This window comes from Citrobacter sp. MGH106, from assembly GCF_001037495.1.
Lineage (GTDB): Bacteria > Pseudomonadota > Gammaproteobacteria > Enterobacterales > Enterobacteriaceae > Citrobacter > Citrobacter murliniae.
The window spans coordinates 4,140,709-4,198,379 of record NZ_KQ089822.1 but is presented as its reverse complement, the minus strand read 5'-3'; the positions used below and the strand labels follow the sequence as shown (position 1 = coordinate 4,198,379).

Below are 57,671 nucleotides of genomic sequence, written 5' to 3'. Positions count from 1 at the left end.
GGATTGGAGTCTGCAACTCGACTCCATGAAGTCGGAATCGCTAGTAATCGTGGATCAGAATGCCACGGTGAATACGTTCCCGGGCCTTGTACACACCGCCCGTCACACCATGGGAGTGGGTTGCAAAAGAAGTAGGTAGCTTAACCTTCGGGAGGGCGCTTACCACTTTGTGATTCATGACTGGGGTGAAGTCGTAACAAGGTAACCGTAGGGGAACCTGCGGTTGGATCACCTCCTTACCTTAAAGAACCGTTCCTTGTAGTGTCCACACAGATTGTCTGATGAATGATGAACTTCTGAATGTACTTTCGAGTGCATTAAGAAGTTTTGCTCTTTAAAAATCTGGATCAAGCTGAAAATTGAAACGACACACTGTGTCTGTTCTCCGTAATAAGAGCAGATAAATGGTGTGTTCGAGTCTCTCAAATTTTCGCAACACGATGGTGTTTTACGAAACATCTTCGGGTTGTGAGGTTAAGCGACTAAGCGTACACGGTGGATGCCCTGGCAGTCAGAGGCGATGAAGGACGTGCTAATCTGCGATAAGCGTCGGTAAGGTGATATGAACCGTTATAGCCGGCGATTTCCGAATGGGGAAACCCAGTGTGATTCGTCACACTATCATTACGTGAATACATAGCGTAATGAAGCGAACCGGGGGAACTGAAACATCTAAGTACCCCGAGGAAAAGAAATCAACCGAGATTCCCCCAGTAGCGGCGAGCGAACGGGGAGCAGCCCAGAGTCTGAATCAGCATGTGTGGTAGTGGAACGGTCTGGAAAGTCCGACGGTACAGGGTGATAGTCCCGTACACAAAATCACACATGTTGTGAACTCGAAGAGTAGGGCGGGACACGTGGTATCCTGTCTGAATATGGGGGGACCATCCTCCAAGGCTAAATACTCCTGACTGACCGATAGTGAACCAGTACCGTGAGGGAAAGGCGAAAAGAACCCCGGCGAGGGGAGTGAAAAAGAACCTGAAACCGTGTACGTACAAGCAGTGGGAGCCTCTTTATGGGGTGACTGCGTACCTTTTGTATAATGGGTCAGCGACTTATATTCTGTAGCAAGGTTAACCGAATAGGGGAGCCGAAGGGAAACCGAGTCTTAACTGGGCGTTAAGTTGCAGGGTATAGACCCGAAACCCGGTGATCTAGCCATGGGCAGGTTGAAGGTTGGGTAACACTAACTGGAGGACCGAACCGACTAATGTTGAAAAATTAGCGGATGACTTGTGGCTGGGGGTGAAAGGCCAATCAAACCGGGAGATAGCTGGTTCTCCCCGAAAGCTATTTAGGTAGCGCCTCGTGAACTCATCTTCGGGGGTAGAGCACTGTTTCGGCTAGGGGGTCATCCCGACTTACCAACCCGATGCAAACTGCGAATACCGAAGAATGTTATCACGGGAGACACACGGCGGGTGCTAACGTCCGTCGTGAAGAGGGAAACAACCCAGACCGCCAGCTAAGGTCCCAAAGTCATGGTTAAGTGGGAAACGATGTGGGAAGGCACAGACAGCCAGGATGTTGGCTTAGAAGCAGCCATCATTTAAAGAAAGCGTAATAGCTCACTGGTCGAGTCGGCCTGCGCGGAAGATGTAACGGGGCTAAACCATGCACCGAAGCTGCGGCAGCGACACTATGTGTTGTTGGGTAGGGGAGCGTTCTGTAAGCCGTTGAAGGTGTCCTGTGAGGGGTGCTGGAGGTATCAGAAGTGCGAATGCTGACATAAGTAACGATAATGCGGGTGAAAAACCCGCACGCCGGAAGACCAAGGGTTCCTGTCCAACGTTAATCGGGGCAGGGTGAGTCGACCCCTAAGGCGAGGCCGAAAGGCGTAGTCGATGGGAAACAGGTTAATATTCCTGTACTTGGTGTTACTGCGAAGGGGGGACGGAGAAGGCTATGTTAGCCGGGCGACGGTTGTCCCGGTTTAAGCATGTAGGCGGAGGTTCCAGGTAAATCCGGTACCTTATTAACGCTGAGGTGTGATGACGAGGCACTACGGTGCTGAAGTAACAAATGCCCTGCTTCCAGGAAAAGCCTCTAAGCATCAGGTAACACAAAATCGTACCCCAAACCGACACAGGTGGTCAGGTAGAGAATACCAAGGCGCTTGAGAGAACTCGGGTGAAGGAACTAGGCAAAATGGTGCCGTAACTTCGGGAGAAGGCACGCTGATATGTAGGTGAAGTGATTTACTCATGGAGCTGAAATCAGTCGAAGATACCAGCTGGCTGCAACTGTTTATTAAAAACACAGCACTGTGCAAACACGAAAGTGGACGTATACGGTGTGACGCCTGCCCGGTGCCGGAAGGTTAATTGATGGGGTTATCCGTAAGGAGAAGCTCTTGATCGAAGCCCCGGTAAACGGCGGCCGTAACTATAACGGTCCTAAGGTAGCGAAATTCCTTGTCGGGTAAGTTCCGACCTGCACGAATGGCGTAATGATGGCCAGGCTGTCTCCACCCGAGACTCAGTGAAATTGAACTCGCTGTGAAGATGCAGTGTACCCGCGGCAAGACGGAAAGACCCCGTGAACCTTTACTATAGCTTGACACTGAACACTGGTCCTTGATGTGTAGGATAGGTGGGAGGCTTTGAAGTGTGGACGCCAGTCTGCATGGAGCCAACCTTGAAATACCACCCTTTAATGGCTGGTGTTCTAACGTAGACCCGTGATCCGGGTTGCGGACAGTGTCTGGTGGGTAGTTTGACTGGGGCGGTCTCCTCCTAAAGAGTAACGGAGGAGCACGAAGGTTAGCTAATCCTGGTCGGACATCAGGAGGTTAGTGCAAAGGCATAAGCTAGCTTGACTGCGAGAGTGACGGCTCGAGCAGGTGCGAAAGCAGGTCTTAGTGATCCGGTGGTTCTGAATGGAAGGGCCATCGCTCAACGGATAAAAGGTACTCCGGGGATAACAGGCTGATACCGCCCAAGAGTTCATATCGACGGCGGTGTTTGGCACCTCGATGTCGGCTCATCACATCCTGGGGCTGAAGTAGGTCCCAAGGGTATGGCTGTTCGCCATTTAAAGTGGTACGCGAGCTGGGTTTAGAACGTCGTGAGACAGTTCGGTCCCTATCTGCCGTGGGCGCTGGAGAATTGAGGGGGGCTGCTCCTAGTACGAGAGGACCGGAGTGGACGCATCACTGGTGTTCGGGTTGTCATGCCAATGGCATTGCCCGGTAGCTAAATGCGGAAGAGATAAGTGCTGAAAGCATCTAAGCACGAAACTTGCCCCGAGATGAGTTCTCCCTGAGACTATAAGTCTCCTGAAGGAACGTTGAAGACGACGACGTTGATAGGTCGGGTGTGTAAGTGTAGCGATACATTGAGCTAACCGATACTAATGAACCGTGAGGCTTAACCTTACAACGCCGAAGCTGTTTTGGCGAAGAGACGAAATTTCAGCTTGATACAGATTAAATTGACATGCGAAAGCGTGTTGATAAACAGAATTTGCCTGGCGGCTGTAGCGCGGTGGTCCCACCTGACCCCATGCCGAACTCAGAAGTGAAACGCCGTAGCGCCGATGGTAGTGTGGGGTCTCCCCATGCGAGAGTAGGGAACTGCCAGGCATCAAACCAGTGAAGAAGCCCATCCTGCCGGATGGGCTTTTTTACGTCTGCGGACTGCAGGAAACACTGTCGTCCGGCAATACAAACCGTACTGAATCCCTTATTCTCCGGTATACGCGAGATGCAATAACGGATACGGCTTTCCAAGGTCATCAACCTCTGAACGTCCCGTCACCTTAAATCCCATCTTCTTATAGAATCCAACGGCTTGTTCATTTTGCTCATTAACGTTGGTCGTTAACCTGGGGGCCAGCATCAGTGCATGCTCAACCAGCCATTTCCCCACACCACATCCGCGAACATCAGGATCGACGAATAAGGCATCCATATGTTCATCTGTGAGCAGCATAAAGGCGATGGGTTCATCCTGTTCCGTTACCGCAACCCATAGTGGAGCTTCTGGCAAAAACGAACGGACCAGTTCTTCCAGCTCAATACGGTAATCAGATGAGAGAAAATGGTGAGTGGCATCGACTGAACGACACCAGATAGAAACTAACTTATCGCTTTCGTCCGTGCGTGAACGACGAATGGTCAGAGCCATAGCATTCTCCTTTTATCTTTACTGCACTATTCTACAGCAAGGGGATGTGAAACTTTCTCACCTTGGGCATACAGACTCGACATTCGTATGATTCCTGGGTATCTTCAGCTATCTGGATGTCTAAACGTTTAAGCGTATGTAGTGAGGTTATCAGGTTATGCCAATTCGTGTGCTGGACGAGCTACCCGCCGTCAATTTCTTGCGTGAGGAAAATGTCTTTGTCATGACGACATCTCGCGCTTCCGGTCAGGAAATTCGTCCACTAAAGGTACTTATCCTCAACCTGATGCCGAAGAAGATTGAAACGGAAAACCAGTTTCTGCGTTTACTGTCGAACTCACCGCTACAGGTGGATGTTCAACTATTACGCATTGATGCACGTGAGTCACGTAACACTCCTACCGAGCATCTAAATAACTTTTACTGTAATTTCGAGGATATCTGCGACCAGAACTTCGACGGACTGATCGTGACCGGCGCGCCGCTGGGTCTGGTTGAATTTAACGATGTGGCTTACTGGCCGCAGATAAAACAGGTTCTGGAATGGGCAAAAGACCACGTCACGTCGACACTGTTTGTCTGTTGGGCGGTACAGGCTGCACTTAATATTTTGTATGGCATTCCCAAACAAACCCGCACGGACAAACTCTCGGGCGTCTATGAACACCATATTCTGCATCCTCATGCCTTGCTGACGCGTGGTTTTGATGACGCATTTCTGGCACCGCATTCACGCTATGCTGATTTTCCAGCAGCACTTATCAGGGATTACACCGATCTTGAGATCTTTGCGGAGACGGAAGAGGGTGATGCCTATCTGTTTGCCAGCAAAGATAAGCGTATTGCATTCGTGACGGGCCATCCAGAATATGATGCCTATACTCTGGCCAGTGAATATTTTCGTGACGTCGAAGCGGGTTTAACTCCGGATGTTCCATACAACTATTTCCCGAAAGACGACCCGCAAAACAAACCGCGGGCAACCTGGCGCAGCCATGGTAATTTGCTGTTTACCAACTGGCTCAACTATTACGTCTACCAGATAACGCCATACGATCTGCGTCACATGAATCCAACGCTGGATTAATCTTCTGTAGCCAGCGATCCTTAAGCGTTTCAGCATATTGAATCAGGCACCTTCGGGTGCCTTTTTTATTTCCGAAACGCACCTCATCATGTAATTAATTTTTATTTTTAATGTTATTAATAAGTTAATTGATAATTAAATTAAAAATGGAAATTGTTTTTGATTTTGAAATTTAATTGAGTAGTCTTAGTTGTGCTGAACGAAAACCGCACAACGATCCTTCGTTCGCATTGGGGATGGTTTTGGATCAATGACGAGGAACTACGCAATGAATCAACAGGCAACAACAACCAATGAGCTGGTGTTTACCAGACTGCATGGCGAGCAAGAACAGCAAATTCTGACTGAAGAAGCGGTGGAGTTTCTGACTGAACTGGTGACACGATTTACACCAAAACGGAATAAGCTTCTCGCTGCACGTATTCAACAGCAGCAGGATATTGATGACGGTAAGTTGCCTGATTTTATTTCGGAAACAGCTTCCATTCGTGAAGGTAACTGGAAAATTCGTGGTATTCCTGATGACTTGCAGGATCGTCGTGTAGAGATCACCGGGCCTGTTGAACGCAAGATGGTGATCAACGCGCTGAATGCGAACGTCAAAGTCTTCATGGCTGATTTTGAGGATTCACTGGCCCCCGAATGGAGCAAAGTCATCGACGGGCAAATTAACCTGCGTGATGCGGTAAACGGTACCATCAGCTACACCAATGAAGCCGGTAAGATTTACCAGTTGAAACCCAATCCGGCGTTATTGATTTGCCGTGTGCGTGGCCTGCACTTGCCGGAAAAACATGTGACCTGGCGCGAAGAAGCGATTCCCGGCAGCCTGTTCGACTTTGCTCTCTATTTCTTCCACAACTATAAAGCGTTGCTGGCAAAAGGCAGCGGTCCCTATTTCTATCTGCCGAAGACTCAGTCCTGGCAAGAAGCTGCCTGGTGGAGTGAAGTCTTCAGCTATGCCGAAGACAGATTTAACCTGCCGCGCGGAACTATCAAAGCTACGTTGCTGATTGAAACGCTGCCAGCTGTCTTCCAGATGGATGAGATCCTGCACGCACTGCGTGACCATATTGTGGGCCTGAACTGCGGCCGCTGGGATTACATTTTCAGCTATATCAAAACGCTGAAAAATCACCCGGATCGTGTTCTGCCGGATCGTCAGGTCGTGACGATGGATAAACCTTTCCTCAGCGCGTACTCGCGTCTGCTGATTAAAACCTGTCACAAACGCGGCGCATTTGCGATGGGCGGTATGGCGGCATTCATCCCCAGCAAAGACGCCGAACGTAACAACCAGGTACTGAACAAAGTTAAAGCGGATAAAGCGCTGGAAGCCAATAACGGTCATGACGGGACCTGGGTTGCTCACCCGGGGCTTGCAGATACCGCAATGGCGATTTTCAACGATGTGCTGGGGGAAAACAAAAACCAGTTATTCGTGACCCGTGATGAAGATGCGCCGATCACCGCAGAACAGCTTCTGGCTCCATGTGAGGGTGAGCGCACTGAAGAAGGGATGCGCGCCAATATCCGCGTTGCTGTGCAGTACATCGAAGCATGGATCTCCGGCAATGGCTGTGTGCCGATTTATGGTCTGATGGAAGACGCGGCGACCGCCGAAATCTCCCGAACCTCTATCTGGCAGTGGATCCACCATGAAAAAACGCTGAGCAACGGCAAACCTGTCACTAAATCCCTGTTCCGTCAGATGCTGGCAGAAGAAATGCTGGTTATTCAGGACGAACTGGGCGAACACCGCTACAGCAGCGGGCGTTTTGACGATGCCGCGCGCCTGATGGAGCAAATCACCACTTCTGACGAACTGATCGACTTCCTGACCCTGCCGGGTTACCGCCTGCTGGCTTAACTCACCACATCATAATATGGAGCATCTGCACATGAAAACCCGTACTCAACAAATCGAAGAATTACAAAAAGAATGGACACAACCGCGCTGGGAAGGCATTACCCGCCCATATAGCGCGGAGGAAGTGGTGAAATTACGTGGCTCGGTCAACCCGGAATGTACGCTGGCGCAGCTTGGAGCGGCGAAAATGTGGCGTCTGTTGCACGGCGAATCGAAGAAAGGCTACATCAACAGTCTCGGTGCGCTGACCGGTGGTCAGGCGCTGCAGCAAGCGAAAGCCGGTATTGAAGCGGTCTATCTTTCTGGCTGGCAGGTCGCGGCAGATGCTAACCTGGCTTCCAGCATGTACCCGGATCAATCGCTGTACCCGGCGAACTCGGTGCCGGCAGTGGTGGATCGGATCAACAACACCTTCCGCCGCGCGGATCAGATCCAGTGGTCTACCGGTATTGAACCGAACGATCCGCGCTATGTGGACTACTTCCTGCCGATCGTCGCTGATGCTGAAGCCGGTTTTGGCGGCGTACTCAACGCTTTCGAACTGATGAAATCGATGATTGAGGCTGGTGCAGCGGCTGTTCACTTCGAAGATCAGCTCGCCTCCGTGAAAAAATGTGGTCATATGGGCGGCAAAGTGCTGGTACCGACTCAGGAAGCTATCCAGAAACTGGTGGCGGCACGTCTGGCGGCTGACGTGATGGGCGTACCGACGCTGGTTATTGCCCGTACCGATGCTGACGCGGCAGATTTGATCACCTCTGACTGCGATCCATACGACAGCGAGTTCATTACCGGCGAGCGTACCAGTGAAGGGTTCTACCGTACCCATGCGGGCATTGAACAGGCAATCAGTCGCGGTCTGGCCTATGCACCGTATGCTGATCTGGTGTGGTGTGAAACTTCTACCCCGGATCTCGAGCTGGCTCGCCGCTTTGCCGATGCGATCCACGCTAAATATCCAGGTAAACTGTTGGCCTACAACTGTTCACCATCGTTTAACTGGCAGAAGAACCTGGACGACAAAACCATTGCCAGCTTCCAGCAGCAGCTGTCGGACATGGGCTATAAATATCAGTTCATTACTCTGGCGGGTATCCACAGCATGTGGTTCAACATGTTCGATCTTGCACATTCCTATGCGCAGGGCGAAGGCATGCGCCACTACGTCGAGAAAGTCCAGCAGCCAGAATTTGCGGCGGCGAAAGACGGTTACACTTTCGTATCCCATCAGCAGGAAGTGGGTACCGGTTACTTCGACAAAGTGACGACCATTATTCAGGGCGGCGCGTCATCCGTTACTGCGCTGACGGGGTCGACGGAAGAATCACAGTTCTGATTGTCCTGATGCCCGGTGGCACTGTGCTTACCGGGCCTACGGATCTTCGTAGGCCGGATAAGTGAATGCGCTATCCGGCAATCTCCGGTTCTGGATGAGGGCAAAAGATGTCGCGTGGCCTGGAATTACTGATTGCTCAAACCATCCTGCAAGGCTTTGATGCGCAGTATGGCCGATTTCTGGAAGTGACGTCCGGTGCGCAGCAGCGTTTTGAACAAGCCGACTGGCATGCGGTTCAGCAGGCGATGAAAAGCCGTATCCACCTCTACGATCATCATGTGGGCCTGGTGGTGGAACAGTTACGCTGTATTACCGACGGCAAAAGTACCAATGCGGAGTTTTTACTTCGCGTCAAAGAGCATTACACCCGGCTATTGCCGGACTATCCGCGCTTCGAGATTGCGGAGAGCTTTTTTAACTCTGTTTACTGTCGGTTATTTGACCATCGTTCGCTGACTCCCGAGCGTCTGTTTATTTTTAGCTCCCAGCCAGAACGCCGCTTTCGAACCATCCCACGTCCGCTGGCGAAAGACTTTTTCCCTGATTCAGGATGGGAATCGATGCTCGCGCGGGTACTCAGCGATCTGCCTCTGCGTCTGCCGTGGCAGAACAAAATTCGTGATATCCATTACATCATCGGACACCTGACGGAAACTTTTGGTGCGGATGTGTTGCAGCGCTGCCATTTGCAGGTGGCGAATGAACTTTTTTACCGCAATAAAGCCGCCTGGCTGGTTGGGAAACTCATAACGCCTTCCGGTACTTTGCCATTTTTACTGCCGATACACCGCACCGACGAAGGTGAGTTATTTGTTGATACCTGTCTGACAACTGCTGCGGAAGCCAGTATCGTGTTTGGCTTTGCCCGCTCTTATTTTATGGTTTATGCCCCGTTGCCTGCGGCGTTAGTGGAGTGGCTGCGCGAGATCCTGCCCGGTAAAACCACCGCCGAGTTGTATATGGCGATTGGCTGTCAGAAGCATGCGAAAACAGAAAGCTATCGCGAATATCTGCTCTATCTTGCCGGGAGCGACGAGCAGTTTATTGAGGCGCCGGGAATACGCGGCATGGTCATGCTGGTTTTTACGCTGCCGGGATTCGATCGGGTATTCAAAATTATTAAAGATAAATTTGCGCCGCAGAAAGAGATGTCTGCTGCCCATGTCCGTGCCTGTTATCAACTGGTGAAAGAGCACGATCGTGTCGGACGCATGGCGGACACCCAGGAGTTCGAGAACTTTGTATTGGATAAGCGGCAAATCGCCCCGGCGCTGATGGCACTGCTGCTACAGGAAGTCCCTGAAAAGATAACCGATCTTGGTGAGCAGATCGTTATTCGACATCTGTATATCGAACGCCGGATGGTACCGTTGAATATCTGGCTGGAGCAGGTGGAAGGGCAGCAACTGCGGGATGCAATTGAAGAGTATGGCAACGCTATTCGTCAGTTAGCCGCTGCCAATATTTTCCCTGGTGACATGTTATTTAAAAATTTTGGTGTCACCCGCCACGGGCGTGTGGTGTTCTACGACTATGATGAAATTTGTTACATGACGGAAGTGAATTTTCGCCATATCCCACCGCCGCGTTACCCGGAGGATGAGCTGGCAAGTGAGCCATGGTACAGCGTTTCTCCAGGTGACGTTTTCCCGGAGGAGTTCCGTCACTGGCTGTGTGCCGATCCGCGTATTGGACCGTTGTTTGAAGAGATGCACGCTGATCTGTTTCGTGCCGACTACTGGCGGGCGTTGCAGACCCGAATTCGGGAAGGACATGTGGAAGATGTCTACGCTTACCGCCGCAAGCAACGATTTAGTGTGCGTTACAATCAGCAGGACTAGCGTAATTTTGCGTTAATTGCCTGACGTCGCTGTGCCTATCAGGCTCCGGCGATCTCCGGTTTGTAGGCCGGGTAAGGCGTAGCCGTTACCCGACAAAAATGCCTTAACGAATCCCGCCGTATGCCAGCGTTACCTCTTTCGCCGCTTTAATCGCCATCGCGCCAAACTCAGTAACGCGATCGTCGGTGATACGGGAAATCGGTCCGGAGATAGAGATGGCGGCAAATGGCTCACGATGCTCATCGTAAATGCACGATGCCACGCAGCGCAGGCCAAGTGCATGCTCCTCGTCATCAAACGAATAGCCACGTTTACGCGTCTGGGCGAGGTCTTCTTTCAGATGTACTGGCGAGACTAGTGTGGCGTGAGTATAAGCATGTAGGCCTTTACGGTGCAGCAGGCCAGTAACCTGTTCTTCGCTTAATTGTGCCAGGAATGCTTTTCCCGCGCCGGAAGCGTGCATTGGCAGCTTGCCGCCAATGGGGGCAGACATACGCATCAGCTGTGTGCACTGCACCTGGTCGATAATAATGGCCTGATGGTCGCTCTGATCCAGCACCGCCAGGTTCACTGTTTCGCCGGAGTCTTCCATCAGCTTACGCAGAATCGGATGGACAATCGCCAGCAGGTTGCGGCTTTGCAAAAAGCTGCTGCCGACGATAAACGCATGTGCGCCCACGGCCCAGTGTCCCAGCTCGCCAACCTGGCGGACAAAACCCTGTTGCTGCATCGTGGTCAGCAAACGGTGCGTGGTGGAATTGGGCAGACCAGCTTGTTGCGCCAGTTCGGTCAGCGCTACGCTGCCGTTGGACTCAGCAATCCACTCCAGTAATTTCAGGCCTCGGGTCAGAGACTGAACCTGCCCGGTTGCAGGCGTAGTAGTGGCGGCAGGTTTTCTACCGCGTTTCGCGGGGACAGTGGCAACCATGGCAGACTCCTTTTCTGTATCGTGGAAATCATTTTCGTTTTATTCAATTATAATGCAAGAATTCCTGTACTGATCGGATGAGTGAAGCTGAACATGTCTCATGTTGGCTGTTGTTTGCTTTTCCGTCATTAATCTTTGTGCGAGTATGGTTCGTTGAGCTTTTTTCGGTCTGGTTGAGCGTTGTCGGGAGTCAGTGTGAGTAGCAAAGTTGAACAATTACGTCAGCAGTTAAAAGAACGTATTCTGGTGCTGGACGGCGGTATGGGCACCATGATCCAGAGTTATCGTCTGAGTGAAGAGGATTTCCGCGGTGAGCGCTTTGCCGACTGGCCGAGCGATCTGAAAGGCAACAATGACCTGTTGGTGCTCAGCAAGCCGGAGGTGATAACTGCGATCCATAACGCCTACTTTGAAGCGGGCGCAGATATCATCGAAACCAACACCTTCAACTCCACGACCATCGCCATGGCGGATTACCAGATGGAATCCCTGTCGGCGGAAATCAACTTTGAAGCGGCAAAACTGGCACGTGCCTGTGCGGACGAATGGACGGCACGCACGCCGAACAAACCGCGCTATGTCGCGGGTGTCCTCGGCCCGACTAACCGCACCGCGTCTATCTCACCGGATGTTAACGATCCCGCCTACCGTAATATCACCTTTGACGGACTGGTGGCGGCTTACCGTGAATCTACCAAAGCGCTGGTGGAAGGTGGTAGCGATCTGATCCTGATTGAAACCGTTTTTGACACGCTTAACGCGAAAGCGGCCATATTTGCAGTGAAAACAGAGTTTGAAGCACTGGGCGTTGAGTTGCCGATCATGATCTCCGGCACCATCACTGACGCCTCAGGACGTACGCTTTCTGGTCAGACGACTGAAGCATTTTATAATTCACTGCGCCACGCCGACGCGCTCACCTTCGGCCTTAACTGTGCTTTAGGTCCGGATGAGTTGCGCCAGTATGTGCAGGAACTGTCACGTATTGCTGAATGCTACGTAACCGCGCACCCGAATGCTGGTCTGCCGAACGCCTTCGGTGAGTACGATCTTGACGCTGATACCATGGCGAAGCAAATCCGCGAATGGGCACAAGCGGGTTTCCTGAACGTGGTTGGTGGTTGCTGCGGCACCACACCGGAACACATCGCGGCAATGAGCCGCGCGGTTGATGGCCTGGCCCCGCGCCAGTTGCCGGAAATCCCGGTTGCCTGCCGTTTAGCCGGGCTTGAACCTCTGAATATTGGCGACGACAGTCTGTTCGTCAACGTTGGTGAGCGTACCAACGTCACCGGCTCGGCCAAATTTAAGCGCCTGATCAAAGAAGAAAAATACAGCGAAGCGCTGGACGTTGCCCGCCAGCAGGTGGAAAGTGGCGCGCAAATTATCGATATCAACATGGATGAAGGGATGCTCGACGCCGAAGCGGCGATGGTGCGTTTCCTCAACCTGATCGCCGGTGAGCCGGACATCGCCCGCGTGCCGATTATGATTGACTCCTCGAAATGGGATGTCATCGAAAAAGGTCTGAAGTGCATTCAGGGTAAAGGCATCGTTAACTCTATTTCGATGAAAGAGGGTGTAGAAACCTTTATCCATCACGCGAAGTTGCTGCGACGTTACGGTGCGGCGGTGGTGGTTATGGCCTTTGATGAACAGGGTCAGGCCGATACCCGTGCCCGTAAAATTGAGATTTGTCGCCGGGCGTACAAAATTCTTACCGAAGAGGTGGGCTTCCCGCCGGAAGACATTATCTTCGATCCAAACATCTTTGCGGTTGCGACCGGTATTGACGAACATAACAACTACGCGCAGGACTTTATCGGCGCGTGTGAAGATATCAAACGCGAACTGCCGCATGCGCTAATCTCTGGCGGCGTCTCTAACGTCTCGTTCTCGTTCCGTGGCAACGATCCGGTGCGCGAAGCCATTCACGCGGTGTTCCTGTACTATGCCATTCGTAACGGTATGGACATGGGGATCGTCAATGCCGGACAACTGGCGATCTATGACGACCTGCCGGCCGAGTTACGCGATGCGGTGGAAGATGTGATCCTCAACCGCCGCGATGACGGCACCGAGAGTCTGCTGGATCTGGCCGAAAAATACCGTGGCAGCAAAACCGATGATACCGCCAACGCCCAGCAGGCGGAGTGGCGTAGTTGGGATGTGAAAAAACGTCTCGAATATTCGCTGGTGAAAGGCATTACTGAGTTTATCGAACTGGACACCGAAGAGGCTCGCCAGCAGGCAGCACGCCCGATTGAGGTCATCGAAGGGCCGCTGATGGACGGTATGAACGTCGTTGGTGACCTGTTCGGTGAGGGTAAAATGTTCCTGCCGCAGGTGGTGAAATCTGCCCGAGTGATGAAACAGGCGGTGGCATACCTCGAACCCTACATTGAAGCCAGCAAAGAAAAAGGCTCCAGCAACGGCAAGATGGTTATCGCTACCGTGAAGGGCGATGTGCACGATATTGGCAAGAACATTGTCGGAGTGGTGTTGCAATGCAACAACTACGAAATCGTCGACCTTGGCGTGATGGTGCCAGCGGAGAAAATCCTCAGAACCGCGCGTGAAGTGAATGCCGATCTGATTGGCCTCTCCGGGCTGATTACCCCGTCGCTGGACGAAATGGTCAATGTGGCGAAAGAGATGGAACGTCAGGGCTTTACTATCCCGCTGCTGATTGGTGGTGCAACGACGTCAAAAGCGCACACAGCGGTGAAGATCGAGCAAAACTACAGTGGGCCAACGGTCTATGTACAGAACGCCTCTCGCACCGTTGGCGTGGTTGCCGCTTTGCTGTCCGATACACAGCGCGATGATTTTGTCGCCCGTACGCGTAAAGAGTATGAAACGGTGCGTATCCAGCATGCGCGTAAGAAACCGCGTACTCCGCCAGTGACACTGGCTGCCGCGCGTGAGAACGATCTGGCGTTCGACTGGGCAAGCTACACACCGCCGGTGGCTCATCGTCTCGGTGTGCAGAGCGTTGAAGCCAGCATCGAAACGCTGCGTAATTACATCGACTGGACGCCGTTTTTTATGACCTGGTCGCTAGCCGGGAAATATCCACGCATTCTGGAAGATGAAGTGGTGGGTGAAGAGGCGAAACGTCTGTTTAAAGACGCCAACGATATGCTGGATAAACTCAGCGCCGAGAAAACGTTGAATCCGCGCGGTGTGGTTGGCCTGTTCCCGGCTAACCGTGTCGGCGATGACATTGAGATCTATCGTGATGAAACGCGCACACATGTGCTGAATGTGAGTCATCATCTGCGTCAGCAAACGGAAAAAGTCGGCTTTGCCAACTACTGCCTGTCTGACTTTGTGGCACCAAAACTGAGCGGCAAGGCGGATTACATCGGTGCCTTTGCGGTCACTGGTGGTCTGGAAGAGGACGCGCTGGCTGAAGCTTTCGAGGCGCAGCACGATGACTACAACAAGATCATGGTGAAAGCGATTGCCGACCGTCTGGCAGAAGCCTTTGCAGAATATCTGCATGAGCGTGTCCGTAAAGTTTACTGGGGCTACGCGGCGAACGAGAATCTCAGCAATGACGAACTGATCCGTGAGAACTATCAGGGTATTCGTCCGGCACCAGGTTATCCGGCGTGTCCGGAACATACCGAGAAAGCCACTATCTGGGAGCTATTGGATGTGGAAACGCATACCGGTATGAAACTCACGGAGTCTTTCGCCATGTGGCCTGGCGCATCGGTCTCCGGCTGGTATTTCAGTCATCCGGACAGTAAGTACTACGCGGTGGCACAAATTCAGCGCGACCAGGTTGAAGATTACGCCTTCCGTAAAGGGATGAGTGTGGCGGAAGTCGAGCGTTGGTTAGCGCCTAATCTGGGCTATGACGCCGACTGATTCACAAAACTGTCATCTTTCTTTACAACAAACAGGGCACTCAATGAGTGCCCTGTCTCTTTATTACATTTAAACCCTTATACTGAAGGGAACTTGTGCGCATTGTAGGCATGAGTTCAGGAACATATAAATATAAGGAGAACCTGATTCCGTGTTAACTCTGCTACACCTGCTTTCTGCTGTCGCTATGCTGGTTTGGGGCACTCACATTGTGCGTACTGGTGTGATGCGTGTCTTTGGTGCCCGTTTACGCACTGTGCTTAGCCGAAGTGTTGAAAAGAAGCCGCTCGCCTTTTGCGCGGGGATTGGCGTCACTGCACTGGTGCAAAGCAGTAACGCGACCACTATGCTGGTGACGTCGTTTGTCGCCCAGGATCTGGTGGCGCTCACGCCTGCGCTGGTCATTGTGCTTGGTGCCGATGTGGGGACCGCGCTGATGGCGCGTATCCTGACTTTTGATCTCTCCTGGCTGTCGCCACTGCTGATTTTTATTGGTGTGATCTTCTTTCTGGGGCGTAAGCAGTCCCGCGTCGGACAGTTGGGGCGCGTAGGCATCGGGCTGGGGCTGATCTTACTGGCGCTGGAGCTGATTGTGCAGGCGGTGACACCGATCACTCAGGCAAATGGAGTGCAGGTTATTTTCGCCTCGCTAACCGGCGATATCATGCTTGATGCGCTGATTGGCGCAATGTTCGCGATTATCAGCTACTCCAGCCTGGCGGCGGTTCTGCTGACGGCAACGTTGACCGCAGCGGGTATTATCTCGTTCCCGGTCGCCTTGTGTCTGGTGATTGGCGCGAACCTGGGCTCCGGTTTACTGGCGATGCTGAACAATAGCGCAGCCAATGCAGCAGCACGCCGTGTGGCGCTTGGCAGTCTGCTGTTTAAGCTGGTGGGCAGCCTGATTATTCTGCCGTTCGTTCATCCGCTGGCCAATCTGATGGATGAATTGCCACTGCCGAAATCTGAATTAGTGATCTATTTTCACGTCTTCTACAACCTGGTGCGCTGCGTAGCGATGGTGCCGTTTGCCGAGCCGATGGCGCGCTTTTGCAAACGTATTATCCGTGATGAACCCGAATTAGACGCCCATCTGAAACCCAAGCATCTGGATGTCAGCGCGCTGGATACGCCGACGCTGGCGTTGGCCAATGCTGCCCGTGAAGCCCTGCGTATTGGTGATGCAATGGAGCAGATGATGGAGGGTCTGAAAAAGGTAATGCACGGCGAGCCGCGCGAAGAAAAAGAGCTGCGCAAGATGGCCGACGACATCAACGTGTTGTACACGGCGATCAAACTCTATCTGGCGCGGATGCCAAAAGATGAGCTGGCGGAAGAGGAGTCCCGGCGCTGGGCGGAGATTATCGAAATGTCGCTCAACCTGGAACAGGCTTCCGATATTGTTGAACGAATGGGCAGTGAAATTGCCGATAAGTCGCTGGCCGCGCGTCGGGCATTTTCTCTGGAAGGGTTGAAAGAACTGGATGCGCTCTACGATCAGTTACTAAGCAACCTGCAACTGGCTATGTCAGTGTTCTTCTCCGGTGATGTGACCAGTGCCCGTCGTCTGCGTCGCAGCAAGCACCGTTTTCGCATTCTTAACCGTCGTTACTCGCATGCGCACGTCGATCGACTGCATCAGCAGAACGTCCAGAGTATCGAGACCAGTTCACTGCATCTTGCATTACTTGGCGACATGCAGCGTCTGAACTCATTGTTCTGTTCCGTTGCCTACAGCGTGCTGGAACAGCCGGATGAAGACGATGAGCGGGATGATCATTAACTGACGGTGATACCTGATGACGCTGCGCTTCCAGCCTACCGGACTGCGTAGCGCCATCAGGCGCTAATTAAAAGCAGTGACCTGCTTCAAGGGCTACCGCTTCTTCACCCGCTTTGAATACGTAAGTGGTGTTCGGGCCGCCAAGAATGGCTTTATCGTTACTTACTTTGATCCAGTTCCCCTCCGGCAAACCAATCACTGTCAGTTCCGGTGCGATAACCAGCAGCTCGCGAATACGCTGTTCACGCGTTTCGCCTTTGTGGCCTTCCGGCAGCGCGTTGGTGAAGTGCGGGTTGATTTGTAGTGGGAACAGACCCAGGGCGTCAAAACCTTTTGGATCGACAATTGGCATGTCATTCGTGGTACGGATAGTCTGGCAGGCGAGGTTCGCACCCGCACTCCAGCCGATGTACAGCGCGCCGCGTTTGACCACGTCAACAATTGGTGCCAGCAAGCCACGCTCACGGCTCTCTTTCAGCAACTGGAAAGTGTTACCTCCGCCGACAATCACCACTTCAGCGTTCTCAATGGCTGCGACCGGATCGGCAACGGTATGAATGCCTGTGACATCGACGCCCATTGGCGCAAAGATGGCTGCCGTTTTCGCTGTATAGTCGTCCCAGGTTTGCGTGACACCAGCAAACGGAATAAACACCGCAGAGCGGCGACCGTTCAACTGCTCAGCGATCAGTGGCAGCGCGTGTTCCATCCAGCCTTTGCCTGGCAGTGTCGAGTTACTCAATAAAAGCAGTTCCATCATTTCTCCAGATAATCAGTAAATTACAAACCACAGTAATGCTACCACCGTCAGTGTAACACCTTACTGATATGGCTCACGATGTTGGAGATGAGGTTGTGGAAAGCGCCTCGCAATAATGCGTAATTTTTCAGGATGCTGCGATTGATACGAGAAACGATAACGGTGGAGAGGGGAGGCAGCTGTGTGCCAATAGCAGTCGTTGCTAACTTTGGCCCATATTCATCAATGGGCGCAGGTCAATCTGTACGCTAATTGTTTTGCGCTTAAGTTCGGAACTCTAGTGCCGATAGTAAAATTAAGTACTTTTGCCTTAAGGAAGCAAGGTTTGAAAGATTTTTCAAAATACTCAAAAGCGTTAGGGATGGCTAAGTTCTATGTTTATGCATTTTATGACACTGAAGATGCAGCTAAAAAGCCGTTTTATATAGGCAAAGGCAAGTCAGAACGCTGCCTTGATCATATAAAGTATAATGATGACTCTCCGAAATCAGAACGAATTAATCATCTGTTAAAAACAGGAAATCTGGGTATCGACATACTACGCCATGGCATGGATGAGGCAACCGCGAAGCTTGTTGAAGCAACATGTATTGATCTCTTAGGTGTTGGAGAACTGACCAACAAAGTACGAGGAAGCAGCTCCCTTATGGGGCGAATCACGCTGGATGAGCTCAACCATCTCCTTCTTAAGCAAGAGACGGAAATCGCACCTGAACATGCCGGGCTCGCTTTTTTGCTAAACAGCACCTACAAGTCTGGCATGAGTGCACTTGCATTATATGAAGCTACACGTGGCGTCTGGGCAAAAGTACCAAAAGATGAAAACCTACAATTTGCATACGCCACCTACGGCGGTTTAGTGATGGAAGTTTACGAGATACAGTGCTGGTTAAAGGCAGGCTCTCAGCAGTACTTTACCCGGGAACTGGTCATCCCTCCCGAAACCAACCGTTCAGAGTTTGTTGGACGAATCGCATCACCAAAAATCAGAGAATTATACGTAGGCAAGCTAATCAAAAAATCGCGTAGTCATGGTAGCCCTTTCGTAAAAGTCGGGCTGGCGCAATAAACTGACCTGCTTCCCGTTGATTAATACACCTCAATACTAGTCATGTTGTTGAGGCTACCAATGTCCGCTCCTCGCTCTCAGCGGACTTTCAGCCAACCGACATAAATCCCCTTAAACCTCAATCCCTTTTTGCTTCAGCTCTTTCCTGATAATACGTTTAATCCAGGCAGCAAGCGATTCATCGCCGTCCTGTTTTTGTGCTTCTTCCATTGCTTTTCGCAGTTCTGGATCCAGACGGAATTGAAACGGGGGATTGCCTCTTCTTTCATTCATGTGTGTTGACACCTTAATTACACAAGAGTGGTGTGAGCATGTGTGATGACACATTACTCTCACACATTAAAAATGACAACGCCCCGAAAGTGCAGCAACACGATCAGGGCGTTTAACCACAACATTATACGAGGTAATGCTATGGCTGATGCTAATCGTACCACTAACGCCCGTTCGGCGTCTTTTTCTCTCCTGCCTGAAGCTGATCTATTCCACTTTCCACTCGCTGAGGCCTTTCGCCATCTCGACTGTAGTCAACTCTCCACTGAAGAAAACCTGGCACTGTCATTTGGCTGCGAAGAGACGCTGGCCGGTCTGTATCACACGCTGAATGTTATGGGTGAAAGCCTGCTGACAATGGCGGGTGAAAAACAGGAACGTATGTCCAATGAGAGCGTTTGCCAGTTGGGGCACGGCCTGATGAACATCAGCCAATTGATTCCTGCACTGGCTGAGTTAGAAGCGAAAGCGGATCAGCAACTGTTCGCTATGCCTCGAATTGCGTAGTGGCAAAGACAAATAAGAGCGCCCATCCCCGGCGCTCTACTCCTGCTCTCTTACCCCGCTCGCGCAAATTCAGCAGCTTCGGCAATCAGTGCGTCGTCCGGGCGCATGCCGGTGTACATGGCGAACTGCTCCACGGCCTGTAAGGCAATCACTTCTGCACCGCTGATAGTCTTTTTACCCAACTGCTGCGCCAGTTTTATCACCGGCGTTTCTGGTGGCAGGGCGACGACATCAAACACCACGTGGGCGTTAGCGACCATCACTTTGCTGTACGCCAGTTCATCGCTTTCTTTACCTCCGGCCATACCGACGGGGGTGACGTTGACCAGAATGTCACAGGCAATCCCTTCCGGCTGTGGCTGCCATTGAAAACCGTACTGTCTTGCAAGCACCGGGCCGCTTTCCCGGTTGCGGGCAGCAACGATCACATCGTGAAAACCGGCATCGCGAAACGCGGCGATGACCGCCTTGCCCATCCCACCGCTGCCGCGAATCATGACGCGAGCGCCGTTATCAAGCTGGTGGCTGGCAATCAGGCTTTTTACTGCAATATAGTCGGTGTTAAACCCCGTTAGCGTACCGTTGTCGTTGACGATAGTGTTCACGGAATCAATAGCTTGCGCAGAGGGATCGATGGCATCCAGAAACGGCATGCAGCTCTCTTTAAACGGCATCGATATCGCGCAGCCGCGAATACCTAACGCTCGCACGCCTTTCACCGCAGCCTCGATATCCTGAGTGCTTAAGGCTTTGTAGATAAAGTTTAACCCCAACTTTTCATACAGATAGTTGTGAAATCGCGTGCCGAAGTTGCCGGGCCGACCGGCAAGCGACATACACAGCTGGGTGTTGCGATTAATCATGTTAAATCTCCCTGGCGTGCGCCAATACGTATTGCTCGGCTTCCTGTGACCAGATCCCATGATGGCGTTCCAGGATATCGCGCAAAGCCGGATCGTCTATCTGCGTCAGCGCGGTTAATGGCAACGCTTTGCCGGTGTACACCAGTTTTTTTCCGCCGCCTACAGCCGGAAGCTCCAGCGTTGTTTCACCTGCCGCATTCAGCCCGAGAATGTGCGTCACCACTTTTGCCGCCTGTACTTTTTTCTCTTCAATCAGTTTTACTGCCGCGCGCATATCGTCAGTATTACCGCCAGACGTCCCGACGTAATGGGTGAAAGCGTAGTGGACATCGTAGAAGTTAATCGGCGCGGTGAACTGCTTATCCTGCGGACCGGCAAAGAAGTTCATACAGCCATCGGCTGCCAGCAGGGAAGAGGCCAGCGTGACCAGTTGCTCGTTCGGCACAAACACAAAGATGTCGTCAAATCCGTGACCGCCGCTCAGCGCCATCAGCGTGTCATAAGACGCTTCCTGGGCGTGAAGATAGTGGATCTGTGTTTGTGGCTCCGACGGATAGTGTTTGCGGGCGTAGCTTAGTTTGTCTTTGTTGGTATCGGTTACCACCAGCAGCGCCGGATTAACCGGGCCGTGCAACGCATAATCAATCGCCAGCAGCCCCATTGGACCGGTGCCGCCGAGGATTAGCGTGCGCCCCTGCGGACGAATGCCCATCTTGTGGTTATAGGTGCCTTCCTGCAGGTGATAGTTGGCGTTGAATGCGCCAATCACGCAGGACAGTGGTTCAACCAGGGAGCCTTCAAAATAGGTCTCTCCTTCGTAGGCGAGCAGGCAGTCCTGCTCCATTACTTCATTGGGAATGACAACGCGCGTCGCCTCACCGCCAACCCAGGGAAAGGAGTAGCCGGGGCAGTCCGGGCGATCCGGGAGTTGCAGGTTAGCCTGAATCACATAGCGCTGGCCGGGTTGAAACTTATGCTGCCATTTTTTCCCCACGGCGAGAATATCGCCGCAAAACTCGTGGCCGATGATGATCGGGTTGATGGCCACATCGTCCGGTACTTTTTTGTGGTTCTCGCCCTGATTCGCTTCTTTCCAGGAAGAGAGGCACAGGCTGTCGGTGACGACCGAAGCCAGAATTTCATCGTCCTGCATTTCCGGAAGATCGAAAGTTTCCAGGCGCAGATCGCGTTTGCCATAAAGGCGTAAAGCTGTCGTTAACATATATACCACCTCTTTCCCTGTATCTTCTGGGAATAGTTATTTGAAGGTGCCCCGGTAGAGACCGGGGCGAATAATCAGGACAGGAAGCCCAGCGCATGACCGATAATCCCCAAACCAAACAGGGCAAAGATCAGCCATACCGGATTAATTTTCTTGTTAAGCAGCCGTACCATCAGCAGTGTCAGCCCCAGCGCCAGCAGGCCAGGGCAAAGCTGATCGAGAATGTTTTGTACGGTCATGGTGACAGTGGTGCCGTCTGCGCCAGGCGTTTGCGATACCACCAGCGGTACGTTGATGCTGGTCCATTTGGTGACCAGAACCCCCATCACAAACAGGCCGAGAATCGATGCGCCTTCGGTCAGTTTTTGCAGCAGATTGCCGCCCATATCGCTGACGATGTTGACTCCTTTACGAAAGCCAAGCTGTAAGCCGTACCACTTCATCGCCAGACGCACCGCGTTGAAAATAAAGAAGAACAATAACGGACCGAGAATGTTGCCGGAGAGCGCTAAAGATGCACCGAGCGCGGCGGTAATCGGCCGTAACGTGCCCCAGACCAGCGGGTCGCCGACGCCGGCAAGCGGACCCATCAGGCCGACTTTGATGCCATTGATCGCACCGTCGTCAATTTCTGCACCGTTGGCGCGTGCTTCTTCCATTGCGGCGGTGACGCCGATCACCGGTCCGCACACCGCCGGAGTGGTGTTGAAGAACACCAGATGACGCTTAAGCGCCGCGACCTGATCCTCCTTCAGTGGATACAGGCGTTTAATGGCGGGGATCATGTCGTAGCAAAAACCCAGCCCATGAATACGTTCAAAGTTGAATGATGCCTGTTGCAGGTTGGAGCGAACAAACATGCTAAACAGGTCCGATTTGGTCAGTTTTTTCTGTTCCATGATGGGCTCCGTTAGTCGTCAAGTTGGTCAAGGGCGGTAGATGTGGTGGCTTGCGCCTGCGGTTCGGCTTTACGCCATTGCGGGTTCAACTGGATATAAACCAGCGCGATAATTACGCCCACACCGCCAAAGGCCAGCAGGCTCAGGTCGAGATAGCCCCCGGCGATAAAGCCGAGGAAGAAGAACGGCATCAAATACTTCACGCCCATCATGCGCAGCACCATGGCGTAACCGACCACCACGATAAAGCCACCAGCAATCTGCAGGCCGCGAGTGACGAATTCCGGGATAGCATTCAGCATATTGCTGACCATGTCGGCGCTAACAAACAGCGAAACAATCAACGCCGGAATAGCGACGCGTAGCGCCTGCACACCCAGCGCGGAGACGTGAAGGATATCGATGGTACGAAAGCGCGCGTCTTCCGCCGCTTTATCTGCCGCGTGCTGGAACACCACGGTGATAGTACGGGCAAAGACGGTGAGCACCTGGCCTGCGGCAGCTACGGGAAGCGCAATCGCGATACCGGTTGCGATGCTCTGCTGGCCGACGATCACCAGAATGGCGGAAATAATACTGGCGAGTGCCGAATCGGGGGACTGCGCTGCACCAACGTTCATCCAGCCGAGCGCGATCAGCTCCAGCGTGCCGCCGAGCATAATCCCGGTTTTTAAATCACCAAGAATTAAGCCAATAACGGTACAGGCGATGAGCGGGCGGTGGGTCTGGAATTCATCCAGCACGCTGCCCATTCCGGCAATACAGGAAAATAGAAATATGGCGATAATTTGTAGGGTACTTATTTCCATAATATGGCACCTTCAGAGTGTGATCATCCCTGCCTGTTACAGCCTTAATACACAGGCGCTTTTATACATGGCATCCTTCAGGCTGCCTCGGGGTTGGCTACGTTCGTTCACCCGAATCACTTACCAGAGTGAGATCATCGGGATTCACTTATTTTCAGCCTTGATGCAACTTGAATGATTTTGCGTATATTTATTCAGCGAAAGATTGTTCTTTTATTTTTTCGAGAATACTAATCGATGGGTCGGAAGCCACGACGCGTAAATCCAGAGTGACGCCTAATTGATCCAACTCACGGAACGCATTAATATCATCATCATCTAGCGAGACCGCTTTGGTTAATTGTTTTTTACCCGGTCGCCAGGCCATGCCACCAATATTTAAGGTGGCTATTTGCACGCCTTGTTTTACCATTGCCAAGGCATCCTGTGGGCGGGTAAATAAATAAAATACGGTTTCGTCTTTATATTGCGGATTGTGATATACCGCGACCGCCTTTTCGATATTGACTACGTTAACTTTCATCCCTGGCGGGGCAGCCTGGCGCAATAATGTCCGGCGTACTTCATCGTTATAGACGTCATCGTTACAGATAATAATCCGTTGGGCATTCGCCACCTTCGACCAGACGGTGGTGACCTGACCGTGGATCAGGCGGTCATCAATACGAGCAAGGGTAATGTTCATCAGAAATCCTCATCGATCGTTTCCAGTGGCTTCCAGACGACGCAAGTTTGTAGCGCAATGCTCGTCAGGTGTTCACACAGTTCATCCACGTTCATACTGCTCTGGTTGTCCACCAGTTCCAGCGCCAACGGCAGTGACAACCCACTAATGACCCGTATTGCCGGGTTACGCATCGCCAGTGTGGCGGCGGCATTCCAGGGACTTCCACACTGTAAATCGACGGCTATCAGCCACTCATCGCTAGTGTGAACGCTCACTAACTTTTCCAGTTTTACCACGATGTCGCTGGCGTTTTCACCGGGGACAAATTCCACCGCTTCAACGTTGGCATCGCCGTAGACCATCTGCACCGATTCCAGCATGGCGCAGGCCAGTTTGCCGTGGGCGCAGAAGATTGCATTGACCATAAAATCTCCTTAGCCGCGCGTTTTTCCGCCCGCAATGTTAGTGGTTACTCCGGTAATATAGCTGGCGCGTTCTGACAGAAGATAACAAACAAAATCAGCAACTTCGCTCAGGCGTCCCGAACGGCCAATAGGAATTGAGTTTTTGGTATAGCCCTCGCGCAACTGCTCGACGGTGATGTTGCGGGTCCAGGCCAGCGCTTCTTCATACTCGGGGGTGCGCAGTCCGGTTTTTTCCAGAATGCCAGGTGCAATTCCGACTACACGAATACCGTGTTTGCCCAATTCCTTTGACCAGGAACGGGTAAAGCTATTCAGTGCGGCTTTGGTGGCGGCATAGCAACTTTGACCCTCTGAGCCTTCCAGTCCGCTTTCGGAAGAGACATTCACAATTACGCCGTCATGCTGTTTCACCATCTGGCGTGCCACTGCTTGCGACATTAAGAACACACCTTTCTGGTTGATGTTGACCATTTTTTCAAAAGCAGCTTCGTTGAGTTCATATTGTCCGGCGGGTGCTTTTTCATCGACAAGCAGGCGTGGGAAATTAACCCCTGCATTATTCACCAGTCCGTCAATACGTCCGTAGCGTTGAATAATTTCAGCAACAGTATGATTAACTTCTTTGGCGCTGGAAATATCCGTTGGCCAGAAGTGATATCCGCTATGGCCTTCATATTTACCTTCTCCGCCATGAATATCTGCCATTTGCACATTAGCGCCTTGTGCTAATAATTCTTCGACAATGGCCAGGCCAATTCCGGATGCGCCACCGGTAACAATAATGACTTTATCTTGCAGATTTAACCACGTTTTCATAATAGACTCCCAATTTCAGATAAGGTGATCCCTCATAAAATTAATTACGTCAGGATCAATTTGAATATATTTATTTCAACAATAATTCAGCAGTATGGCTGTTAGTGACTAAACCGTTAATATAATTTCCGCGTAAAGCACCGAGAATACCGCTCAGTTTTTCTTCCCCCATGGCGATGCCGATGGAGTAACGCGCCTGCTTTAATTTATTGGTTTCGATGGAGAGCGTCTTTTCACTCATATTGGTCTCTACCGTCACACCGTTGATATCATAAAAGCGTGAACAAATGTCCCCGGCAACCTGACGGGCATGCAGGTCATCACTCTCTTCGCTGCCGTAAAATGCATGCCAGTTAGCACCATCTCGTATCGCCGGGGAACCAATTCCCACCAGCGCGACATCCAGATTATCCCAGTAGGCGGAAATCGATTTAAAATGTTGTGACTGCATAATCCCGTTACGGATCAGCGGATTTTCCAGAAGCGCCGGGAAATCTGCCAGGTGCGATTCGCCCTTGAGCTTTGCCGCTGCGCTGTAAGTCAGCGTGTTGACGTGGTAGCGACTTTCAAGTTTGCCGGACGGCCCGCCGATGATAGGCACGCAGATAAGCTGACGTGACTGGCTGGCGGGGGATAATCCTTCAACCAGTCCCCTTACCGCGCGCCCCCATGAGAAACCGATAATATCGCCAGGTTCCAGCAAGCGTTCCAGTAACTGCGCGCCGTGCACGCCCATCATCTTGAGCTGTTCATCTTCCTGTTCGCTATCGCAGGAGACCACGACCGCTTCTTTCAGGCCAAATTTCTGTTTTAGCTGCTGTTCCAGCCACAGGTTCTCGTTGTAGTCGTAATTAATGGCGATGGTGACGATGCCCTGCTCGCGACCACGCTTTAGCAAGCGGCTGATCGTGGTGCGATAGATTCCCAGCTCCCGGGCGATTTGCGCTTGTGTCATATCCTGTTCGTAATAAAGCTGCGCTATTTTTACGATCAGGCGGATATCATCGCTGTTTTCCGTCGCCATCTTTGGGCTCCTGCACATTTGTGCAAATCACGAAATTGACTTCTTGATCTGATATAACCCCATCCGTTCCACATCTCAAAGCTATTTTCACTTATTTCATCGCCATGAACTGGCTGATTATGTTGCACATTTGATGTGCTGATAGCGCGTTGCTGGCACAAATGTGCTTGTTGCTGTAATGCGTTGATTCTGTTTATTTTCGCCCAACAAAATTGCAGGCGCGGATTGCTGACACTTTTGTGTAGAAAGGTGTGATTGATCACATATAGCGCTTGGGCATTCGAACACGATTATTTTTTATCGCCCGCAAGGTAGGGTATATTTCTCTGCCAAAGGAGAACTTATGCTGCCCGACTCATCCATCCGATTAAATAAATACATCAGTGAAAGCGGAATCTGCTCGCGTCGCGAGGCGGATCGCTTTATCGAACAAGGGAATGTCTTCATTAATGGCAAACGCGCCACCATTGGCGATCAGGTGATGCCTGGCGACGTCGTCAAAGTGAATGGTCGGTTGATTGAGCCGCGTGAAGCGGAAGATCTGGTTTTTATCGCGCTGAATAAGCCGGTGGGGATCGTGAGCACTACCGAAGACAGCGAACGCGACAACATTGTTGATTTTGTGAACCACAGTAAGCGCGTGTTCCCGATTGGCCGCCTGGATAAAGACTCTCAGGGGCTGATTTTTCTGACCAACCATGGCGACCTGGTCAATAAGATCCTGCGTGCCGGTAACGATCACGAAAAAGAGTATCTGGTGACGGTAGATAAACCGGTCACGGACGAGTTCATTCGTGGAATGGGGGCTGGTGTGCCTATTCTTGGCACTGTCACCAAAAAATGTAAGGTCCGGAAAGAGGCGCCGTTTGTTTTTCGCATCACGCTTGTTCAGGGGCTAAATCGCCAGATCCGTCGTATGTGCGAACACTTTAGCTATGAAGTCACGAAGCTTGAACGTACGCGTATCATGAACGTCGGTCTGTCCGGCTTACCGCTGGGGGAATGGCGTGATCTGACGGATGATGAGCTGATCGAACTGTTCAAATTGATTGAAAACTCTTCTTCAGAAGCGAAACCGAAGGCGAAAGCGAAGCCAAAAACGGCAGGTATTAAGCGCCCGGTCGTGAAGATCGAAAAATCCGCTGAGAAAGAGAAAGCGCGCCCGGCTGCAAACGGTAAACGTTTTACCTCGCCGGGGCGTAAGAAGAAAGGACGTTAACGTCTGCCGCGCGTTGGCGTATTCGCTGACCAGGAAAACGATGCTTCCGCATCTGGTTTATAAGCCTGCTTTTTCTTCAACTGGCGGGCTTTTTTTGCCTCTGCTTCGCGCTGAACCATCAGCTTATCGATGTATTCCTTCTTAATACTGTTGGTCTCTGCGTTGGTCAGCAGGCGGCCATGTGCAATGCGGGCGCGGTCAAGCAGCGTTTTCAGCTCACGCTGTTCGCGCTCGGTCATCTCTTTTTGGGTAATGCGGGGGAGTGCCATACGGTTGCCCTCAGTTAGCCTGTTAGCTCAGTGTACGGTAATCTCGGGCTGTCTGATAGCATATAGGCCGGGTAAGCTTGCGCCTCCCGGCACTTTTTTAGTTTTCCTTCACCGCCTGATGGTGTTTCTCATCAATTGGTTTACCGGACCAGTAGCCTGCCAGCAGTGAGCCGGAAAGGTTATGCCAGACAGAGAACAGTGCGCCTGGAAGCGCGGCCAGCGGGCCGAAGTAGATTTTTCCCAGCGCGGCAGCAAGTCCTGAGTTCTGCATTCCCACCTCGATCGCCAGCGTGCGGCAAGTGGATTCATCGAAGCCAAACAGTTTTCCGCCCCAGTAACCACCGAGCAGACCGATAGTGTTGTGCAAAATCACGGCGATAATCACCACAAAGCCGACGGATGCGATGTGTGACGCGGAACCCGCCACGACTGCGCTGATGATCGCCAGAATGCACACCATTGAGAAAGCAGGTAGATACGGTTCCACGGCTTTGACTACCCGTGGGAACAGATGGTGAATGACCAGGCCCAGAGCAATTGGGATTACGACAATTTGTAGAATGCTGAGCAGCATTCCCATCACATCCACCTGAATATGCGCATCGACATACAGTCGTGTCAGCAGCGGGGTGGCGACGACGCCTACCAGCGTTGAAACAGATGAAATAGTGACAGACAGCGCCACGTCACCCTTTGCCAGGTAGATCATTACATTGGATGCAGTGCCGCTGGCGACACTACCGACCAGTACCATGCCAGCGGACAGTTCCGGTGGCATATGGAAAGCCAGTGCCAGAATCCAGGCCGCGAGCGGCATCACCAGATAGTGCAGGAAAATACCTGCGGCGACCGGTGCAGGACGTGAGAGTACGCGCTTAAAGTCATCAACTTTAAGATGTACGCCCATCCCGAGCATAATCAGCATTAACAGCGTGGTGACCCATGGGCCAACAGGGGTAAAGGTGGATGGCGTATAATACGCGATAACAGAGAGTAGCAGCGCCCATAACGGGAACAGCCGGGTGAGAGTGGCGAGCATGTTGTTTTCCTTGCACTTTACTCGTCATATTTCAGGCAACAGCGATGTCGCTGTCACCAGAATTATTAAGAGTCGGTTGTGTTTGCTTGTTATAAACAGGCCGGGATCGAGCCCGACCATAGCTATTGTTTATCGCGTGCAGGAATTTTATTCAAACAAATTATGTTCATGTTCCGCTGCGGACACTCTCCCAGTTCAACCCAAAACGGGCCAGATATTTTCGCAGGCGGTCTGCATCGTTAGGATTGGTTTTCTTCTGGCGGGATACGGCAAACAGCTCGCGTCCAGCTTCGGACAATGATGCGCTGCGGCGGCAAACGTCGAGGACCGTTTCTAACTGACGCTTATCAAACAGGTCGATCTCCATATTGATTTCAGGCTGCGAGGTCGTTAGCTGCCAGCTCTCCTGTAACAGCACAATCTCTTCTTTGACAAGAGATAACGTGATGCGCCCCTGTTCGGCCAGTGTCGCCATTCGGGCAACGGATGAACTCAGTTCGCGAAAATTGCCGCGCCATTGCGCCTGTGATGAACAGGCAAACGCCAGATAACGTTCTCGTGCCTCTTTGTCGAAACGGATCTGCATCTGTTTCTTATCGGAAAAACGCTGTAGTTCATACTCTACATTCGGTGCGATATCTTCCCGTCGCTGTGCCAGACCCGGCAGGGCAAAGCGCCACATATTAATACGCGCATAGAGATCCTCGCGGAAACGTCCCTCGGCTACCCATTGCTGCATATCACGATGTGTCCCCGCAATCAGCTGGAAATCACTGTAAACCTCTTTATCCGAGCCAAACGGGAAAAAGGTTTTTTCTTCAATGGCTTTTAACAGCATGGCCTGCTCATCCAGCCCCAGTTCGGCTATTTCATCAAGAAACAACACGCCGCCATCGGCTTCCCGTAATAGCCCTGTACGTGGAGTGAGTGCGCCCGTAAATGCCCCTTTTACATGACCAAACAGCGTGGACATCGCGTTGTCGCCGCGCAGGGTGGCGCAGTTTACCGCCACCAGTTTGCCTGCCACCAGATGGCGCGACTGCCGTAACTGAAAAATACGTTTTGCCAGGAAGGATTTACCCGCGCCGGTAGGACCCGTGAGCAAAATTGGATCGGTAGATCGCAACGCAACGCGCTCAATGCGGTCAATCAGTTTGTTAAACGTAGCGTTACGCGTATCTATCCCTGCTTTCAGAAAGGAGACGGACTGCTGTTGCTCGCGCAGGAAACGGCTGGTCAGCGTGGCATAACGGCTTAAATCCAGATCGATAACCGAGCAGACGCCGGCGGTGACAGCGTCTTCTGATGAGCCTTTGGGGGCTGGACTGGTTTGCAGCAGGCTGGCGGGTAGGTAGCGGGCTTCCGTCAGCAGGAACCAGCAGATCTGCGCCACATGTGTCCCGGTAGTGATGTGTACCAGATACTCTTCGTTTTCAGTATCAAAGGGGTAATGGGTCGCGAAGTCGAGAAATGCGGCATAGACCTCCTCAAAATCCCACGGATCGTTAATCGTCACTACATGTGCGCGCACCTCGGTGTGCGGGAAAGTTGCGTAACGTCTTTGATTAGCCTTTGCGCCACGCTCTCATCGCGCGGCTGGTGGAGCAGTTCCAGTCTGTCGATGGGAAAATCAGTCTGCAGACAGAGGCCCACTGTGGGTCGCCATCTCTTAAAGCGGCTCGCCCGCTTGCCGCGATCGTCCAGCACCGTTCCAAGAACACCAATCACCACCCGACGTTTTTTCATGGTTTATCCAGATAGATAAGTTTAGATATTAAAAGATAAGAAATATCGATGAGCGCGGCAACCACCTGTATGAAGATTGAAAATTAAAATCATATAAATCAATAAAATAAAAAATAATCATGGCAATTTATCTTTCTGGCATGCTTCTGGCAATAACCCCTTCGTCAATAACGCTGAAAGCGCAGGGGGTTAAACCCCGCCGGCACGTCAGGAACGGCTGATGCTGTTTTCCGGGAGTGTTCCGTCAGTCGATGACTCAAAACGGGTTCGATTCCCAATTTCATCCTCCAAATGAAAACTGGTTGTTAATCATATAAATAAAAACGGGTTTCGCGTAGTAAGCGGACCCAAAACAGGCTGCCGGTAACGATGCCGTGTGGCAGGCAAAAGGGAATTCCCCTGTCGCTTCGCCTCTGCACCCGCGCCTGGTTCACTCATTAAGGAATAAAAAATGGCTAAGAAAATCACAATTAAAAAAGGTCAGTTAGGTCTTTTATCCCGTAAGGGGGATTACTATCAGGTGCTGGAAACAGGCGAACACCGTTTGCCGTGGCTTAACCCACCGGAAGTGCTGATCGTTAACATGGATGGTAGTGAAGTGCCCGAAGCGTTGGCGGAGTATCTGCGCCGCTTCCAGTCATCATGGGTTGATCAGTATTGCCTTGCGGCTGATTTAACCGATACCGAAGCGGCAGCGCTGTATGCCAACGGTATTCTGCAAGAAATTTTGCCGCCCTCGACACGCCGTTTGTACTGGCGGGCTGACGACGCGCTGCAGCTGGTACGCATGGATACGCGTCAGGTTCTGGTGCCAACAGAGGTTATGAATGCGGTGTTACAACCGCGATGCAATGGTGCGGTAAAGGGACGCGAAGCGATCTTAACGGTACAGATTCCGGCGTGGCACGTTGGTGTGCTGAAAATTGACGGTGAAACGCAGGCATTGTTATCGCCAGGTCTGACCGCGTACTGGAAAGTGAATCATCTGGTTGAAGCCGAAGTGGTTGATACCCGCTTGCAGGTACTGGAAGTTGGCGGGCAGGAGATCCTGACCAAAGATAAGGTCAACCTGCGTCTGAATATGGCCGCTAACTGGCGCTATAGCGACGTATTACAGGCTTTTGGTCAGCTCACCAAACCGGTGGATCATCTCTATCGCGAACTGCAGTTTGCGCTGCGTGAAGCGGTGGGTACTCGAACTCTGGATGAACTGCTGGAAGATAAGCAGATTATCGACGAAATCGTGAGTACGCAGGTGAAGAGCCGTATGACGCCGTTTGGTATCGAGGTCGCTTCGTTGGGCGTAAAAGATATTGTGCTGCCGGGAGATATGAAGGCCATATTGTCCCAACTGGTTGAAGCTGAGAAATCGGCGCAGGCTAACGTGATTCGTCGTCGGGAAGAGACTGCTGCGACGCGTTCGCTGTTGAATACGGCGAAAGTTATGGAAAACAACCCGGTTGCATTGCGTTTAAAAGAGCTGGAAACCCTCGAAAGAGTGGCTGAGCGTATCGATAAAATCTCGGTATTCGGTGGACTGGACCAGGTTCTGCACGGTCTGGTGAATATAAAAGGACAGGAACTATAAACGTTAACGGAGTGTACGGCCCGATGATGTTTACACCTGTCGGGCCGTGCACCCATACCGTAAGCCGGATAAGACGATTCACCGCCATCCGGTCTACGGACGTTGTCACTCAAACAGATTATGGTGCAGCTTCTGCACAACCTGCTCAGCTTCAGTACCGGGAACGAGGAAGCACAGGTTATGGCTGGATGCACCATAGCAAATCATGCGAATGTTGAACGGCTCCAGCACGCCAAACACCTCTTTACCCACGCCACAGGCTTTAGACAGGTCGTTACCAATCAGCGCCACCAGCGCGAGACCTTCTTCTACTTCTACCCGGCACAGTGCAGACAGTTCCATGAGCAGAGTCTGTGTCAGCAACGTATCTCCGGTGGAAGTGGAACCTGTGGTGTCCAGGGTTAGCGCCACGCTGACTTCTGAGGTGGTAATCAAATCCACCGAGATATTATGACGTGCCAGAATGCCGAACACTTCCGCTAAAAATCCACGAGAGTGCAGCATATTCAGGCTATGCAGCGTGAGCAGCGTTTGCTTACGACGCAGCGCCAGTGCGCGAAATAGCGGTGGATTCTGGGTTTTATTACACACCAGCGTGCCGCCCGCTTTTGGATCTTTGCTGGAGCCAACAAACACCGGAATATCGCTACGTACGGCGGGTAACAGGGTCGCCGGATGCAACACTTTCGCGCCGAAGGTTGCCATCTCAGCAGCCTCTTCAAAGGCGATTTCATCAATACGTTTAGCGGCTGGAACTACGCGTGGATCGGTTGTGTAGATGCCGGGAACATCGGTCCAGATATCAACGCGCGTTGCGTGCAACGCTTCTGCCAGCAAGGCTGCCGTATAGTCGCTGCCGCCACGTCCCAGCGTGGTGGTGCGGCCTTTGCTTTCGCTACCGATAAAACCCTGGGTAATAACCAGACCTTCATCCAGACGCGGGGCCAGCTGTAGCGTCGCCAGTTCAGCCAGCGCCGAAACATCCGGCTCTGCGCGGCCAAAACGATCGTTGGTTCGCATCACTTTGCGCACATCAAACCACTGCGCCTGCACGTTACGCTCACGCAGGATCTCGACAAACAGCAGGGTAGACATCAGTTCACCGTGGCTGACCAGTTCGTCAGTCAGTGCGGTTGAGGTGGCCAGTGAAGCGGCTTCTGCCAGCGTGGTGATGTTTTCCAGCAGGCGTTCTATCTCTTCGCGGATCACGTTCGGATAGCGCAGGCGTTCCAGGATATCGAACTGAATTTGACGAATGGAATCGAGCTTCTCGAAGCGTTCGGTTGGCTCCAGTCCTTCTGCCAGTGCGACCAGCAGATTGGTAATGCCCGCCGAAGCGGAAAGTACCACTAAACGGACGTTAGCATCGGAAAGTACCACATCCGCGCTGCGATTCATGGCGTCAAAATCCGCCACGCTGGTACCGCCAAACTTGGAGACAACTAGATTTGTCATAACGACCTCGTGTCAGGGAATGAAAAAAGCGACCATGGCACAAAGGCAGAACGGAAACCGGTGCAGGCGCAAATGCAAATACCGTATTTATAAATAAAATGTGTAGCCTGTACTGTCAACGCTGGGATTATGCGGATTTTTCATGCTGCGTTAGCGATGAGTAACAGCGCTTATAACAGCTATACTTTTGCTGCTTTTCATCCTCGATTCATACAGGCCAGTGCAATGGCATTAAAACAATCACACTTTTCTGTGACTGGCGTTACAATCGATCTCAGTCACAATTCTCAAAATCAGAAGAGTATTGCTAATGAAAAACATCAATCCAACGCAGACCTCAGCCTGGCAGGCACTACAAAAACACTTTGAAGAGATGAAAGACGTTACAATCGCGGACCTGTTCGCGAAAGATAGCGATCGCTTCACTAAATTTTCCGCGACGTTTGACGATCTGATGCTGGTGGATTTCTCCAAAAACCGCATCACTGAAGAGACGTTGGCCAAACTGCAGGATCTGGCGAAAGAGACCGATCTCGCAGGTGCTATCAAATCCATGTTCTCCGGTGAAAAGATCAACCGCACCGAGGACCGTGCGGTGCTGCACGTAGCGCTGCGCAACCGTAGCAATACGCCAATCATTGTTGACGGCAAAGATGTGATGCCGGAAGTGAACGCGGTGCTGGAGAAGATGAAATCCTTTTCTGAAGCGATTATCTCCGGCAGTTGGAAAGGCTACACTGGTAAGGCAATCACTGATGTGGTGAACATTGGTATCGGCGGCTCTGACCTTGGCCCGTTCATGGTGACCGAAGCGCTGCGTCCGTACAAAAATCACCTGAATATGCACTTTGTGTCTAACGTTGACGGCACGCATATTGCCGAAGTGCTGAAGAAAGTGAACCCGGAAACCACGCTGTTCCTGGTCGCGTCTAAAACCTTCACTACTCAGGAAACCATGACCAACGCCCACAGCGCGCGCGACTGGTTCCTGGCGACCGCAGGCGACAACAAGCACGTTGCCAAACACTTCGCGGCACTGTCCACCAACGGCAAAGCGGTTGGCGAGTTCGGTATTGATACCGCCAACATGTTCGAGTTCTGGGACTGGGTCGGTGGACGCTATTCCCTGTGGTCAGCAATCGGCCTGTCTATCATCCTGTCCGTGGGCTACGACAATTTCGTTGAGCTGCTGTCCGGTGCGCACGCAATGGATAAGCATTTCTCCACCACGCCTGCAGAGAAAAACCTGCCGGTGCTGTTGGCGCTGATCGGTATCTGGTACAACAATTTCTTTGGTGCTGAAACCGAAGCGATCCTGCCGTATGACCAGTATATGCACCGTTTCGCGGCCTACTTTCAGCAGGGCAATATGGAATCCAACGGTAAATACGTTGACCGTAACGGCAACGCGGTGGATTACCAGACTGGCCCAATCATCTGGGGTGAGCCGGGCACTAACGGTCAGCACGCGTTCTATCAGTTGATTCATCAGGGCACCAAAATGGTTCCTTGTGACTTTATCGCTCCGGCGATTACCCACAACCCGCTGTCGGATCACCATCCGAAGCTGCTGTCTAACTTCTTCGCTCAGACTGAAGCGCTGGCGTTTGGTAAATCTCGCGAAGTGGTTGAGCAGGAATATCGTGACCAGGGTAAAGATCCGGCTCAGCTCGAGCACGTTGTGCCGTTTAAAGTGTTTGAAGGCAACCGTCCGACTAACTCCATTCTGCTGCGTGAAATTACCCCGTTCAGTCTGGGTGCGCTGATTGCACTGTATGAGCATAAAATCTTTACTCAGGGCGCAATCCTCAACATCTTCACCTTCGACCAGTGGGGCGTGGAGCTGGGCAAACAACTGGCAAACCGCATTCTGCCAGAGCTGAACGATGATAAAGAAATCAACAGCCACGACTGCTCGACTAACGGTTTGATTAACCGTTATAAGTCCTGGCGTTAATCTGCGTCTTCCTTTGAACCGCAGCAATAATGAAATTAAAAAGCCGATATTATTATCGGCTTTTTTTATAAGATAATTCCCTTTCTCTTGAACCTTATGTGAAAATTTAATTGAGCTTAATCCTAAAATAATTTTATTACTTTAATTTTTGCTCGATGATTTTCAGAGTTTACGGATATTGTATTTTTATATAATTATTTTAACCAACTGATTTATATTTGTTTTCATATTAAAAGTTATCATTAGTACGTTCTTTTTTCTAATTATCCTAAATTCCCGCGTGCCGTAATTCGCATACTTCGGTTGTGTATACTCGATCTCGCCCGAAATTCTTTTGGGTAAATCTCCATTCATACAATGAAGGGAATTTGTGATGAAAAAAGTTCTGTATGGCCTTTTGGCTATATCTGCGCTTGCGGCGACTTCTGTCCATGCCGCCCCCGTCCAGGTGGGGGAGGCTGCAGGGTCAGCTGCCGCGTCGGTTTCGGCAGGAAGTTCCTCCGCAACCAGCGTGAGCACCGTAAGTTCTGCGGTGGGGGTCGCCCTGGCGGCAACCGGTGGTGGAGATGGCTCTAATACCGGAACCACAACCACCACGACCACCAGTACCCAGTAATCGCGGTACGTTTAACCATAACCACACTTCGGTGTGGTTATTTTGGATTGCCGTAAGCCTGCGGGACTTATCGGCCTGCCGGGTAAGCATAGCGCCACCCGGCAATAATGCGGAGAAGCGTCGTGAAGCGACCAGAGCTCATATTGGTTTGCCTGTTACTGCAGGCGTGTTCTGCCTCAACTGAGGGGCTGGGACATTCGCTGTGGAATAGCGTGTTCGGTACACCTGGCGTACAGATGACGGACGATGATATCCAAAACATGCCCTATGCCAGCCAGTATATGCAGCTCAATGACGGCCCTCAGCTGTTTGTGGTGCTCGCTTTCGCAGAAAACGACCAGCAGAAATGGGTGACGCAGGATCAGGCCGTTCTCGTGACACAGCACGGACGTCTGGTGAAAACATGGCTCGGCGGAGACAACCTGATCGAGGTGAATAATCTGGCGGCAGACCCGCTTATCAAGCCAAACCAGATCGTCGACGGTGTCACCTGGAGCCGTACGATGGGCTGGACCGAGCATAAGCAGGTGCGCTACGCCACCGCCCGCTCGGTCTTCAAATGGGATGGCACTGACAGTATCAGGGTTGCCAGCGATGAAACCTCGGTTCGCGTGCTGGATGAAGAGGTGACGACCGATCAGGCCCGTTGGCATAACCGCTACTGGATCGATAGCGACGGGCTGATTCGTCAGTCGAAACAGTACCTGGGCGCAAATTACTTCCCGGTGAAAACCACGCTGATTAAGGCGGCAAAATCATGATGAAACGGACTATTACAGCGCTCCTCGTCAGCCTGAGCGTGTCATCTGTTTTTGCAGCAGGCACTGTCAAAGTGATGACGACAGGCAACACGGAGGCGAAAACGCTGGCCGATGTGGAGCACCTGATCGATCTGGTGGGACAACCGAAACTGGCAAATAGCTGGTGGCCAGCGGCGATCATCAGCGAAGAACAGGCGACCATTACAGCGCAGCGCCAACAACAGGTGCTGTTAGGACGTTTAGCGGCGCTGAGTTCAGAGGAAAGTGGTGACGCCGCTGCCGCCATCAACACGTTACATCAGCAAGTGCAGGTGCTGAAGGTTACCGGCAGACAGCGGATTAATCTCGATCCGGACGTTGTGCGGGTAAGTGACGGCGGTAACCCGCCATTACAGGGCAACTACACGCTTTGGGTCGGGCCAGAGCCAACAGAAATTACGTTGTTTGGGCTGGTAAGTCGCCCGGGGAAGCAACCGTTTGTGGCCGGGCGTGATGTTGCCAGCTATCTCGATGGGCAAAGTTTGCTCAGTGGTGCCGATCGCAGTTATGCGTGGGTGGTCTATCCCGACGGACGTACACAGAAAGCGCCAGTCGCTTACTGGAACAAACGCCACGTAGAGCTGATGCCCGGCAGCACCCTTTTTGTCGGACTCGCCGATGCCGTCTGGAGTACAGCCCCGGATGAAATCAATGCCGACATCCTTCGCACTCTGACCCAGCGGATACCCGAATGATGAGAAAAACTTATCTGCTCAGCTTATTGGCGCTGGGTGTAAGCGTGGCGTGCCACGGTGAAACTTTCCCGGCGCCTGCTGGCCCTTCTCAGTCAGACTTTGGCGGCGTGGGGCTGCTGCAAACCCCGACCGCACGGATGGCGCGTGAAGGGGAAATGAGCCTCAACTATCGTGATAACGATCAGTACCGCTACTACTCCGCGTCTGTGCAGCTTTTTCCCTGGCTGGAAACCACGCTGCGCTACACCGATGTGCGTACTAAAAAATACAGCAGTGTTGAGTCGTTTTCTGGCGATCAAACATACAAGGATAAGGCTTTCGACCTCAAATTACGGCTGTGGGAAGAGAGTTACTGGATGCCGCAGGTGGCGGTTGGTGCGCGGGATATCGGCGGGACTGGCCTGTTTGATGCGGAATACATTGTGGCGAATAAAGCCTGGGGTCCTTTTGATTTCTCGCTCGGCCTTGGCTGGGGATATCTGGGAACCAGCGGCAATGTGAGTAATCCGCTGTGTTCGTACAGCGATAAATTCTGTTATCGCGATAACAGCTATAAACAGGCCGGATCTATCGATGGCAGCCAGATGTTCCACGGTCCGGCATCGTTGTTTGGCGGCGTGGAATACCAGACACCCTGGCAGCCATTGCGTCTGAAACTGGAGTATGAAGGGAACAATTACCAGCAGGATTTTGCGGGTAAGCTGGAGCAGAAGAGTAAGTTTAACGTCGGCGCCATTTACCGCGTCACCGATTGGGCCGACGTTAACCTCAGCTACGAACGCGGCAATACCTTTATGTTTGGGGTCACGTTGCGTACCAACTTCAACGATCTGCGGCCCAGCTATAACGACAATGCCCGACCGAAATATCAGCCGCAGCCGCAGGATGCCATCCTGCAACATTCGGTAGTGGCGAATCAGTTAACGTTGCTGAAATACAACGCCGGGCTGGCGGATCCGAAGATTCAGGTGAAGGGCGAGACACTTTACGTCACCGGCGAACAGGTGAAGTACCGTGACTCTCGTGAAGGGATCGAACGAGCGAATCGGATCGTGATGAACGATCTTCCGGAAGGGATCCGCACGATCCGCGTAACAGAAAATCGCTTGAATTTACCGCAGGTGACGACCGAAACGGATGTATCAAGCCTGAAGAACCATCTGCAAGGGGAACCGTTGGGACATGAAACTTCGCTGGTGCAAAACCGCGTCGAACCCGTTGTTCCACAAACTGTCGAGCAGGGCTGGTATATCGATAAGTCACGCTTCGATTTTCATATCGATCCGGTGCTTAATCAGTCGGTTGGCGGCCCGGAAAACTTCTATATGTATCAGTTGGGTGTTATGGGGACGGCGGATCTGTGGGTCACGGATCACCTGCTCACTACTGGCAGTCTGTTTGCCAATCTTGCCAATAACTACGACAAGTTTAATTACACTAATCCGCCGCAGGATTCGCATTTGCCGCGGGTTCGTACCCACGTACGTGACTATGTGCAGAACGACGTGTATGTGAATAATCTCCAGGCTAACTACTTCCAGTCTCTTGGTCATGGGTTTTACGGACAGGTTTACGGCGGCTATCTGGAGACCATGTACGGCGGCGCGGGGGCTGAAGTGCTGTACCGCCCGCTGGATGGTAATTGGGCGTTTGGTATTGACGCCAACTACGTGAAACAACGTGACTGGCGCAGTGCGCAGGACATGATGAAATTCACCGACTACAGCGTGAAGACCGGGCATCTGACGGCCTACTGGAATCCTTCGTTCGCCCAGGATGTGCTGGTGAAAGCCAGTGTCGGGCAGTATCTGGCTGGAGATAAAGGTGGGACGCTGGAGATTACTAAACGCTTCGACAGCGGTGTCGTGGTGGGCGGCTATGCGACCATCACCGATGCATCACCAGATGAGTACGGGGAAGGGGATTTTACCAAAGGCGTGTATGTTTCTGTGCCGCTGGATCTCTTCTCCACCGGCCCAACCCGCAGTCGTGCGGCGATCGGCTGGACACCGTTGACGCGTGACGGAGGCCAGCAGCTTGGACGTAAGTTTGGTCTGTACGATATGACCAGCGACAGGAGTGAGAAATTTCGCTGATGTGAGCGTTGTTTGCCCGGTGGCGCTACGCGCATCGGGCAAGCAGCAGGCCAGATAAGGTGCTTACGATCCCTGAATAAAAAATAAACAAAAAATATAGATCTCTGTCACATTTTTGCGTTATACAGGAACTTCGCCACAGAGTAAGAGGTGCTGTTATGACGTCACTATCTCGTCCACGTGTTGAGTTTATCTCCACGATTTTACAGACCGTCCTGAATCTAGGACTGCTCAGTCTGGGCCTGATTCTGGTCGTATTTCTTGGGAAAGAGACGCTGCATCTGGCAGACGTTCTGTTCGCGCCGGAACAAACCAGCAAGTATGAGCTGGTGGAAGGGCTGGTGGTGTATTTTCTCTACTTTGAATTTATCGCACTGATTGTGAAGTACTTTCAGTCAGGTTTTCACTTTCCACTACGCTACTTTGTCTATATCGGGATCACTGCGATTGTGCGCCTGATCATTGTCGATCATAAAGCGCCAATGGATGTATTGATCTATTCTGCGGCGATCTTGTTGTTGGTGATTACGCTGTGGCTGTGTAATTCCAAGCGGCTGAAGCGAGAGTAAAAAAATGGCGCTCCGTAGAGCGCCGAAAAACAGTCACAGGTTGGGATAACATAAGTTGAGGGTTGCAGTGGCATTGCACTGCCCGTTGCCGGGCAGGTACTTCGATGAAACTTAGCCTTTCACACCACCCGCCGTCAGACCGTTGACCAGCCAGCGCTGTGCCAGCAGGAAAACCAGGGTGATCGGAATGGCGGAAAGAACGGCGGCGGCGGCAAAGTCGCCCCACAAATAGTTCTGTGGATTGAGGTACTGCTGCATACCTACCGCCAGGGTGTAGCTGTTCACATCACGCAGTAGCAGTGAAGCGACCGGAACTTCAGTAATTGCGGCGATAAACGACAGAATAAACACCACCGCCAGAATCGGTACCGAAAGTGGTAATAGCACCAGACGGAATGCCTGCCATGGTGTTGCGCCATCCAGCGCCGCCGCTTCTTCCAGCGAACCATCAATCGTTTCAAAATAGCCTTTAATCGTCCATACATGCAGGGCGATACCGCCGAGGTAAGCGAAGATCACGCCACCGTGAGTGTTCAGACCGATAAAAGGAATGTACTGTCCGAGGCGGTCAAACAAGGCATACAACGCCACCAGTGACAGAACCGCCGGGAACATCTGGAAAATTAGCATCCCTTTCAGCAACGTGGCTTTACCCGGAAAGCGCATACGGGCAAAGGCGTAGGCGCAGGTAGTGGAGAGTGCCACGATGCCGATGGCGGTAATTCCGGCGATTTTCACTGAGTTCCACAGCCACAACAGAACCGGGAAGGGAGGCGGTGTGACACGGCCGTCAGCATGTTCAACGCTGAAACCCAATGCCAGCCGCCAGTGTTCCCAGGATATATTTTCCGGGATCAGGCTCCCGGTAGCAAAGTTACCTTCGCGCAATGAAATCGCGATAACCATCAGCAGCGGGAACATAATTGCCGCGATGAAAATCAGCAAGCCTAAGTGCGTCGCGAAGAGGCGCATTTTTTGAGATTTGGGTTGGACCATAGCCATGTTCAATGCCCTCCTTAGTCAAACTTCATTCGTGTGGCTTTCAGGTTCACTATCGCCAGTACACCTACCAGCAGGAAGATCAGCGTCGCAATCGCTGCTGCCAGACCGAAGTCCTGACCGCCGCCGCCTTCAAAGGCGATACGATAGGTGTAACTTACGAGCAGGTCGGTATAGCCTGCTGGCGTGGTGGTACCAAGACGGTCCGGGCCACCGTTAGTCAACAGTTGGATCAGCACGAAGTTGTTAAAGTTAAAGGCAAAACTGGCGATCATCAGCGGCGTCAGCGGCTTAATCAGCAGCGGCAACGTAATCTTAAAGAAGTTCTGGAACGGGCCCGCGCCATCCATCGCAGAAGCCTCATACAGATCGTCAGGAATCGCCTTCAGCAGACCCATGCACAGGATCATCATGTACGGATAGCCCAGCCAGGTGTTGACGATAATAATCATCGAACGCGCGGTGGTTGGGTCACTGAACCAGGCCGGTTTGATGCCAAACAGTGCGCTTAGCATCATGTTGATTTCACCGAAGCTCTGGTTGAACAGCCCTTTGAAAATCAGAATCGAGATAAACGACGGTACGGCATAAGGCAGAATCAACAGTACGCGGTAAATCGCTTTACCTTTTAGTGATTCCCATTGCACCAGGCAAGCCAGAACCATACCCACGGCAACGGTCAGGATCACGGTCAGGACCGAGAAAACGACTGTCCAGACAAAGATAGCGAAGAACGGTTTCTGGATCCCTTCATCGGTAAATACGCGGGTGAAGTTCTCCCAGCCGATGGTGACGGTATAGCCGGGACTGAGTTTTTCAGTGCCCCAGTTCCCGTCAGCCGTGACCGACTGGTAATAACCGATATCGTTGTTTGCACGGTATTTTACGCCGCTCTGGTTGTTGGTGAGCGTCCCGTCATCCGCCAGGGAGTAGAGTGGCTGCGTGCCAGAGAACTGACGCAGTGAGCTCATAATCACTTTGCTTTCATCAGGCAGTATAGCCGTCAGTTGAGTCAGCGCCTGGCGATTTTGCGTGATGATGCGCAGCGTCGCGCGTTCACCTGTTGGCAGCGTATCGGTTTCTTTCAGTTGCAGTTTTTGCTCGCCGCCAAATTTAAAGGCATCGGAGACATAGTTCTTACCCGTCTCTCCATCGGTGAGGGCCAGTTGCCACTCCGTGCCCGCTGGATACAGACCAAAGTTGTAGGTTTTACCCGCCTGATAAGAACGGTCCATCAGGACTTGCTGGGCGCGTTCAAAGGTCAGTTGGTTGGTACTGCTGTAGTTGGTAAAGGCAATGGCAATGGTGCAAATGAGCGGAAACAGAACAAACAGCCCCATGCCAGCAACACCAGGATAAACATAGCGCCAGGCATAAGTTTTACGGTTAGCAAAAATATACAGACCAGCAGAGCTTAAAATCAGCGTCATGATGGCAAAAAGGTACTCCCCCTGGGCGTACATCAAAACAACAAGGTAACCCACCAGCAGACCAAGCAGACCTATCACTGACCATTTCAGCGTGTCGCTTTGCCACCAGTATTTCTTTTTAATGACATCCATGGGGATCTTCCTCAACAACGGTGAAACTTCCTGGCCGGAGATGTGCCGGATGGCGGCATAAATGCCTTATCAGGCCTACAATCCTCCGTAGGCCTGATAAGCGAAGCGCCATCAGGCACATCGACAGCACTACTTGGTGATACGACCTTGCGCGTCTTTCAGTGCTGCATCGACAGTCTGACGGCCACTGGCGGCGTTGATTACAGCGGTACGAACGGCATACCAGAATGCAGACATCTGCGGAATGTTCGGCATGATTTCGCCTTTCTGGGCGTTATCCATGGTGGCAGCAATACGCGGATCTTTCGCTAATTGCTCCTGGAAGGATTTCAGCGCAACGGCGCCCAGCGGTTTGTCCTTGTTCACTTCATCCAGACCCTGATCGGTCAGCAGGTAGTTTTCGAGGAACTCTTTTGCCAGTTCTTTGTTCGGACTGGCGGCGTTAATACCGGCACTGAGTACACCAACAAACGGTTTAGAGGCTTTGCCTTTGAAGGTTGGCAGCAGCGTTACGCCGTAGTTAATTTTGCTCTTGTCGATGTTCGACCATGCCCACGGACCGTTAATCGTCATTGCCGTTTCACCTTTGTTAAAGGCCGCTTCGGCGATGGAGTAGTCGGTATCCGCGTTCATGTGTTTGTTCTTGATGAGGTCAACCAGGAAGGTCAGACCCGCTTTCGCGCCAGCGCTGTCTACGCCAACGTCTTTGACGTCGTATTTGCCGTTTTCAAATTTGAATGCGTAACCGCCGTCGGCAGCAATCAGCGGCCAGGTGAAGTACGGCTCTTGCAGGTTGAACATCAGGGCGGATTTACCTTTCGCCTTCAGCTCTTTATCCAGCGCAGGGATCTCTTCCCAGGTTTTCGGCGCTTGAGGAACGAGGTCTTTGTTGTAAATCAGAGACAGCGCTTCAACGGCGATTGGGTAGGCGATCAGTTTGCCGTTATAACGCACTGCATCCCAGGTGAACGGATAGAGCTTGTCCTGGAACGCTTTGTCTGGGGTGATCTCAGCCAGCAGACCAGATTGTGCGTAGCCACCAAAGCGGTCATGCGCCCAGAAGATAATGTCCGGGCCGTCGCCGGTCGCTGCAACCTGCGGGAATTTTTCTTCCAGTTTGTCCGGATGCTCAATAGTGACTTTGATGCCGGTGTCTTTCTCGAATTTTTTACCCACTTCAGCGAGGCCGTTATAGCCTTTATCGCCGTTGATCCAGATAACCAGCTTACCTTCTTCAATCTTGGCGAGAGCCGAGGCGGAAAACATCATCGTCGTCAGTGCGGACAATGCGAGGATGCGTGCGCCAGTTTTGATTTTCATAGTTCCCATCCTGTTTGGTGATTTTTCAGAGGTGGCTTAACGGTTACTAGTTTCTTTATACGACAACCTCTTTCCATCCTCCTTACCCCTACGCCCCACCCATTCTTTATGTGATCTGTGTTGCATAAATGTGAGTAATGCGTGCTGGCGCACATAAAAACCCACTGATTTTTGCAGGCGCCATCACGAAATTCCTCCACGGAGTACAGCCAGGGTCTCAGACACTGCTCTCTCATCCTCCCGCCTCCTCCCCCATAAAAAAGCTGGGGGGTGGAGGATTCCCGCCATTAATGAATAACGCATAGTCAGTCCATCATGAATGTTGCTGTCGATGACAGGTTGTAACGAAGGGAGAAGGGCATGGCGAGCGTACAGTTGCGAAATGTAACGAAAGCCTGGGGTGACGTGGTGGTATCGAAAGATATCAATCTCGACATTCACGAAGGGGAGTTCGTGGTGTTTGTCGGACCGTCAGGCTGCGGTAAGTCGACTTTGCTGCGTATGATCGCCGGGCTTGAGACTATCACCAGTGGAGATCTGTATATCGGGGAAACCCGAATGAACGATATCCCGCCCGCCGAACGCGGTGTGGGAATGGTCTTCCAGTCCTATGCGCTCTATCCCCATTTATCCGTCGCAGAAAACATGTCGTTTGGTCTCAAGCTGGCGGGTGCCAAAAAAGAGGTAATGAATCAGCGCGTTAATCAGGTGGCTGAAGTTCTGCAACTGGCACACCTGCTGGAGCGTAAACCAAAAGCGCTTTCTGGTGGACAGCGTCAGCGTGTGGCGATTGGTCGTACGCTGGTGGCAGAGCCGCGCGTATTCCTGCTTGACGAACCGCTTTCCAACCTTGATGCCGCGCTGCGCGTGCAGATGCGTATAGAAATCTCCCGCCTGCATAAACGTCTTGGCCGCACGATGATTTACGTCACCCACGACCAGGTCGAAGCGATGACCCTGGCAGACAAAATTGTGGTGCTGGATGCTGGTCGCGTTGCTCAGGTGGGCAAACCACTGGAGCTGTATCACTACCCGGCTGACCGCTTTGTCGCGGGCTTTATTGGTTCGCCGAAGATGAACTTTCTGCCGGTGAAAGTCACGGGGACGGCAATCGATCAGGTCCAGGTAGAGTTGCCTAACCGCCAGCAAATCTGGCTACCGGTCGATAGCGCACACGTTCAGGTTGGCGCCAACATGTCTTTAGGTATTCGCCCGGAACATCTGCTGCCCAGCGAAATTGCTGATGTCACTCTCGAGGGTGAAGTACAGGTCGTCGAGCAGCTTGGTCACGAAACACAAATTCATATCCAGATCCCCGCCATCCGTCAAAACCTGGTTTACCGCCAGAACGACGTGGTGTTGGTAGAAGAGGGTGCCACATTCGCTATCGGTCTGCCGCCAGAGCGTTGCCATCTGTTCCGTGAGGATGGCACTGCATGTCGTCGGTTGCACCAAGAGCCGGGCGTTTAAGGTCCCCATAAAAAAAACGAAACGCAAAGCCATTCGAGGCTGCATCGAGGCTGCAAGTGAATGAATCCCGGGAGCGTACAAAAAGTACGTTACCGGGGTGAAAGAACGCAGCCAACAAAGAGGCAGCCCGAAGGGGACGCGTTTAAAGAAAAGCAATGATCTCAGGAGATAGAACGATGATTACTCTGCGCAAACTCCCTCTGGCGGTTGCTGTAGCAGCAGGCATTATGTCTGTTCAGGCAATGGCTGTAGATTTTCATGGTTATGCTCGTTCCGGTATCGGCTGGACGGGTAGTGGCGGCGAACAACAATGTTTCCAGGCTACTGGTGCTCAAAGTAAATACCGTCTCGGTAACGAATGTGAAACCTATGCAGAACTGAAACTGGGCCAGGAAGTATGGAAAGAAGGTGATAAGAGCTTCTATTTCGACACTAACGTCGCCTACTCCGTAGCACAGCAGAATGACTGGGAAGGAACAGATCCGGCATTCCGTGAAGCAAACGTGCAGGGTAAAAACCTGATTGAATGGCTGCCAGGTTCTACGATCTGGGCCGGTAAGCGCTTCTATCAGCGTCATGATGTTCACATGATCGACTTCTACTACTGGGATATCTCGGGTCCTGGTGCCGGTATTGAAAACATCGATCTGGGCTTCGGTAAACTGGCTCTGGCAGCAACCCGTTCTCAGGAAGCGGGCGGCTCTTACGCGTTCAGTAGCCAGAATATTTATGATCGTACCAAAGATACCGCCAACGACGTGTTCGACGTGCGTTTAGCGCAGATGGCCATTAACCCGGACGGTATGCTGGAACTGGGCGTTGACTATGGTCGCGCAAATACAACAGATGACTACAGCCTGGCAGACGGTGCATCAAAAGATGGCTGGATGTTCACCGCTGAACATACCCAGAGCATGTTGAAAGGCTATAACAAGTTTGTCGTTCAGTATGCGACAGACTCCATGACCACTCAGGGTAAAGGCCTGAACCAGGGCTCTTACGGTTCTTCTACCACTACTATTGAAGACCCTGTTACTGGCGTTAAGACAAACTTCGCTAACAACGTCGTCAATAACAACGGTAGCCTGGTGCGTGTCCTGGATCACGGTGCGATTTCCCTGGGCGACAAGTGGGACCTGATGTACGTCGGTATGTACCAGAATCTCGATATGGATAACGACCTGGGTACCGAATGGTACACCGTCGGTATTCGTCCGATGTACAAATGGACGCCAATCATGAGCACCCTGATGGAAGTCGGTTACGACAACGTCAAATCCCAACAGACCGGCGATCGTAACAGCCAGTACAAAATCACCCTGGCGCAACAGTGGCAGGCAGGCGACAGCATCTGGTCTCGTCCGGCAATCCGCGTCTTCGCAACCTACGCAAAATGGGATGAAGAGTGGGGCTACGTCAAAAATGGTAACGACGTAACCAAATTCGCTGCGGCGACTAATTCCGGTATCAGCACCACCAGCCGTGGCGACAGTGACGAGTGGTCCTTCGGTGCCCAGATGGAAATCTGGTGGTAATCCAGCATTAATCTGACGTCATGACCGAAAGAGGGGCGTAAGCCCCTCTTGATTACGGTTTAGCGCGCTATTGCCTGGCCACCGCTGAACCCATGCTATCTGAGGTGATAACAATGAAAATGAAGAAAAGTCTCGTTGCCCTTTGTTTATCTGCAGGTTTATTTGCAAGTGCTCCTGGCATCAGCCTGGCCGATGTGAATTTTGTGCCGCAAAATACCACCGCTGCGCCTGCTATCCCCACTGCTGCACTGCAACAGTTAACCTGGACACCTGTTGATCAATCGAATACGCAGTCTACTCAGCTCTCTACTGGTGGTCAGCGTCTGGACGTTGCCGGGATTACCGGCCCGGTCGCCGCCTATAGCGTCCCGGCAAATATTGGTGAATTGACCCTGACGCTGTCCAGTGAAGTGAACAAACAAACCAGTGTATTTGCATCAAACGTATTGATTCTTGATCAGAACATGACGCCATCTGCGTTCTTCCCCAGTAGCTATTTCACCTATCAGGAGCCCGGCGTGATGAGTGCCGATCGTCTGGAAGGAGTCATGCGTCTGACGCCTGCGCTGGGCCAGCAGAAGCTCTATGTGCTGGTATTTACAACAGAAAAAGATCTTCAGCAGACCACAACTCTGCTTGACCCGGCGAAAGCGTATGCCAAGGGTGTGGGTAACTCCATTCCGGATATTCCAGACCCGATCGCCCGTCATACCACCGATGGCCTGTTGAAACTGAAAGTCAAAACCAGCTCTTCTTCCAGCGTATTGGTCGGGCCGCTGTTTGGCTCCTCCGGGCCGGGGCCGGTGACGGTTGGGAATACTGCCGCGCCAGCAGCGGCTTATGCAGCTCCAGCTCCGGCTGCTGTGGCGACCGCCGCTCCAGCGCCTGCGAAGAAAAGTGAACCGATGTTGAATGACACGGAAAGCTACTTTAATAAAGCGATTAAAGATGCAGTAGCGAAAGGTGATGTTGATAAAGCGCTGAAGCTGCTTGATGAAGCTGAACGTTTGGGGTCCACATCTGCCCGTTCCACCTTTATCAGTAGTGTAAAAGGCAAGGGGTAACCATCTCCCCACATTGCTGATTTTGCAACAACTGGTGCGTCTCCTGGCGCACCTTTTTTTATCGTGCAATGCGATTTGTTACACTAATGTTGATTAGCCGATCACTTAATCACGTTTGCTCACCCTGTAATGCCTTTTCTGCGATACAATGCCATCACGTTATAAATCGGAGAGTAAGGCATGCCACACCCTGCGTTAACGCAACTGCGTGCGCTGCGTTATTTTGATGCGATCCCCGCGCTTGACCCTCAACTGCTTGACTGGTTGTTACTGGAAGACTCCATGACAAAACGCTTTGAGCAGGAGGGAAAACAGGTCACCGTAACGTTGATACGAGAAGGATTTGTTGGGCAAAATGAGGTGGCTGAAGAACTGACGCTGCTGCCGAGCGAATCCCGTTATTGGTTGCGTGAAATTCTGTTATGTGCGGATGGTGAACCCTGGCTTGCCGGGCGCACCGTGGTGCCTGAATCAACTCTGTGTGGTCCTGAGCTGGCCTTACAAAATCTGGGGAAAACCCCGCTCGGGCGCTACCTGTTTACATCATCGACATTGACCCGAGATTTTATTGAGATAGGTCGCGATGCAGCGCTGTGGGGGCGTCGTTCCCGCCTGCGGCTGAGCGGTAAGCCGCTGATGCTTACCGAGCTTTTTTTACCTGCATCGCCGTTGTACTGAGAGGAAGAAAAAATGGAGTGGAGTCTGACGCAGAATAAGCTACTGGCGTTTCACCGCTTGATGCGTACGGATAAGCCAATCGGCGCCTTACTGCTGCTCTGGCCGACCCTGTGGGCGCTGTGGGTGGCGACCCCTGGGGTACCGCAATTATGGATCCTGGCGGTTTTCGTCGCTGGCGTTTGGTTAATGCGCGCCGCCGGATGCGTGGTGAATGATTATGCTGACCGCAAATTTGACGGGCATGTCAAACGCACCGCGAACCGGCCGCTGCCAAGTGGTGCGGTGACAGAGAAAGAAGCCCGAACGTTGTTTGTGGTACTGGTGTTGCTTGCGTTCCTGCTGGTACTGACGCTAAACACGATGACAATTTTGTTGTCTGTCGCTGCGTTAGCACTGGCGTGGGTATATCCCTTCATGAAGCGCTATACCCATTTGCCACAGGTGGTTCTGGGCGCTGCATTTGGCTGGTCTATCCCAATGGCGTTCGCTGCCGTGAGCGAATCTGTTCCGCTGAGTTGCTGGCTGATGTTCCTTGCCAATATTCTCTGGGCGGTAGCGTATGATACACAGTACGCGATGGTTGACCGGGATGATGACCTGAAGATTGGTATCAAATCGACCGCGATCCTGTTCGGCCAAAACGATAAGCTGATTATTGGTATTCTGCAGGTTGGCGTACTGGTATTGATGGCGTTGATTGGCTGGCTGAACGGGCTGGGTCTGGGCTATTACTGGTCTCTGCTGGTGGCGGGCGCGCTGTTTGTGTATCAGCAGAAATTGATCGTCAATCGCGAACGGGATGCCTGTTTTAAAGCGTTTATGAATAACAACTATGTCGGTCTGGTGCTGTTTTTGGGGCTGGCAATGAGTTACTGGCACCTTTGATTTTAGGTGAGGCGACAAAAGAAAAACCGGTCATTTTTTCGACCGGTTTTTTTATGCTTACTCGCCCTGCGTTGCGCTCTCGATGGTCAGACGCACATCGGACGTGACCAGTTCGGCCAGCATCTGATAGATCTTCATCGTTTCTTCCGGCTCGGCATCACCGGTATCGCTGATGTATCCCTCGTCACGCAGAGTCAGCACCAGAGAGCTGAACACCGCCTTATCGAAGAATTCAGGGGCGTTAATACCGTGCAGTACGGAAAGACGCTGAGCCACGGTACGGCTCTCTTTCTCCAGTGTGCTGCGGTTGATGGATGGGTTTGCACTCAGCAGCCAGAAGGTAATGGCATAGCGTTGCAGGGTTTCACGAGCACCTGCCGCCAGCAACTGTAGCGTGCGGGAGTGTGCCGGATTGATATGCAGCTCGTCGTTCTGCATGGTGATTAAACCCTGACGCTGCATTTCGCTGGCCAGTGCGTCGATCACTCCTGCAAGCTCGTCACGTTCCCAGCGCAGGAACAGCTCAGCTTTCAGCATCGGGTACAGCGCTTCAATATGCTGCTGTAGTGCCGCACGTGAAATACGACGATGCTGAGTCACAATCGCCGCCATCAATGAAGGCAGAACCAGCATGTGCGCAATGTTGTTGCGGTAGTAAGTCATCAGTACAGCCTGCTCGCGCGGCAGAATGATGATGTCGCCGATGGTATCTTTCTCGACCTCAAACTTGTTCATCTGCAAAGCGTGGTCGATCAGTTCACTGGCGCTTTGCGCGGGAACCGTCGAATCCGCAGCATACGGCACGTTGCGCAGCAAGCTCAGGTAGCAATCAAGTTGTTCGGTTAACTGCTCACGGGTCAGAGATCGCTGGCGGGATGCCAGTAGCGCGGTACAACACAGGTTCATGGCGTTGGCCGCGCCTGCGTTGTTAATACGAACCATCAGATCGGCGGCGATGTTATTCACTGTCGGCGTCAGCCAGGCCGGGCGAATAGACTCGATAGGATCGATAGATTCGCGCCATTCCGGAACATGTTGGTTCAGGTAAGTCATCAATGGCATCGGTTCGCCAAAGTTAACGTAGCCCTGGCCCAGGTTACGCAGCTTGCTTAAGCCGCGCAGCATTTGTGGCAGGCTCTCTTTCTCTTTCGTCGCACCACGCAGCTCTTTTGCGTATGTTCCCACTTCCATCACATGCTCGTAGCCAATGTAGATAGGCACCAGCGTGATCGGACGCGTACCGCCGCGCAGCATCGCCTGAATGGTCATGGACAGCGTGCCGGTTTTCGGGTCGAGCAGACGGCCTGTACGTGAGCGCCCACCTTCGACAAAGTACTCAACCGAGTAGCCACGGCTGAACAGTTCGCCCAGGTATTCGCGGAATACGGTGGAGTAAAGTTTATTGCCCTTAAAGGTGCGGCGAATAAAGAATGCACCCAGACGGCGGAAGATCGGGCCTGCCGGCCAGAAGTTCAGGTTGATTCCAGCGGCAATGTGTGGAGGAACCAGGCCCTGGTGATACAGAACGTACGACAGCAGCATGTAGTCCATATGGCTGCGATGGCATGGCACATAGACGATTTCATGTCCGTCGTGCGCCAACTGGCGCACACGTTCTGCATTATGAACGTTAATCCCCTGGTACAGCCGGTTCCATGTGAACCCCAGAATACGGTCCGTCAGGCGGATCATCTCATAGGAGAAGTTTGCGGCAATTTCTTCCATCAGCGCGATGGCATTTTGCTGCGCTTTTTCGTGGGATATTTTTTTACTGCGTGCTTCATCTTCTACCGCGCGGGCGATAGCTTTTGAGGCCAACAGCTTATTAAACAGATCCTGGCGGGCAGGAAGACGCGGACCAACTGCAGCTAAACGTTGGCGGGCAAAGTGCATACGCGCCACGCGCGCCAGTTTCTGTGCAATGGTTTTATCTGTGCCGTGTTCGTCAGCCATGCGACGCAGGGACACCGACGGGGAGAAGCGAACAAAACTGTCGCGACCCAGCCACGAAACGGCAAAGAATTTCTGTACGCCATTCAGCATGCGCAGAGGCGGATTCACTTCGCCTTTTTCGCGTCCGGGAGCGCGGCCAAACATCACCGATACCGGCACCATCTGCACATCCAGGTCAGGATTGCTGCGATGAAGGTCGAGATAGTTATGGAACAGCTTGATAGACTCTTCTTTAGGCGTGTAATAAGTGAAGACACGCGGGCCGCCGTGAATAAACACGTAGCGCGGCAGGAGAGTCCCGTCGATTTCCAACGGCTCCAGGGGGTCGGGGAGATCGTGAACCAGGCATTGAGCGCGCAGCGTTAGCAAGTCCGCTTTTGAGTTGTACGGCAAGACGTACATAATGGGACGCGAAGTGTCGAGCCCCAATTCCGGAGCGGGATCCGCCGGAATAGACTTGCTTTTTACCAGCACACTTAATGGTAAATTCAGTAATTTGTAGTAAATTCTTGGCCAGCCGGACATAAACGATGTAAAGCCTCTGGTTAATAATGCAAATGCGCTGCAAGGATATCAGAAAGTTTAGTGAATTTCTGGTGTATCCCGTCATACTTCGCGCTGCTTTGCATCAGCCCTGAAGTAAATAGGGTAACGGTACAATGACATTGACGCTAATAATGTAAAAAGGTTCTTTTGATGGCTAATAATACCACTGGGTTCACTCGAATTATCAAGGCAGCAGGCTATTCGTGGAAAGGTTTTCGTGCCGCATGGATTAATGAAGCGGCGTTTCGCCAGGAAAGTGTTGCCGTAATGCTGGGCGTCGCGATTGCTTGCTGGCTGGATGTTGATGCGATTACCCGTGTGCTGCTGATTGGCTCAGTGATGCTGGTGATGATTGTTGAAATTCTTAATAGCGCTATTGAGGCGGTGGTCGACCGTATCGGCTCTGAGTATCACGAACTCTCTGGCCGGGCGAAAGATATGGGATCGGCGGCGGTACTACTTTCTATTTTTGTTGCCTTGATCACCTGGGGCATCTTGTTGTGGTCGCATTTTCGATAAGCATTCCACAACTTCATAAATCTCCTGTTTTTTGTGCAGTTTGCGGTTCCAAAATCGCCTTTAGCTGTATATACTCACAGCATAACTGTATATACACCCAGGGGGCGGAATGAAAGCGTTAACGGCCAGGCAGCAAGAGGTGTTTGATCTCATTCGGGATCACATCAGCCAGACAGGTATGCCACCGACGCGTGCGGAGATCGCGCAGCGTTTGGGGTTCCGTTCCCCAAACGCAGCTGAAGAACACCTTAAAGCGCTGGCACGTAAAGGTGTGCTGGAAATTGTTTCTGGCGCATCGCGTGGAATTCGTCTGTTGCAGGAAGAAGAAGAGGGATTACCACTTGTCGGCCGTGTTGCGGCGGGTGAGCCTCTTCTGGCACAGCAGCATATTGAAGGCCATTATCAGGTTGATCCTTCACTGTTTAAACCCAGTGCCGATTTTTTACTGCGCGTCAGCGGAATGTCGATGAAAGATATCGGGATTATGGACGGTGATTTACTGGCCGTACATAAAACTCAGGACGTGCGTAATGGCCAGGTGGTTGTTGCACGCATTGACGATGAAGTTACGGTTAAGCGCCTGAAAAAACAGGGCAACAAGGTCGAACTTCTGCCAGAAAACAGCGAATTCAAGCCTATCGTAGTTGACCTGCGCGAGCAAAACTTCACTATTGAAGGGCTGGCGGTCGGCGTCATTCGTAACGGTGAGTGGCTGTAATTAAGTAGGCCGGATAAGGCGTTTACGCCGTCATCCGGCATCACTCTGGTCCGGTAGCGCCACGCTTACCGGGTCTACGAAAAACAATATTATCCATTTAACTCCTTCTCAGGCTTTCTGCATGCCTTTCTTTACCTCTTCCGACAAAGCACTTTGGCTCCTTGCCCTACCGATGATCTTCTCCAATATCACTGTCCCCCTGCTGGGGCTGGTGGACACCGCAGTGATTGGTCATCTGGAGAGTCCGGTCTATCTTGGCGGCGTAGCCGTTGGCGCAACGGCGACCAGTTTTCTCTTTATGCTGTTGCTCTTTTTACGCATGAGCACCACTGGGCTGACGGCCCAGGCATTTGGCGCGAAAGATCCGCAGGCACTGGCTCGCGCGCTGGTGCAACCGTTGCTCCTGGCGCTGGGAGCAGGGGCTGCGATTGCCCTGTTCAGGACGCCAATTATCGATCTGGCGCTGCATATAGTTGGTGGCAGTGAGGCGGTACTGGAGCAAGCCCGGCGCTTCCTTGAAATTCGTTGGCTCAGCGCGCCAGCCTCTCTGGCAAACCTGGTGCTGCTGGGCTGGTTGCTGGGCGTCCAGTATGCCCGTGCGCCGGTTATCCTGCTCATTGTTGGTAATATTCTCAACATTGTGCTCGATTTATGGCTGGTGATGGGCTTGCATATGAACGTGCAAGGCGCTGCACTGGCAACTGTGATTGCCGAATATGCCACATTGCTGATTGGTCTTCTGATGGTGCGCAAGGTTCTCCATTTGCGTGGTGTCTCGCTTGCGATGCTGAAGCTTGCATGGCGCGGCAATTTTCGCCGTCTGCTGGCGCTTAACCGCGACATTATGCTGCGTTCGCTGTTGCTACAACTCTGTTTTGGCGCCATTACGGTACTGGGCGCGCGCCTTGGTGGTGACATCATTGCGGTAAATGCCGTCCTGATGACTCTGCTGACGTTTACAGCTTATGCGCTGGACGGGTTTGCCTACGCCGTCGAAGCTCATTCTGGTCAGGCTTATGGCGCGCGCGATGGCGGTCAGTTACTGGATGTCTGGAGGGCGGCATGTAGGCAGTCGGGTATTGTGGCAATTCTGTTTTCCCTGATATACGCCCTGTTCGGTGAACAGATTATTGCGCTGCTAACCTCTCTGCCCCAGATTCAACTACTGGCCGATCGTTATCTTATCTGGCAGGTGATTTTGCCGCTGGTGGGCGTCTGGTGTTACCTGCTGGACGGCATGTTTATTGGTGCGACGCGAGCGGCAGAAATGCGTAACAGTATGGCCGTCGCTGCCGCGGGATTTGCATTAACGTTATTTGCTTTACCACTGTTGGGAAACCACGGTTTATGGCTGGCGTTAACCGTTTTCCTCGCGCTGCGCGGGCTCTCACTGGCCTTCATCTGGCGGCGTCACTGGCGTAATGGTACCTGGTTCGCCTGACCCAGATGGTTAAAAATTCTGAATAGTTAATAATTCCTGGAATCACTGACTACACTTAATCTCACGTCCAGCGAAAACATAACATGTCTGGATATAGCACTCTCGCTATTCACAACCTAACGATGAGGACTTGATGATGAATAAAGACGAAGTCGGCGGTAACTGGAAGCAGTTCAAAGGTAAAGTGAAAGAGCAATGGGGCAAACTGACCGATGATGATATGACGGTCATTGAAGGTAAACGCGACCAACTGGTGGGTAAAGTCCAGGAACGTTACGGTTACGCGAAAGATCAGGCGGAGAAAGAAGTTAAAGATTGGGAAAAACGCAACGATTACCGCTGGTAATTAATCCCTCCCTCCTGAGAGTACAAGGATGTACGCTCTTTTATCGCCCAACTTTCTTCTTCACCTGAATCGTATGATCATGCTGACAGTCGCCTGGATGACGGCACGATTCAACTTCCACACATGCCGGACAGAGGCCGTGGGCTTCAATCACGTTATGACGTAGTGCAAAGCCCATCCTGGCGGCCAATGTATGCATGATGTCTTCCACGCCTTCAGCACACTCTTCTTTAACCACACCACAGCGGTCACAAATGAACATTGCTGAGCTGTGGGTCGGCTGATCGAACAGATGACAAAGCACGTAGCTGTTGGTGGATTCCACCTTGTGCACGAAACCTTGTTCAAGCAGAAAATCGAGAGCGCGATAAACGGTAGGCGGTTTGGCCTGTGGTTCGGTTTCCCGTAACAGATCAAGCAGATCATAAGCGCTAATCGCGCCTTGTTGCAGGCTCATCAGGCGCAGCACTTCGAGGCGTTGTGGTGTCAGCCGCACGTTACGTTGCGCACAGAGTTTTTCAGCCTGGGCCAATAACTCCTGCGTGGTGGTTTTTTCCATTTGACGCCTCGATTTGCATGGAAGGTTAATCCCTTACTTTATCATATTCTGCTCAAAACACCGAGATCCCCACCGTGTGCTATACCTGACGCATCGCAATACTGGAAAATAAAAATGAAAAGACCTGATTGTATTCGCCACTGGCGTGAAGTAGAGGGAGCTGATGACTCCACTTATCCTGGCAGCAATGAACTTTTTTCTATTGGCGCACCGCTTGCCCGCAAGCTGGGATTAGGGCGGCTCGGTATTCATCATGAACGACTGCCACCAGGACGTCGTACTTCATATCCTCATGCAGAAAGTGATGAAGAAGAATTTATCTATGTGCTGGAAGGTTACCCTGAGGCCTGGATTAATGGCTATTTATGGAAACTGGAGCCCGGCGACAGCGTGGGCTTTCCAGCAGGAACCGGCGTGTGTCACACCTTTATCAATAACACCAGTGAAGAGGTGCGTCTGTTAGTGGCGGGTGAAGCAAACAAAAAGTTTAATCGTATCTATTACCCCCTCAATCCGGTCTATGCTGCAACGCGCGAGGATCGCTGGGTTGATCATCCCCCGCAATTTTTTGGCCCGCATGACGGGAAACCGGGACGGAAATAGCCTTGTCTCGGCAGGGGCGTGAGTTCCCGCGACGATGTGGCTCACTATCGTAACGGTCTATGCTATAGTAGCGCCCCTTTTTAACCGGATGCTTAATTATTCGCCATGCTGCCTGAATCTCAGCCTACTGCTTTTCCTGCTCATCGTTTTTCTATCGCGCCGATGCTCGACTGGACGGACAGACACTGCCGCTACTTTTTGCGCTTACTGTCCAGCCAAACGTTGCTCTATACGGAGATGGTGACCACCGGGGCAATTATTCATGGGAAAGGCGACTATCTGGCGTATAGCGAAGAGGAGCATCCGGTCGCGCTCCAGTTAGGGGGGAGCGACCCGGCAGCGCTGGCGCAATGCGCGAAGCTGGCTGAAGAACGTGGCTACAACGAAATTAACCTCAATGTGGGTTGCCCTTCCGATCGTGTCCAGAATGGCATGTTCGGTGCCTGTTTGATGGCGAACGCACAGCTGGTTGCCGATTGCGTCAAAGCGATGCGTGATGTGGTGTCAATTCCGGTAACGGTCAAAACTCGTATCGGCATTGATGACCAGGACAGCTACGAATTCCTGTGTGATTTCATCAATACGGTCTCCGGTAAAGGCGAGTGTGAGATGTTTATCATCCACGCGCGTAAGGCCTGGCTTTCCGGGCTAAGCCCGAAAGAAAACCGTGAGATCCCACCGTTGGATTATGAACGTGTCTATCAGTTGAAGCGTGACTTTCCACACCTGACCATGTCGATCAACGGTGGTATTAAATCGCTGCTCGATGCAAAAACGCATCTTCAACATATGGATGGTGTGATGGTAGGGCGTGAAGCCTATCAAAATCCTGGTATGCTGGCCTCTGTGGACCGCGAAATTTTTGCTGCAACTACCACCGATGCCGATCCTGTTGCCGTAGTGCGCGCAATGTATCCGTATATTGAGCGTGAACTGAGCAAGGGAACCTATCTTGGTCATGTTACCCGCCATATGCTCGGCTTGTTTCAGGGGATCCCTGGGGCACGTCAGTGGCGCCGTTACCTGAGTGAAAATGCGCATAAAGCAGGTGCTGATATTAACGTCCTGGAACATGCGTTAAAGCTGGTGGCCGACAAGCGTTAATTTCTCGCCAAAAGTTAGTCAATTTCACCATGCCCTGCGCTATGTCGCGGGGCGTTTTCTTTATAAATCAATAAAATAATTTTGGCATGCTTTTTGTAAGACTCTGGAGAGTTTTCATTTCGGGAGAGCACC

The 57,671-nt window shown here is 52.1% G+C and carries 47 protein-coding genes, 3 rRNA genes and 2 pseudogenes (1 of these 52 running past the window's edge); 30 read left to right on the top strand and 22 right to left on the bottom strand.

Translation table 11 applies throughout. The annotated features are described in order from the left end of the window. The 3 genes from SK36_RS19555 to rrf form a co-directional block, all read left to right on the top strand. Positions 1-239 (top strand): 16S ribosomal RNA (locus SK36_RS19555); it begins 1,303 nt to the left of the window's first position. 233 nt (positions 240-472) lie between these two features. Next, positions 473-3,379 (top strand): 23S ribosomal RNA (locus SK36_RS19550). Positions 3,380-3,470: 91 nt separating this feature from the next. Further along, positions 3,471-3,586, top strand: a 5S ribosomal RNA gene (rrf, locus tag SK36_RS19545). Together the 16S, 23S and 5S rRNA genes form the textbook arrangement of a ribosomal RNA operon. A 100-nt stretch (positions 3,587-3,686) precedes the next feature. On the opposite strand, the gene SK36_RS19540 is transcribed toward rrf, so the two are convergent. Then, positions 3,687-4,130: an acetyltransferase gene (locus SK36_RS19540; protein ID WP_048222517.1), complete on the bottom strand. Its 444-nt coding sequence runs from the start codon at positions 4,128-4,130 to the stop codon at positions 3,687-3,689. 157 nt (positions 4,131-4,287) lie between these two features. Between SK36_RS19540 and metA the strand changes: the two genes are divergently transcribed. From metA to aceK, 4 genes are all read left to right on the top strand, one after another. After that, on the top strand, positions 4,288-5,217 hold the full coding sequence (gene metA, locus SK36_RS19535; RefSeq protein ID WP_048222516.1) for a homoserine O-acetyltransferase MetA: 930 nt from the start codon (positions 4,288-4,290) through the stop codon (positions 5,215-5,217). A 268-nt stretch (positions 5,218-5,485) separates the two neighbouring features. Next, on the top strand, positions 5,486-7,087 hold the full coding sequence (gene aceB, locus SK36_RS19530) for a malate synthase A (RefSeq protein WP_048222514.1): 1,602 nt from the start codon (positions 5,486-5,488) through the stop codon (positions 7,085-7,087). Positions 7,088-7,118: 31 nt separating this feature from the next. Next, entirely contained in the window at positions 7,119-8,423 is a 1,305-nt protein-coding gene (gene aceA / locus SK36_RS19525) for an isocitrate lyase (protein WP_045438418.1), read from the top strand. Positions 8,424-8,530: 107 nt separating this feature from the next. Beyond that, positions 8,531-10,264, top strand: a complete 1,734-nt coding sequence (aceK, locus tag SK36_RS19520) for a bifunctional isocitrate dehydrogenase kinase/phosphatase (RefSeq protein ID WP_045438421.1) — start codon at positions 8,531-8,533, stop codon at positions 10,262-10,264. Between the two features lie 103 nt (positions 10,265-10,367). Here aceK and iclR read toward each other — a convergent pair whose 3' ends face one another. Further along, on the bottom strand, positions 10,368-11,192 hold the full coding sequence (iclR, locus tag SK36_RS19515) for a glyoxylate bypass operon transcriptional repressor IclR (protein WP_048222507.1): 825 nt from the start codon (positions 11,190-11,192) through the stop codon (positions 10,368-10,370). A 195-nt stretch (positions 11,193-11,387) separates the two neighbouring features. Between iclR and metH the strand changes: the two genes are divergently transcribed. Beyond that, the gene (gene metH / locus SK36_RS19510; protein WP_048222504.1) at positions 11,388-15,071 is read left to right on the top strand and encodes a methionine synthase; all 3,684 of its coding nucleotides are present in this window, start codon (positions 11,388-11,390) and stop codon (positions 15,069-15,071) included. A gap of 151 nt (positions 15,072-15,222) precedes the next feature. Beyond that, positions 15,223-16,854 carry a Na/Pi cotransporter family protein gene (locus tag SK36_RS19505; RefSeq protein ID WP_045438428.1) on the top strand — a complete coding sequence of 544 codons (1,632 nt, stop codon included), beginning with the start codon at positions 15,223-15,225 and terminating at the stop codon, positions 16,852-16,854. 67 nt (positions 16,855-16,921) lie between these two features. On the opposite strand, the gene pepE is transcribed toward SK36_RS19505, so the two are convergent. Then, entirely contained in the window at positions 16,922-17,611 is a 690-nt protein-coding gene (gene pepE, locus SK36_RS19500) for a dipeptidase PepE (RefSeq protein ID WP_048222499.1), read from the bottom strand. 328 nt (positions 17,612-17,939) lie between these two features. Between pepE and SK36_RS19495 the strand changes: the two genes are divergently transcribed. Then, positions 17,940-18,683: an LEM-3-like GIY-YIG domain-containing protein gene (locus tag SK36_RS19495; RefSeq protein WP_045438433.1), complete on the top strand. Its 744-nt coding sequence runs from the start codon at positions 17,940-17,942 to the stop codon at positions 18,681-18,683. 111 nt (positions 18,684-18,794) lie between these two features. Here SK36_RS19495 and SK36_RS24775 read toward each other — a convergent pair whose 3' ends face one another. Further along, positions 18,795-18,956 (bottom strand): phage protein, encoded by a 162-nt coding sequence (locus SK36_RS24775; protein WP_048222496.1) that lies wholly within the window; start codon positions 18,954-18,956, stop codon positions 18,795-18,797. A gap of 141 nt (positions 18,957-19,097) precedes the next feature. Here SK36_RS24775 and SK36_RS19485 point away from each other — a divergent pair, with 141 nt between their 5' ends. After that, entirely contained in the window at positions 19,098-19,463 is a 366-nt protein-coding gene (locus SK36_RS19485; protein WP_048222493.1) for a hypothetical protein, read from the top strand. Between the two features lie 50 nt (positions 19,464-19,513). On the opposite strand, the gene SK36_RS19480 is transcribed toward SK36_RS19485, so the two are convergent. From SK36_RS19480 to SK36_RS19445, 8 genes are all read right to left on the bottom strand, one after another. After that, positions 19,514-20,326: a shikimate 5-dehydrogenase gene (locus tag SK36_RS19480; protein ID WP_048222491.1), complete on the bottom strand. Its 813-nt coding sequence runs from the start codon at positions 20,324-20,326 to the stop codon at positions 19,514-19,516. Position 20,327: 1 nt separating this feature from the next. Then, the gene (sorE, locus tag SK36_RS19475) at positions 20,328-21,548 is read right to left on the bottom strand and encodes an L-sorbose 1-phosphate reductase (RefSeq protein WP_045438442.1); all 1,221 of its coding nucleotides are present in this window, start codon (positions 21,546-21,548) and stop codon (positions 20,328-20,330) included. Between the two features lie 74 nt (positions 21,549-21,622). After that, positions 21,623-22,447, bottom strand: coding sequence for a PTS system mannose/fructose/sorbose family transporter subunit IID (locus SK36_RS19470; protein ID WP_048222488.1), 825 nt, complete (start codon positions 22,445-22,447; stop codon positions 21,623-21,625). A gap of 11 nt (positions 22,448-22,458) precedes the next feature. Next, positions 22,459-23,256, bottom strand: a complete 798-nt coding sequence (locus SK36_RS19465; RefSeq protein ID WP_045438446.1) for a PTS mannose/fructose/sorbose transporter subunit IIC — start codon at positions 23,254-23,256, stop codon at positions 22,459-22,461. A gap of 190 nt (positions 23,257-23,446) precedes the next feature. Continuing rightward, entirely contained in the window at positions 23,447-23,941 is a 495-nt protein-coding gene (locus SK36_RS19460; protein WP_048222486.1) for a PTS sugar transporter subunit IIB, read from the bottom strand. Next, complete coding sequence (locus SK36_RS19455; RefSeq protein WP_048222485.1) at positions 23,941-24,348, bottom strand: mannose/fructose/sorbose PTS transporter subunit IIA; 408 nt, start codon at positions 24,346-24,348, stop codon at positions 23,941-23,943. Before SK36_RS19455 ends, SK36_RS19460 begins: the two co-directional genes overlap by 1 nt. 9 nt (positions 24,349-24,357) lie before the next feature. Continuing rightward, positions 24,358-25,164: an SDR family oxidoreductase gene (locus SK36_RS19450; protein ID WP_045438454.1), complete on the bottom strand. Its 807-nt coding sequence runs from the start codon at positions 25,162-25,164 to the stop codon at positions 24,358-24,360. 70 nt (positions 25,165-25,234) lie between these two features. Next, entirely contained in the window at positions 25,235-26,188 is a 954-nt protein-coding gene (locus SK36_RS19445; RefSeq protein WP_048222483.1) for a sugar-binding transcriptional regulator, read from the bottom strand. Positions 26,189-26,531: 343 nt separating this feature from the next. Between SK36_RS19445 and rluF the strand changes: the two genes are divergently transcribed. Continuing rightward, positions 26,532-27,407, top strand: coding sequence for a 23S rRNA pseudouridine(2604) synthase RluF (rluF, locus tag SK36_RS19440; RefSeq protein WP_048222480.1), 876 nt, complete (start codon positions 26,532-26,534; stop codon positions 27,405-27,407). Here rluF and SK36_RS19435 read toward each other — a convergent pair. The 3 genes and pseudogenes from SK36_RS19435 to rtcR all read right to left on the bottom strand — a co-directional run bounded on the left by SK36_RS19435 (position 27,404) and on the right by rtcR (position 30,461). Continuing rightward, positions 27,404-27,676 carry a YjbD family protein gene (locus tag SK36_RS19435; protein ID WP_045438461.1) on the bottom strand — a complete coding sequence of 91 codons (273 nt, stop codon included), beginning with the start codon at positions 27,674-27,676 and terminating at the stop codon, positions 27,404-27,406. The genes rluF and SK36_RS19435 overlap by 4 nt on opposite strands. A 97-nt stretch (positions 27,677-27,773) precedes the next feature. Further along, on the bottom strand, positions 27,774-28,715 hold the full coding sequence (gene panS, locus SK36_RS19430) for a ketopantoate/pantoate/pantothenate transporter PanS (protein ID WP_048222477.1): 942 nt from the start codon (positions 28,713-28,715) through the stop codon (positions 27,774-27,776). Between the two features lie 166 nt (positions 28,716-28,881). Further along, positions 28,882-30,461, bottom strand: a pseudogene (gene rtcR, locus SK36_RS19425) (RNA repair transcriptional activator RtcR). Between the two features lie 451 nt (positions 30,462-30,912). On the opposite strand from rtcR, the gene SK36_RS19420 reads away from it, so the two are divergent. Then, a complete protein-coding gene (locus SK36_RS19420) occupies positions 30,913-32,049 on the top strand; it encodes a slipin family protein (protein ID WP_048222474.1) in 1,137 nt (378 codons plus the stop codon). Between the two features lie 105 nt (positions 32,050-32,154). Here SK36_RS19420 and lysC read toward each other — a convergent pair whose 3' ends face one another. After that, positions 32,155-33,504: a lysine-sensitive aspartokinase 3 gene (gene lysC, locus SK36_RS19415; protein WP_048222471.1), complete on the bottom strand. Its 1,350-nt coding sequence runs from the start codon at positions 33,502-33,504 to the stop codon at positions 32,155-32,157. Positions 33,505-33,814: 310 nt separating this feature from the next. Between lysC and pgi the strand changes: the two genes are divergently transcribed. The 6 genes from pgi to psiE all read left to right on the top strand — a co-directional run bounded on the left by pgi (position 33,815) and on the right by psiE (position 40,237). Beyond that, positions 33,815-35,461, top strand: a complete 1,647-nt coding sequence (gene pgi, locus SK36_RS19410; RefSeq protein WP_045438468.1) for a glucose-6-phosphate isomerase — start codon at positions 33,815-33,817, stop codon at positions 35,459-35,461. A 373-nt stretch (positions 35,462-35,834) separates the two neighbouring features. After that, entirely contained in the window at positions 35,835-36,077 is a 243-nt protein-coding gene (gene yjbE, locus SK36_RS24030) for an exopolysaccharide production protein YjbE (RefSeq protein ID WP_045438470.1), read from the top strand. A gap of 122 nt (positions 36,078-36,199) precedes the next feature. Then, positions 36,200-36,838, top strand: a complete 639-nt coding sequence (locus tag SK36_RS19400; RefSeq protein WP_048222465.1) for a YjbF family lipoprotein — start codon at positions 36,200-36,202, stop codon at positions 36,836-36,838. Then, positions 36,835-37,572 (top strand): capsule biosynthesis GfcC family protein, encoded by a 738-nt coding sequence (locus tag SK36_RS19395; protein WP_048222463.1) that lies wholly within the window; start codon positions 36,835-36,837, stop codon positions 37,570-37,572. Before SK36_RS19400 ends, SK36_RS19395 begins: the two co-directional genes overlap by 4 nt. Then, entirely contained in the window at positions 37,572-39,668 is a 2,097-nt protein-coding gene (locus SK36_RS19390; protein ID WP_048222815.1) for a YjbH domain-containing protein, read from the top strand. Before SK36_RS19395 ends, SK36_RS19390 begins: the two co-directional genes overlap by 1 nt. A gap of 158 nt (positions 39,669-39,826) precedes the next feature. Further along, the gene (psiE, locus tag SK36_RS19385; protein WP_003031674.1) at positions 39,827-40,237 is read left to right on the top strand and encodes a phosphate-starvation-inducible protein PsiE; all 411 of its coding nucleotides are present in this window, start codon (positions 39,827-39,829) and stop codon (positions 40,235-40,237) included. A 111-nt stretch (positions 40,238-40,348) separates the two neighbouring features. Here psiE and malG read toward each other — a convergent pair whose 3' ends face one another. From malG to malE, 4 genes and pseudogenes are all read right to left on the bottom strand, one after another. Then, positions 40,349-41,239, bottom strand: a complete 891-nt coding sequence (gene malG, locus SK36_RS19380) for a maltose ABC transporter permease MalG (protein ID WP_045438481.1) — start codon at positions 41,237-41,239, stop codon at positions 40,349-40,351. Between the two features lie 14 nt (positions 41,240-41,253). Next, positions 41,254-42,798: a maltose ABC transporter permease MalF gene (gene malF / locus SK36_RS19375; protein WP_045438484.1), complete on the bottom strand. Its 1,545-nt coding sequence runs from the start codon at positions 42,796-42,798 to the stop codon at positions 41,254-41,256. 44 nt (positions 42,799-42,842) lie between these two features. Further along, a pseudogene (locus SK36_RS25295) lies at positions 42,843-42,917 on the bottom strand (hypothetical protein); the annotation flags it as partial. Positions 42,918-42,927: 10 nt separating this feature from the next. Next, on the bottom strand, positions 42,928-44,118 hold the full coding sequence (malE, locus tag SK36_RS19370; RefSeq protein WP_045438487.1) for a maltose/maltodextrin ABC transporter substrate-binding protein MalE: 1,191 nt from the start codon (positions 44,116-44,118) through the stop codon (positions 42,928-42,930). Positions 44,119-44,478: 360 nt separating this feature from the next. On the opposite strand from malE, the gene malK reads away from it, so the two are divergent. The 5 genes from malK to ubiA all read left to right on the top strand — a co-directional run bounded on the left by malK (position 44,479) and on the right by ubiA (position 49,750). Beyond that, positions 44,479-45,588 (top strand): maltose/maltodextrin ABC transporter ATP-binding protein MalK, encoded by a 1,110-nt coding sequence (malK, locus tag SK36_RS19360; RefSeq protein ID WP_045438493.1) that lies wholly within the window; start codon positions 44,479-44,481, stop codon positions 45,586-45,588. A 176-nt stretch (positions 45,589-45,764) separates the two neighbouring features. Next, a complete protein-coding gene (locus SK36_RS19355) occupies positions 45,765-47,123 on the top strand; it encodes a maltoporin (protein ID WP_045438497.1) in 1,359 nt (452 codons plus the stop codon). A gap of 113 nt (positions 47,124-47,236) precedes the next feature. After that, positions 47,237-48,187 carry a maltose operon protein MalM gene (gene malM / locus SK36_RS19350; protein ID WP_048222460.1) on the top strand — a complete coding sequence of 317 codons (951 nt, stop codon included), beginning with the start codon at positions 47,237-47,239 and terminating at the stop codon, positions 48,185-48,187. Between the two features lie 180 nt (positions 48,188-48,367). Beyond that, positions 48,368-48,865 carry a chorismate lyase gene (gene ubiC / locus SK36_RS19345; protein WP_045438508.1) on the top strand — a complete coding sequence of 166 codons (498 nt, stop codon included), beginning with the start codon at positions 48,368-48,370 and terminating at the stop codon, positions 48,863-48,865. A gap of 12 nt (positions 48,866-48,877) precedes the next feature. Then, entirely contained in the window at positions 48,878-49,750 is an 873-nt protein-coding gene (gene ubiA / locus SK36_RS19340) for a 4-hydroxybenzoate octaprenyltransferase (protein WP_045438512.1), read from the top strand. Positions 49,751-49,807: 57 nt separating this feature from the next. Here the strand turns inward: ubiA and plsB are convergent, their stop codons facing one another. Next, complete coding sequence (gene plsB, locus SK36_RS19335; protein ID WP_045438517.1) at positions 49,808-52,228, bottom strand: glycerol-3-phosphate 1-O-acyltransferase PlsB; 2,421 nt, start codon at positions 52,226-52,228, stop codon at positions 49,808-49,810. Positions 52,229-52,399: 171 nt separating this feature from the next. On the opposite strand from plsB, the gene SK36_RS19330 reads away from it, so the two are divergent. From SK36_RS19330 to SK36_RS19315, 4 genes are all read left to right on the top strand, one after another. Next, positions 52,400-52,768 (top strand): diacylglycerol kinase, encoded by a 369-nt coding sequence (locus SK36_RS19330; protein ID WP_048222458.1) that lies wholly within the window; start codon positions 52,400-52,402, stop codon positions 52,766-52,768. A 109-nt stretch (positions 52,769-52,877) separates the two neighbouring features. Next, positions 52,878-53,486: a transcriptional repressor LexA gene (gene lexA, locus SK36_RS19325; RefSeq protein ID WP_045438524.1), complete on the top strand. Its 609-nt coding sequence runs from the start codon at positions 52,878-52,880 to the stop codon at positions 53,484-53,486. Between the two features lie 121 nt (positions 53,487-53,607). Further along, positions 53,608-54,927, top strand: coding sequence for an MATE family efflux transporter DinF (gene dinF / locus SK36_RS19320; RefSeq protein ID WP_045438526.1), 1,320 nt, complete (start codon positions 53,608-53,610; stop codon positions 54,925-54,927). Positions 54,928-55,063: 136 nt separating this feature from the next. Further along, the gene (locus SK36_RS19315) at positions 55,064-55,273 is read left to right on the top strand and encodes a CsbD family protein (protein WP_045438529.1); all 210 of its coding nucleotides are present in this window, start codon (positions 55,064-55,066) and stop codon (positions 55,271-55,273) included. Between the two features lie 40 nt (positions 55,274-55,313). On the opposite strand, the gene zur is transcribed toward SK36_RS19315, so the two are convergent. After that, positions 55,314-55,832, bottom strand: a complete 519-nt coding sequence (gene zur / locus SK36_RS19310; protein ID WP_045438532.1) for a zinc uptake transcriptional repressor Zur — start codon at positions 55,830-55,832, stop codon at positions 55,314-55,316. Between the two features lie 114 nt (positions 55,833-55,946). On the opposite strand from zur, the gene SK36_RS19305 reads away from it, so the two are divergent. Both SK36_RS19305 and dusA read left to right on the top strand, forming a co-directional pair. Next, positions 55,947-56,435: a cupin domain-containing protein gene (locus SK36_RS19305; RefSeq protein ID WP_048222454.1), complete on the top strand. Its 489-nt coding sequence runs from the start codon at positions 55,947-55,949 to the stop codon at positions 56,433-56,435. Positions 56,436-56,540: 105 nt separating this feature from the next. Further along, positions 56,541-57,539, top strand: a complete 999-nt coding sequence (dusA, locus tag SK36_RS19300) for a tRNA dihydrouridine(20/20a) synthase DusA (protein ID WP_048222451.1) — start codon at positions 56,541-56,543, stop codon at positions 57,537-57,539. Positions 57,540-57,671: the final 132 nt, after the last annotated feature.

What these genes read in the sequence shown, in the direction of transcription:
- SK36_RS19540 (WP_048222517.1), bottom strand. Translation starts at nt 4,130, where the DNA reads ATGGCTCTGACCATTCGTCGTTCACGCACGGACGAAAGCGATAAGTTA.
- metA (WP_048222516.1), top strand. Translation starts at nt 4,288, where the DNA reads ATGCCAATTCGTGTGCTGGACGAGCTACCCGCCGTCAATTTCTTGCGT.
- aceB (WP_048222514.1), top strand. Translation starts at nt 5,486, where the DNA reads ATGAATCAACAGGCAACAACAACCAATGAGCTGGTGTTTACCAGACTG.
- aceA (WP_045438418.1), top strand. Translation starts at nt 7,119, where the DNA reads ATGAAAACCCGTACTCAACAAATCGAAGAATTACAAAAAGAATGGACA.
- aceK (WP_045438421.1), top strand. Translation starts at nt 8,531, where the DNA reads ATGTCGCGTGGCCTGGAATTACTGATTGCTCAAACCATCCTGCAAGGC.
- iclR (WP_048222507.1), bottom strand. Translation starts at nt 11,192, where the DNA reads ATGGTTGCCACTGTCCCCGCGAAACGCGGTAGAAAACCTGCCGCCACT.
- pepE (WP_048222499.1), bottom strand. Translation starts at nt 17,611, where the DNA reads ATGGAACTGCTTTTATTGAGTAACTCGACACTGCCAGGCAAAGGCTGG.
- SK36_RS24775 (WP_048222496.1), bottom strand. Translation starts at nt 18,956, where the DNA reads ATGAATGAAAGAAGAGGCAATCCCCCGTTTCAATTCCGTCTGGATCCA.
- SK36_RS19485 (WP_048222493.1), top strand. Translation starts at nt 19,098, where the DNA reads ATGGCTGATGCTAATCGTACCACTAACGCCCGTTCGGCGTCTTTTTCT.
- SK36_RS19480 (WP_048222491.1), bottom strand. Translation starts at nt 20,326, where the DNA reads ATGATTAATCGCAACACCCAGCTGTGTATGTCGCTTGCCGGTCGGCCC.
- sorE (WP_045438442.1), bottom strand. Translation starts at nt 21,548, where the DNA reads ATGTTAACGACAGCTTTACGCCTTTATGGCAAACGCGATCTGCGCCTG.
- SK36_RS19470 (WP_048222488.1), bottom strand. Translation starts at nt 22,447, where the DNA reads ATGGAACAGAAAAAACTGACCAAATCGGACCTGTTTAGCATGTTTGTT.
- SK36_RS19465 (WP_045438446.1), bottom strand. Translation starts at nt 23,256, where the DNA reads ATGGAAATAAGTACCCTACAAATTATCGCCATATTTCTATTTTCCTGT.
- SK36_RS19460 (WP_048222486.1), bottom strand. Translation starts at nt 23,941, where the DNA reads ATGAACATTACCCTTGCTCGTATTGATGACCGCCTGATCCACGGTCAG.
- SK36_RS19455 (WP_048222485.1), bottom strand. Translation starts at nt 24,348, where the DNA reads ATGGTCAATGCAATCTTCTGCGCCCACGGCAAACTGGCCTGCGCCATG.
- SK36_RS19450 (WP_045438454.1), bottom strand. Translation starts at nt 25,164, where the DNA reads ATGAAAACGTGGTTAAATCTGCAAGATAAAGTCATTATTGTTACCGGT.
- SK36_RS19445 (WP_048222483.1), bottom strand. Translation starts at nt 26,188, where the DNA reads ATGGCGACGGAAAACAGCGATGATATCCGCCTGATCGTAAAAATAGCG.
- rluF (WP_048222480.1), top strand. Translation starts at nt 26,532, where the DNA reads ATGCTGCCCGACTCATCCATCCGATTAAATAAATACATCAGTGAAAGC.
- SK36_RS19435 (WP_045438461.1), bottom strand. Translation starts at nt 27,676, where the DNA reads ATGGCACTCCCCCGCATTACCCAAAAAGAGATGACCGAGCGCGAACAG.
- panS (WP_048222477.1), bottom strand. Translation starts at nt 28,715, where the DNA reads ATGCTCGCCACTCTCACCCGGCTGTTCCCGTTATGGGCGCTGCTACTC.
- SK36_RS19420 (WP_048222474.1), top strand. Translation starts at nt 30,913, where the DNA reads ATGGCTAAGAAAATCACAATTAAAAAAGGTCAGTTAGGTCTTTTATCC.
- lysC (WP_048222471.1), bottom strand. Translation starts at nt 33,504, where the DNA reads ATGACAAATCTAGTTGTCTCCAAGTTTGGCGGTACCAGCGTGGCGGAT.
- pgi (WP_045438468.1), top strand. Translation starts at nt 33,815, where the DNA reads ATGAAAAACATCAATCCAACGCAGACCTCAGCCTGGCAGGCACTACAA.
- yjbE (WP_045438470.1), top strand. Translation starts at nt 35,835, where the DNA reads ATGAAAAAAGTTCTGTATGGCCTTTTGGCTATATCTGCGCTTGCGGCG.
- SK36_RS19395 (WP_048222463.1), top strand. Translation starts at nt 36,835, where the DNA reads ATGATGAAACGGACTATTACAGCGCTCCTCGTCAGCCTGAGCGTGTCA.
- SK36_RS19390 (WP_048222815.1), top strand. Translation starts at nt 37,572, where the DNA reads ATGAGAAAAACTTATCTGCTCAGCTTATTGGCGCTGGGTGTAAGCGTG.
- psiE (WP_003031674.1), top strand. Translation starts at nt 39,827, where the DNA reads ATGACGTCACTATCTCGTCCACGTGTTGAGTTTATCTCCACGATTTTA.
- malG (WP_045438481.1), bottom strand. Translation starts at nt 41,239, where the DNA reads ATGGCTATGGTCCAACCCAAATCTCAAAAAATGCGCCTCTTCGCGACG.
- malF (WP_045438484.1), bottom strand. Translation starts at nt 42,798, where the DNA reads ATGGATGTCATTAAAAAGAAATACTGGTGGCAAAGCGACACGCTGAAA.
- malE (WP_045438487.1), bottom strand. Translation starts at nt 44,118, where the DNA reads ATGAAAATCAAAACTGGCGCACGCATCCTCGCATTGTCCGCACTGACG.
- malK (WP_045438493.1), top strand. Translation starts at nt 44,479, where the DNA reads ATGGCGAGCGTACAGTTGCGAAATGTAACGAAAGCCTGGGGTGACGTG.
- SK36_RS19355 (WP_045438497.1), top strand. Translation starts at nt 45,765, where the DNA reads ATGATTACTCTGCGCAAACTCCCTCTGGCGGTTGCTGTAGCAGCAGGC.
- malM (WP_048222460.1), top strand. Translation starts at nt 47,237, where the DNA reads ATGAAAATGAAGAAAAGTCTCGTTGCCCTTTGTTTATCTGCAGGTTTA.
- ubiC (WP_045438508.1), top strand. Translation starts at nt 48,368, where the DNA reads ATGCCACACCCTGCGTTAACGCAACTGCGTGCGCTGCGTTATTTTGAT.
- ubiA (WP_045438512.1), top strand. Translation starts at nt 48,878, where the DNA reads ATGGAGTGGAGTCTGACGCAGAATAAGCTACTGGCGTTTCACCGCTTG.
- plsB (WP_045438517.1), bottom strand. Translation starts at nt 52,228, where the DNA reads ATGTCCGGCTGGCCAAGAATTTACTACAAATTACTGAATTTACCATTA.
- SK36_RS19330 (WP_048222458.1), top strand. Translation starts at nt 52,400, where the DNA reads ATGGCTAATAATACCACTGGGTTCACTCGAATTATCAAGGCAGCAGGC.
- lexA (WP_045438524.1), top strand. Translation starts at nt 52,878, where the DNA reads ATGAAAGCGTTAACGGCCAGGCAGCAAGAGGTGTTTGATCTCATTCGG.
- dinF (WP_045438526.1), top strand. Translation starts at nt 53,608, where the DNA reads ATGCCTTTCTTTACCTCTTCCGACAAAGCACTTTGGCTCCTTGCCCTA.
- SK36_RS19315 (WP_045438529.1), top strand. Translation starts at nt 55,064, where the DNA reads ATGAATAAAGACGAAGTCGGCGGTAACTGGAAGCAGTTCAAAGGTAAA.
- zur (WP_045438532.1), bottom strand. Translation starts at nt 55,832, where the DNA reads ATGGAAAAAACCACCACGCAGGAGTTATTGGCCCAGGCTGAAAAACTC.
- SK36_RS19305 (WP_048222454.1), top strand. Translation starts at nt 55,947, where the DNA reads ATGAAAAGACCTGATTGTATTCGCCACTGGCGTGAAGTAGAGGGAGCT.
- dusA (WP_048222451.1), top strand. Translation starts at nt 56,541, where the DNA reads ATGCTGCCTGAATCTCAGCCTACTGCTTTTCCTGCTCATCGTTTTTCT.